This is a genomic window from Xanthomonas euvesicatoria pv. euvesicatoria, from assembly GCF_020880415.1.
GTDB classification, from domain to species: Bacteria; Pseudomonadota; Gammaproteobacteria; order Xanthomonadales; family Xanthomonadaceae; genus Xanthomonas; species Xanthomonas euvesicatoria.
Genome location: NZ_JAJIUJ010000037.1, coordinates 57,672 through 114,616, shown reverse-complemented (window position 1 = coordinate 114,616; position 56,945 = coordinate 57,672). Strand labels below are relative to the sequence as shown.

Genomic DNA, 56,945 nt, shown 5'->3' with positions numbered 1-56,945 from the left:
CGAACAGATCGCCGAATGGTTCGGCACCTCTGCCGACATCACCGACAAACGCGTGGCCGAAGAGCAGCTGCGGCAACTGACCGAGACGCTGGAAGAGCGCGTGCGCGAACGCAGCGCGGCGTTGTTGCTTGCCGAAGAGAAGCTGCGTCAGAGCCAGAAGATGGAAGCGGTGGGGCAGCTGACCGGCGGGCTGGCGCACGACTTCAACAATCTGCTCACTGCCATCAGTGTCGGCCTGGAGTTGCTGCAGACGCGCATCGAACAGGGCAAGTACGACCGGCTGGAGCGCTATGTGGAAATGGCGCAATCCAGCGCGGCGCGCGCCACTGCCTTGACCCAGCGGTTGCTGGCGTTTTCGCGCCGGCAGACGCTGGCGCCCACCGCGCTGGATGTGGAGGAGCTGGTGCGTGGCATGCACGACATCATTGCGCGCACGCTGGGGCCGTCGATCGCGCTGCAGCTGCGTCCGGCAGACCAAGCGTGGCAGGTGCTGGTGGACGCGCCGCAGCTGGAAAACGCGCTGCTCAATCTCTGCATCAACGCGCGCGATGCCATGCCCGATGGTGGGCAGCTCACCATCAGCCTGCACAACCGCGCGCTGGATGCCGCTGCCGCCCAGCAGCTGGAGCTGCCGCCTGGCGATTACGTGTGCCTGAGTGTGCAGGACACCGGTACCGGCATGACGGCCGAGGTCATGGCCAAGGTGTTCGAACCGTTTTTCACCACCAAGCCCATCGGCCAGGGCACCGGGTTGGGCCTGTCGATGATCTATGGGTTCACTCGACAGTCCGGCGGGCATGTGCGCATCGATTCGGAAGTGGGCGTGGGCACCACCATGGCCTTGTACCTGCCGCGCTTCACCGGCGTGCTGGCGCAAGACGACGTGGCACCTGCTGATGCGCCGCTGCAGCGCAATGCTGCGCACAGTCGCACCGTGTTGCTGGTGGAGGACGAAACCGCGATTCGTGTCTTGATCTCCGAAGTACTCACCGAAGCCGGCTACCGCGTGATCGAAACCGCCGAGGGCAGTGCGGCGGTGGAGCGCTTGCGCTCGCAAGAGCACATCGATGTGCTGGTGACCGACGTCGGCCTGACCGGCGGCCTCAATGGGCGACAGGTTGCCGACGCCGGGCGGCAATCGCGTCCTGCACTGCCGGTGCTGTTCGTCACCGGCTATGCGGCCAGCGCCGCGGTGGGCGCGGGCCAGCTCGACGATGGCATGGAAGTGTTGACCAAACCATTCCAGGCCATCGAGCTGGAGCGGCGGGTGGCGCAGTTGCTGGAGCGTCGCGCGCGCTAATCAGGTGCCGGTGCTGCTGCGAGCCGCTCGTTGCACCGGCATCGATCGCCTGAGACATGCGTATCGCAGCGAACGTGGCGCAAAGACGCAGCGGGCGCACGCGGTTGGGCCTGCCTAGAGCGCCGTCTGTACGATGCCCAGCAGATCGCGCAAGGAAAATGGCTTGGTCAAAAGACGCATGCCGGTATCCAGAAAGTCGGCACGTTTGGCGATTTCGCCTGCGTAGCCAGTCATGAAGACGATGGGCATTGCGGGGTAGAGCATGCGCGCCTGATCGGCAAGGTCGCGCCCGTTCATGCCGGGCAGGCAGATGTCCGACAGCAGCAGATCGAACGGGCATGCCCTGGTCAGTTGCGTCAGCGCGTGTTCGGCGTCTGCAGACGCCACCACGTGGTAGCCCTCGTCGCCAAGAATGTCTGCAGCCATCTCGCGGATTGCATCGTCGTCTTCGACCAACAGGATGCGTGCGTTGGGTAATGCGTGAGCCACTGCGGTCCTCGAGCGATCGCAATGCTGCGATGCTTCGAGATCCACGTTAGGCGCGCCTGCGTGACGGCGGCGTGCGATGCTGCAACACAATGCTTCACCGCTGTTGCCAACGCCATGCGCCACCAGTCGGATGATCGAAAAACAGCGCAATTCTGCTGATCTGCGATACCTGCAGCAGCGATGCCGTGAATCGCGTTAAGCAAAGCAAGCTGATCAGTTCAGTCGCGCCCACCGGCCAATAACGCGCACGTGTTAAATTCAGCTCTATGAAGAACGTGACGCCGATGATCGCAAACCGCATCACCACTGGCAGCACCGGGCTCGACACTATCTTACGAGGTGGGCTGCCCGCCAACCGTTTGTACCTGCTTGAAGGCCAGCCTGGTGCGGGCAAAACGACGCTTGCACTGCAGTTCCTGCTGGATGCTGCGGCCAAGGGCGAGAGTTGCCTGTATGTGACCTTGTCGGAAACCATCGACGAGCTCACTGAAGTGGCTGCTTCGCACCATTGGTCGTTGGAGTCCCTGCATATCTTTGAGCTGGCATCAGCAGAGGCCTTCCTGGGCGAAGGGCGGCAGCAATCCATCCTGCATCCGTGGGAGATGGAGCTCGATGGCACCATCAAGCTCATCCAGGCCGAAGTGGACCGGGTGAAGCCGACGCGGGTGGTGTTCGATTCGTTGTCCGAGTTGCGCCTGCTCGCGCAGGATTCGCTGCGTTATCGGCGCCAGGTGCTGGCGCTCAAGCAGTATTTCGCGCCGCGCAACATCACGGTGTTTCTGGTGGACGATCTCACCGGCGAAAACGGCGAGCGGGACGCGCATTTGCACAGCCTGTGCCACGGGGTGATTTCGCTCGAGCGCACGACGCTGGAGTTCGGTGCGGCGCGGCGCCGCATGCAGGTGCAGAAATTGCGTGGCGTGGATTTCATCGCCGGCTATCACGACCTGGCCATCGTCACCGGCGGCATGCGTATCTATCCACGTTTGATCGCCTCCGACCACCACCGGCCATTTATCGGCGAACCGGTACCAAGCGGCGTGGAGCGCATCGATGCATTGCTGCACGGCGGCCCGTTGCGCGGGACCAGCACGCTGCTGACCGGGCCAGCCGGCTCGGGCAAGACCAATCTGGCCCTGCAGTTCGTGGTTGCCGCGTGCGAGCGCGGCGAGCATTGCTGCGTGCTGGAGTTCGACGAGCGCACCGGCACCTTGTTGAAGCGTGCCGAAGGCCTGAGCATGGATCTGCGCAAATATATGGACGCGGGTCTGCTGGAGCTGCATCAGATGGATCCGGCCGAAGTCACGCCGGGCGAATTCGCCTGGACGGTGCGTGGCAGCGTGGAGGAGCGCGCGTGCCGCATTCTGGTGATCGACAGCCTCAACGGGTATCTGGCGTCGATGCCGCAGGAAAAGCAGCTGATGTTGCAGATGCACGAGCTGTTGTCGTATCTCAACCAGAGCGGGGTGACCACGTTCCTGATCAACCCGCAGCAGGGGCTGGTCGGCAGCATGGCGACCAGTAGCACCCTCAATGTCTCCTACATGGCCGACACCGTCGTCTTGCTGCGCTTTTTCGAGGCGAAAGGACGCATCCGCAAGGCGTTGTCGGTGATCAAGAATCGCAGTGGCGCGCACGAAGATGCGATTCGCGAATTGCGCATCGGCAGCAGCGGTCTTCAACTGAGCGAGCCGCTGGAGAAATTCCACGGCGTGCTGACCGGTACGCCGCAGTTTGTCGGAGACGACGGCCCGTTGCTGGATCGTCCCCTTGAATATCTGTGACGCGGACGGCTCCATCGTCCATATCATCGCGCCGTTCGGCCGCGACGCGCAGAGCATTGCCAGCATCGTTGGCGAACGCGGGCTGACATGCCGGGTCCATGCCACGCTGGACGCGCTGGCAGGCAACCTGCACGATGGCTCCGGCGTGGTGGTACTGACCGAAGAAGCCATCCGTGGCGACCTGCATGCGCTGTCGCACATCCTGCAAGGCCAGCAGGCCTGGTCGGACATTCCGTTCGTGTTGTTGCGTACGCCACGTGGCGCACACAACCGCCGGCAGGTGCGGCTGCCGGCCGACATGACCAACGTCATCGAGTTGGAGCGGCCGCTGAGCTCAGCTTCGTTGCTGAGCGCCATCTCCACCGCGTTGCGCGCACGGCAGAAGCAGTTCGTCATCCGCGACCAGCTGGCGCAGTTGGCCAAAAGCCGCGCTGCGCTGGCGCAGAGCGAGGCCGAACTGCGACGGGTCACCGATGCGCTGCCGGTGCTGATCGCCTTCATCGACAAGAACCTGATCTACCGCTTTGCCAATCGTTCGTACGAAGACTGGATTGGTGTGCCGCCTGCCGATGTGATCGGGAGGCCGCTGGTGGATGTGGTGGGGCCTGCGGTGGTCGAACAGCGCCGCGCCTGGATCGAGGCCGCATTGGCCGGGCAGACATTGACCATCGAGACCAGTTGGCCGCATGCCGATGGCCGGCGCCGCGATGCGGAAATCCGCTACATGCCGCGCTTTGATGCAGATGGCAAGGTGGATGGATTCCATGTGTTCGCCACCGATGTGACCACGCGTGCGCTGGCGCTGGAATCGATCCAGCAACAGGCCAACCTGCTGGAAGCCAAGGTGGCCGAACGGACCGCCGAGTTGCAGCAGCAGATGCTGGCGCGCGAATCCAGCGAAGCGGCACTGCGCCAGGCGCAGAAAATGGAAGCGGTGGGCCAGCTCACCGGCGGCATTGCACACGATTTCAACAACATGCTCACCGGCATCCTGTCTGCGCTGGATCTGGCGCGGCTGCGCATCGACCAGGGGCGCACCGAAGGGCTGGGTCGCTTTCTGGATGTGGCCTCTGCCTCGGCATTGCGCGCAGCTGCGCTCACCCAGCGCCTGCTGGCATTCTCGCGGCGTCAGTCGCTACAGGCGCGGGATCTGCAGTTGAACGATCTGGTGGTGTCGCTGCAGGAGTTGCTGGCGCGCACGTTGGGCGAATCGGTGCGCCTGGAGATCGATCTCTGTGCGGAACTGCCGCAGGCGTACGTTGACGAGAATCAGCTGGAAAGCGCACTGATCAACCTGGCCATCAACGCGCGCGATGCCATGCCCGACGGTGGGCAGCTGCGTATCGCAACCCGGCAGCTGCAGGTGGAAGATCAGCCGCTGGAACTCGGGCGTGGCATCGCCTTGGCGCCGGGGAATTACGTGGTGGTGTCGGTTGCAGACACCGGAACCGGCATGCCCGCCGACGTGCTTGAACGCGTGTTCGAGCCGTTCTACACCACCAAGCCGATCGGCCAGGGCACCGGCCTGGGCATGTCGATGATCTACGGCTTCATGCAGCAGTCCAATGGGCAGGTGTGGGTGGAGTCGCAGCCGGGCGCGGGCACCACCGTCAGCCTGTATCTGCCCGCCGGGGTTGCGGCGCAAACCGCGGTGCCGCAGACGCAGAGCGATGCGGTGCTGGCAGGGCAGGGCCAGCATGTGCTGGTGGTGGAAGATGACGAGCAGGTGCGGCTGCTGGTCACCGAACTGCTCAGCGAGCTGGGTTACCAGGCCGACGTGGTGGCCGACGCGGACGCGGCACTGCCGATTCTTGCCTCGCCACGGCGGATCGACCTGCTGGTCACCGATGTCGGCCTGCCGGGCCTCAACGGACGCCAGTTGGCCGAGATCGCAAGGCAATCGCGGCGCGATCTGCCGGTGATCTTCATGACCGGCTACGCAGAAACGGCACGCGACCGTGGCGAATTTCTCGGCGAAGGCATGAGCATGATCGCCAAGCCATTTACGCTGGGCGAGTTCAGTGGAAAGCTGCACGATGTGCTGGGGCCTTCGGCCTGAGTGCAGATAACGCGATGTAGCGAGCCGGTCGAACGTGGATGATGCAGGGGAGCGGCGTGTACGCGTGCTCGCTTTCGCTCTTGCGTGGCGATCTGTCTGCCTCGCGATTGCCCGGCCTTTTCGGCAGATGCGCTCCAGCTGGCACGCTGGCGCGAGAGGCTGCAATGCGATGACGTGCGTTCTGCCGCAACTGTGCGGCACGATGCGTCGCACTTGAGTGCACGATGCAATGACGCGGAGTGTTTGCGCCAGGTGCCGCGTCTCGCGCGTGAACCGGCTGCTTGGCATTGCGCACGCGCTGTGCAATTGCGCTGCAGTGCAGCCATCGCAATCAAGCCGCATCGCGCAGGATGCGTTGCTCAGCGCGTCCCACGCGCGGATTGCCGCGCGCTGGCCATCGATTCGGCCACCGCGATCTTGTCTGCCACCGCCTTCTGCATCGGCGATCCGGTTTCCAGCAAACCGTGCAGATGCCGCCAGTGCGCAGTGGCGGCGGCGAAGTCCTGCTGCTGAAAATCGCTGATGCCTAGCAACCAGAGTCCACGCTGGTTGTCCGGCTCGCGTGCGATCACTTGCTGCAGGCGTGTGCGCGATGCGGCGTCGATGGCGAAATCGGCGTGCGTGGCCATATCCGCCGCCACCCAGCCCACAATGGCGGCGCTGATGTCGGGAGCGATCTTGAGCACTTGTGCATACGCTTCGCGCGCCTCGGCGGGTCGGTCGTTCTGCTCGAATGTCTTGGCCTGCTGCATGAAGCGATCCAGCGCCTGCGCCTGCGCATTGGCAGGGGTGCTTGCCGCTTGCGCCTGCCCTGCATCCGCAGAGGGTGGTAGCGAGGCGACTTGCGCTGGCTGCGCTGCATACACATGCGTGACGATCGCCTCCGGCGCGCCCACCAGCCGGTACAACCCGGCCGTGGCCAGCGGCAGGCCCAGTCCCAGCAGAATTGCCAAGCGGTAACGCGCACGACCGCTGCCGGTGGGGCGGCGCAGCAGCGGTGCCAGCAACAGCAGCAAGGCCAGCGCCACCAGCACGGCGCTTGCGATATAAAAACCCGCCATCACCATTGGTCCTCCACTTGCGGCGCCACCGGCGTGCCGGCGCGCGCACGGGTGCGCACGGTGTGGATGACCACGCCGGCACCTGCAAGCAACATCAGCGCCGGCCCGAACCACAGCAGCCAGGTGCCGCGTGTGACCGGCGGGTCGTACAGCACGAAATCCGAATAGCGATCGACCATGTACTGCTTGATCTGCGCATCGCTCTTGCCGGCCTGCAGTTGCGCGAACACCTGATGCCGCAAATCGCGCGCCAGGCTCGCGTTGGAATCGGCCAGGTTTTCGTTCTGACATACCAGGCAGCGCAGTTGCGCGGTCAAGCGCTGGTAGCGCGCCTCCTCGCTGCGGTTCTTGAACGGCAGCGGATCCACGGCCTGCGCTGCCAACGAGGGCGCCAGCAGCATGCCAAGCAGCAACACTAGCAACAAACGCACACGGCGGCCTTGCGCGCGCCAATGCCAGCGCCAATGCCACAGTCGTGTGTGACGCGCCGCCATCACGGCGTACCCTTGGGCAGCGCGGCGATGGCCGGAAGCAACTCGTCGTTGATGGCATCCGGGGTCAGCACGCCGATGTGCTTGTAGCGGATCACGCCCTGCGCATCGATCAGGAACGTCTCCGGTGCGCCGTAGACACCGAAGTCGATGGCGGTCTGGCCGGCTTCATCGGCGATCACCACTGCATACGGGTTGCCGAGTCGCGCGAGCCAGGCGATGGCGTCGGCGGGCACGTCCTTGTAGTTGTAGCCGATCAGCGGCACGCCAAGCCGGCTGGCCTGGGCCATCAACACCGGGTGTTCGTGCACGCATTCGGCGCACCAGCTGCCGAACACATTCAACACGTAGGGTTTGCCCAGCAACTGGTCACGACCGACGCGTTGCGCCGGGTGGTCCAGCCGCGGCAACGAGAACGCCGGTGCCGGTTTGCCGATCAACGGCGACGGTACGTCGCGCGGATTGTGCTGCATGGTCCGCAGGATGCCGACGCCGAACAGCGCCGCCAGCAATACGAAGCCCAGCAAGGGCAGCAGACGATTCACGGGTGCGATTCCTGTGCGATGACGAGCGCTGGTTGCGCCGGAGAAGCGGCCAAGGGGTGTGCAGTCACCGGTGCACGAAAGCGGCGTGCGCAGGCGCTGACGAAGCCGCCGAGCATCATCAGCAGGCCACCGGCCCAGATCCAGCGAATGAAGGGCTTGTAGTACAGGCGCAGCGTCCAGTCGTTTTCGATGTGCTCATCGTCCAAGGGCTCGCCCAGCGCCACATACAGGTCGCGGGTGATGCCGGGATCGATGGCCGATTCGGTCTGGATCCGCTCGCTGCTGTACAGGCGTTTTTGCGGATGCAGTTGCGCGACCACCTGGCCGTTGCGGCTGACCTGCACGCTGCCTTGTTCGGCCTTCCAGTTCGGCCCATCCACCAACTGCACGCCATCGAAGCGGAAGCTGTAGCCGGCGACCTGCGCGCTCTGGCCGGGCGACAGCCGTACATCGCGTTCCACCGACAGGCTTTCGGAGACCAGCACGCCGGCAACGAACACCGCCACGCCCGCATGCGCGATCAGCATGCCGGCCATTTCCGCCGGGAAGCGCCGCCCGCGCGGCATGTCGCGCCAGCGTTTGACCACGTACAACGCGGTGCCCGCAGCCACCCATGCGGCCACACCCATGCCGGCGATCGCCTTGGCCTGGCCATCGGCAAACACACTGCCGACCAGGGCGCAGGCAATCGCGGCGATGCCTGCGCGTGTGCCGAGTGCTTTCAACGGTGCGGCTTCGGCCTTGCCCCAGCGCAGGTAGGGGCCGAACGGCAGCAACAGCACCACCGGCAACATCAACAACGGAAACAGCAGGCCGAAGTAGGGCGGCCCGACCGAGACCTTGCCCAGCGCAAACGCGTCGGCGATCAGCGGGAACAAGGTGCCCAGCAACACCATGGCCGCGGCCACGGTGAGCAGTAGGTTGCCGATGAGAATGCCGGTTTCGCGCGAGGCGGCGGCAAAGGGTTTGCCGCTGGCGATCTTGGGCGCGCGCAGTGCATACAACAGCAACGAGCCGCCGACGACGGCAACCAGAAAAATGAGGATGTACAGGCCACGGCGCGGATCGGCCGCAAACGCGTGCACCGAGGTCAGCACGCCCGAGCGCACCAGGAAGGTGCCCAGCAACGAGAGCGAAAACGCCAGGATCGACAGCAGGATGGTCCACGCGCGCAGGCTGCCGCGTTTTTCGGTGACCGCCTGGGAGTGGATCAACGCAGTGCCGACCAGCCAGGGCATGAAACTGGCGTTTTCCACCGGGTCCCAGAACCACCAGCCGCCCCAGCCCAGTTCCGCATAGGCCCACCAGCTGCCGGCGACGATGCCGGCGGTGAGGCAGGCCCAGGCCACATTGGTCCACGGCCGTGCCCAGCGCACCCAGGCCTGTTCCAGTTCGCCGCCGAGCAATGCCGCCACTGCGAATGCGAAGGCTACCGAAAACCCGACATAGCCGGTGTACAACACCGGCGGGTGGAAGGTCATGCCGGGGTCCTGCAACACCGGATTGAGTTCATTGCCATCCAGCGGAATCGGCGACAGCCGCCCGAACGGATTGGAGGTCAGCAGGATGAAGGCCAGAAAGCCCACCGAAATCAGCCCCAGGATCGCCAGCACGCGGGCGGCAAAATGTTGCGGCAGGTGCCGGCTGAAGGCGGCCAGCAGCACCGTCCAGGTGGCGAGGATGGCGATCCACAACAGCAACGAGCCTTCGTGCGCGCCCCACACCGCCGCAACGCGGTAGTACCAGGGCAGGGCAATGTTGGCGTTGGCGGCGACGTAGCCCACCGAAAAATCCAGCGACAACAACGACCAGGCGAGCAGGCCGAACGCCATCCACACGAACACCGCCTGGCCCACCGCCGCAGGCCGCGCGACACCCATCAACGCGGTGTTGCCGCGCCACGCACCGATCAAGGGCACTACACCCTGGGCGAGCGATAACAGCAGTGCCAGGATCAGCGCGATCTGGCCAAGTTCAGGCGTCATGGGCGGATCGCAAGGCGAAACGGAAGGGAAGTCATGAGGTGCGTGGCAGCGACCGGAAGCGCATCAACGCGGCGCGGTCAGCGGCGTGGCGGTGGCGGGGATTGGTTTTCCGGCATGGCCTTCGGCCATGGCGTCCTTCAGCTCTTTCGGCATGTAGGTCTCGTCGTGCTTGGCCAGCACTTCGTTGGCGACGAAGCGCCCGCCCTGCATGCGCCCGTTGGCGATGACCGACTGGTTGTCGCGAAACAGATCCGGAAGAATGCCGGTGTACTCCACCTGGGTGGCCGCGTTTTTATCGATGACGGTGAAGCTGACTTTCAGCGAATCACCTGCACGCTGGATCGAACCGGCCTTGACCATGCCACCGAGCCGGAATTGCTGGTAGCCGGCGGCTTCCCCCGCGCTGACCTGGCTTGGGGTGAACAGGTAGCTCATGTTCCGCTGCAAAGCGAACACGATGAGCGTGACGGCCAACGCGGCGGCGGTGAGTACACAGATCACCCACCACAGACGTTGTCTACGCGTGGCGTTCATGGCGCGTCGCGCTCCAGTGCCGGTGCCGGTTGATCGCGTGCACGACGCGGCACCTGCCGCTGCAACTGGCCGCGCAGTTCACGCGGCAAGCGGCGGCGACGCAGCCAGGGCGCTGCAAGATCGGCCAGCAGCACCAGCACGAATACTGCATAAGCGGTCCACACGTATTGGCCGTAGCCGCCCATCGCCAGGAAAGCGCTCATGCGCTGCGCTCCGTCAACACGATGCGGCGGACCCAGTCCTTGCCGCTTTCAAGCGCCAGCAAATCCACCCGCACGCGGCCGAACAGGCTCGCAACGTAATAGCACTTGGTTGCCAGCATCATGGTCAGCAGCGGCCACAGCATGTCTGCGCTCATCTTGGAGGGGCCGAGCAGGCGCACAGTGGAACCCTGGTGCAGCGTGTTCCACCACACCACCGAGTAATGCACGATGGGCAGATTCACCAGCCCCACCAGTGCGAGCAAGCCGGCGGCGCGCATTGCCTGGCGGCGGTCTTCCACGGCGTAATAGAGGCCCAGCACGCCCAGGTACAAAAACAGCAGCAGCAACTCGGAGGTGAGCCGCGCATCCCAGGTCCACCAGGTGCCCCACATCGGCTTGCCCCACAGCGCGCCGGTGCACAGGGTGATGAAGGTGAAGGCTGCGCCGATCGGTGCCGAGGCCATGGCGACCACTTCGGCCAGCTTGATGCGCCACACCAGCGCAATGAACGCCGAAACGCCCATTGCCGCGTAGATGAAAAGACTCATCCAGGCGCTGGGCACATGGATGAAGATGATGCGGTAGGCATCGTGTTGCTGGTAATCCGGCGGTGCCAGTACCAGGCCGCCGTAGACTGCGACCGCGCCGAGCAGCGCGGCCAGCCCCAGCGCCCACGGGCGCACGCTGCCGGCGACACGATAGAACGTCGGTGGCGAGCTGAGTTGATGCAGCCACAAGGGAATCCACTTGGCCATGCCGGTGCCGTCAGTTGGAGTGTTTGGCGTGAGGCGCCAGCGCCTGCACTGCGGCGCCGGCGTTGACCTGCAACTGCCCGTCGGAAACTTTGCTGGTGCGCTGCATGAGTTCGCGCAACGCCTTGGCATCCATCGACGGTTGCAGCGACAACAACAGCGCGGCCATGCCGCTGACATGTGCGGTGGCCATCGACGAGCCGGAGGTGAAGTCGTAGCGGCCGTTCGGTTGCGTGGTCAGGATGTCCTTGCCGGGCGCGCTGAGCACGCCGGGCATGGCCGGTGTTGCGCTGCTGCTGCGCACGACCAGCACGCCGGGTACGTCATTGGGAAAGCCATCCAGGCGCCCGTTCGGTGGCATTGCCGCCACCACGATGCGGCCCTGTTGCACCAGCTGCTGCAGCATCTTACTCAGCAGCGGATCGGCGGGGCCACCCAGGCTCAGGTTGATCACGCGCGCTGAGCTGTTGTCGATCGCCGCCAGCGCCTTGGCCAGGGTGAAGGTATTGCACCGTGCGGTGGCGCCGACCGTGGGCGCGTACCAGCACGCCTTGTAGATACTCAGCATGGCCTTGGGTGCCATGCCGACGATGCCCTGGTGATTGTTGCTGCCGGCGGCAATGATGCCGGCCACTTCGGTGCCGTGCGGATCGGTGCTGGTCTTCACCGGTGTGTCGTCGACCAGATCGTGCACGTCGCGGATGCGCGCTTTCAGATCGGGGTGGTTGGTGTCCACGCCGGTATCGACGACCGCGATCACCACGCCGCGGCCCTCGGTCACGGTCTGTGCGCTGGCGGCATCGGTGTCGATGAAGCCGCGTTGCATGTCCACGTACGGGTCGTTGTAGCTGGACAGCGCGGTCGTCTTTTCCGACGCATCGGCGGAGAACACCGAAAAATCCTGCACCGGCTGCACCAGCTCCACGCCTTCGTCGTCGGCCAGCGCACTGACCAGTTCATCGCGCGAGACGCCCGGAGGCGGTTGCAGCACAGCGCAATACAGGCCCAGCGAGGTGATCGGCCAGGCCGAGACTTCGCGCAATTTGTAGCGCTGCTTGATGCTGTCCATGCGCGCGGCAGCCTTCTGGCCGGCGCCGTAATAGCTGGATGCGTAGCCGATCAGGCTGGAGCCGGCGCGGGCCGGCGGTGCGGCGAGCGGGTTGGCTACCGCCAGCAGGATGTCGCGGCTGCTGTCGGGCATCTGCGCATCGGCCGGCGGCGGGGCGGTGCCGGCAACATCGGTCGCCGGCTCCTGGAGGGCTGCGGCCGCGTGCGCGTGGGAGGTCGCGCCCAGGCCGGTGAACGCGGCGATCAGGCCAATGGCGAGCAGGCGATTCATGGGGCCGAGACGATCTCCGCCAGCCGGATGCCCGGGGTGGCGCGTAGTTGCTGCACGGTCTGCTGCGGTTGGACCGGGGGCTGCGGTGCGGCAGGCACCACGGTGTAGGCGCCCATGTCGTTGGGGCCGCCGACCACCTGCAACTGCTGCGCATGCAGCAGCCGGTCCCAGTCGGCCACGGTCATCTTTGCGTCCGGCACCACGCGGATGGCGCCCTGCGGCACCGGCAGGGCCACCACGCTGCTGAGCGTGCGGTAGTCGTGCGATGGCGCGGGCGAGGCCAGCTTGACGCCCATCACGCCCAGCCCGATGGCCTGGACCAGCGCCGCGGCGGCCAGGGCGCGTACCGTCCAACTGCCGGAGCGGCGTGCGGCCGGCACGCGCGCAGGTGCGCTGTGCTGCTCCGGTGCATCCAGGCGGCCGAGCAGGCGTTGCAGACCGGCGTTCGGGTCCAGTTGCACTGTCGACGGCAGCGCCAGGGCCTGGCGCAGGCGGTTCTGCTGGGCGAATTCGGCGCTACATGAGGCGCACTTGGCCACGTGCGCGATCAGCCAGGTGTTTTCTTCCTCGGTGGCACTGTTCAGCAGCACCGCCGGCATCAATTCCCAGGCGTGCGAGCATTCCTTGCCAGGCGCGATGAAAAACGTCTTCATTGCATGGTCTCCGTGTAAGGGGCGCCGCCGGCCAGGCCGGGCAGCACATTGCGTAATTTGACCCGGGCGTGGAACAGCCGGGCTTTGATGGTGCCAACCGGGCACTGCATGATGTCGGCCACTTCCTCGAGCTTGTGGCCGACGCCGTAGACCAGTTCGACCACCAGGCGCTGGTCCGGCGACAACCGCTCCATGCCCTTGTCCAGCCAGTCGCGCAGTTCGCGGTCGTCGTTGTCGTCGGCGCTGGGGGCGTGGTCTTCCACCAGGGCGGTGTCGTCGATGGCTTCGCCGTCATGCTGGCGCAGGCATTTGAGTCCGCAGCGGTAGGCGATGCCCATGATCCAGGTGGAGACCTGCGAGTCGCCGCGGAAGTCGCCGGCCTTTTGCCAGGCGATCCAGAAGCAATCGTTGATGGCCTCTTCGATGATGTCCGGGCGGCGGGTCAGCCGCGACAGGAAGCGGCACAGCCGTCCGTGATAGCTGTGGTACATGCTGGCCAGCGCGTCGCGATCGCCCCCGGCCATGCGGCGCAACAGCATGCGGTCGGTGGCATCGCCCAGGGTGTCGGTGTCATTCATCGGTGCAGGCATGGCGGGTAACCCACGTTAGTGCGCGCAGGCAGGCAAAAGGTTGCGTGTGGATCAGAAGGTTCTGGCGACCGTGCCCAGCCACGGCATGTCGCCGGGGCCGCCCTGCATGCGCGGGGTATTGCCGCTGGTCAGGATGCGCTCGGCTTTCAGTGTCCATCCGGCGCGGTTCCACTTCAGGCCCACCTGGCCGTACTGATAGCGGCCCGAGCGCGCTGCACCGTAGGCCATGGCCGGAAAGCGCGACGAACCGGCACCGAGCGACAGGCTGACATCGTTGCGCAGCGGGACGTTGGCGGTGATGTCGAACGCCACGTTCCACGGCGACCGGTCGGCCCGCGGGAAATTGAAGGTGGACAGCGAAAACGTCAGCAGGTCGCGGTAGGACCAGGCCAGGCTGGCTTCCTGGCGGTCGAAGGTGCGCGTGGCGCGGTCGGTCGGGTAGCCGTAGTAGAGCAGGCTGGCCTGCATCTGCCAGCGGTCGTCCAGCATCCAGGCGCGCCCGACCTGGGCGGTGACCGCGACCGGATCACTCCAGGCGGGGGACTGCAGCGCCACCGAGGTGGAAACCGACCAGCCGGGGGCGGGCAGCCAGTAGCCGGCGGCCTGCACGGTGACCTTGTTGGGCGCGATCGAGATACCACGGTCGATCAGGCTGGAGGTCAGCGCCACTGCACCGCCGAAGTCCTTGGCCAGGGCGCTGCCGCAGGAGCCGGCTGCCAGCGCGAGCAGCAGCCACTGCACCAGCGTGCGGTGACTGTGTGGTGGGCGGCGCCCCCGCGGTTGGCCTGGTCGCTGGGCGGATAAGGCCGGTTGCGCTTCGCACCGTGGGTGGCGTGCGGCACTGTCCAACAGTGCGCCCACGCAGAAGATCGCGCGGGCGCAGTGGCGTCGCGGTCGGGAGGGGAGCGGCTTGGAAGCTGGAGCGGTCGGCAATGGCGTGGGCGGGTGTCAAACAGGGACGCGATGGTGCCCCAGGGCGGCGAACGAGACCACCGCGGCGGCGGCGATTGCGTCCGTATACGCGAAGGCACCGCGTCGGGCAACGCGAATCCATCCGGGCCGGCCGGTCGCGGCCGCCTGCAACGCCTGGCTGTGCAGGCGGCCGACGGACAGGCTGCCACGGCTGGCTGCGTTGGCAACCGACGCAGCCACCCTACCGGCCGAGCAAGCGATGCAGGTGGTACCCGCAGGGCAGGCGACCGGGGCCGCGGGCATGCGCGCGCGTTGCGATTGGCGCGCCATGCGTCCGCCCCCTCGGGCGACGACGCGCCATGCCGCAGTGGCCGCGCCTACTTCAAAGTGTTGAGGTAGGCGATCAGTGCGTCGAGCTCCTTCGGGTCGTCCAGGCCGTCGTACTTCATCTTGGTGCCCGGCAGCGCCTTGGACGAGGATTGCGACAGATAGGTCTTGAGCTGGGCCGGAGTCCAGGTCCACTTGCTGTTCTTGAGCGCATCGGAATAACCGCCGAAGTCTGCGACGGTACCGGCAGGGCGGCCTGCCACGCCGAACAGCGACGGACCTTTCTTGTTCTTGCCCGGTTTGACGCTGTGGCATTCACCGCATTCGGTGAGGAAGACGCCGGCGCCGTCGGCAGCGTAGGCCGAGGGCATGGTCAGTGCGCCCGCCAGCATCAGGCCGGCCAACGGGGCGCACAACACGGAGAGTTTGCGTGGTGGGTTCATGTGGATCCGTACAGGTGCGGGAGGGATCAGAAGGCCAGATTGACCGACAGGGTGAAGCTGTCGAGATCGCGCGGATTGGTGATCGGCGGGCCACGGAAGACGTTGGAGGTGCTGCCGTTGAACTTGTCGAAACGGAACCAGCCGGCGGACACGCGCAGGTTGGCCATCGAGGTGTAGGTGCCGTCCTTGCCGAACGGGGTCCAGTACAGCAGGATCAGATTGCTGGTGGTGTCCGGGATACCCACCGGCGAATAGCGCGCCGCATCGAACGAGCCGCTGTTGATCATGTGCGCGGCCAGCACGCCGTAGGTCTGCTTGAAGGCGTAGTTCATGCTGAGGGTCTGATCGCGCACGCTGCCCCGGTCCAGCGCCGGCATGGTGGGGTCGGTCGACATCAGCGGGCTGCCGTATTTGCGACGCTCGTAGATGTTGACGTAGGCCAGCGACAGCACGTGCTCGCGGGTGCCGAGGAACTGGTAGGTCAGGTCGTAGCCCAAATCGGTGAGGTCGTCGCTGGGCCCGGTGCGCAGCGGCTGGCGGCGGGTCGTGAGCGCAGTCAGGCCCACCGAGAAGAACTGGCGCTTCATGTCCTTCATGTAGGCAAGACGCGCATAGCTGGTGTCGCTGAGCTTGCCCGGGTCGCCGTTGACCGGCCAGCCGAGGCGGTCCTGCGCAGACGGCGACAGCGCGCTGTAGCTACCCACTTCGCCGTACCAATTGCGGTCGTACAGGCCGTAGACGCTGGCACCGATGACGCGGTTGGACAGCGCCGAGGAGCTGAGCATGGTGGAGGCGCCGCCATTGGAGGCAGGGGTAAGCGTGGAGGCGTTCGGCAACACGTGCACCGGGTCGGAAATGCCCGGGTTGTTGTTGATGCTGACACCGATCATGGTGTCCTTGCCCGCCATCTGGAACGGCTTGCTGACAAAGCGCAGATCGACATCGTCCAGGCGCGTATCGAAGGTCGCATTGCCGCTGTTGTTGGAGCGGATCTTCGAGTAACCACCGATGTTGTCGTTGAGGCGGCCGCCCAGATACAGATCGGCTTCGCGCAGGCGCGAGGTGCTGTCGCCGCGGCTGGGGTTGTTGCGCGACCAGGTGAGCTGGCCGGACACCGGGATCTTGGTGCCCTCGCCATCGGTATCGGTAAAACCGCCGAGCTTGAAGCGCATACCGTAGGGCGTGAGCGAGGGACCATAGGAACCGACATGGCAATCGGCGCAGGACGAGCCGGTCTGGCGCGCGAACGAGGGAATCGCCTGTGCCTGCGTACTGGCCAGTAGCAACAAGGGGCCGGACACGCACAACAAGGACGTCAGGGAGGCGGTACGCGCGGCAGTGCGACGCGGAGCGGGCTGGGGCATGGGCATGGAAAGTCCTTGTTCGACGGTGCGGGAGGCAGCGGTGCGGGAACGGGCGAGGAAACGAATGACAGACGGCGGGGTGCGGCGGCTCATGCGCGCTTGCCCGGCAACACGCGGCGCAACAGGCCGTCGCGCAATACCAGGTGATGCCAGAGCGCGGCGCCGATATGCAGCAGCACCAGCGCCAGCAGCGCCCAGGCTGCGTTCAAGTGCCAGGTGCCCAGGGTGTCGCCGAGGTCGCCGTCCGGCGCGACCAACGCGGGCAAGGGGATGCCGAAGAAATACACCTGCTTGCCGTAGGCGCTGCTCAGCGACCAGCCCAGCAATGGCAGCGCGAGCATCAGGCCGTACATCGCCACATGCGTGGCACCGGCGGCCAGGCGCATCGGCAGGGATGCGGGTGGACCGGGCGGCAATCTGCGCAACCGCAGGCGCAACCCGATGCGCAACGCAAACAGCACCAGGACCAGCAAGCCAAAGTGGCGGTGGCCTTCCAGCAGCCACTGACGCAGTGCGCGGCCATCCAGCTCGGCACGCAGCAGGATCAGCGTGGCCGCCATGGCCAGGCACAGCACGGTGAGCCAGTGCAGCACGCGCATCGCCTTGGGCAAGGGCAGCACGCGCGCAGCTGTGGGCGCCTGTTCTGGCAGGGGCGCGGTGTCTGTGCCGTTGACGGGAGCGCTGGCGGGCGCAGGGGGGGAGGAGCGCATCTGATCTGTCTTCCGGTGGTGGTCGTTGGTTCCGGCTGCGCGCTGCGCGGCCAGGCCTGGCTCCCCACGCCGGCCGAACGGCGGCCAGGTGAACGTGCACCGATGGGTGCGGCGATGTCGGAAAAAGGTTGCGTCGCCGTGGCACCTGGTTTGCACGTGCTGCACACCGAAGCGCTGCGACGCGGTCGGCTGCGCTTGCGCGTACAGCGCTTCGCATGGCCCCGAGCGCGCGCAACCTTTCGCGCAACCCGACGCACTCAGGCATGTCGCACTACGTGCAGTCAGCGGTTACGCCTCTCCGATCATGGCTATCGAACGCATCCAGTTGCATACCCACGGTGACGATCGCGGGCTGCTCATTTCATTGGAGCAGCAGCGCAATGTTCCGTTCGAGATCCGCCGTGTGTATTACCTGTTCGGCACGCGCCACGACGTGCACCGCGGCCAGCATGCGCACCGCCAGCTCAATCAATTCGCCGTGGCCTTGCACGGCTCGGTGACGATTCTGCTCGACGAAGGCAACGGCAGTGGTCCTAGCGAAGTGGTGCTGGACGATCCGTCGCAAGGCCTGCTGCTCGGCCGCATGGTGTGGCGCGACCTGTACCGCTTCAGTGCCGACTGCGTGCTGATGGTGCTGGCCGACCAGTTTTACGACCCTGGCGATTACATCCTGGATTACGACCAGTTCGTAAGCGAAGTGCGCACTGGCCAAGAACCAGGGCACTCAAGCACGAGCTTCATTCCCAGCATCAATGCTCTGCTCGAAGTGCAATCGTAAAATGGTGGAATTGAGAGATGTGCCTTTCCTGGATTTGCGTGCAGTCAATGCGCGCTATGCGGATGAACTCAAACTCGCAGCGGCACGCGTGATCGATGCCGGCTGGTATGTGCTCGGTCAAGAGCTGGCCGCGTTCGAAGCCGAATTCGCCAGTTATTGCGGCAGCACGCATGCAGTCGGCGTGGGCAATGGGCTGGATGCGTTGGCGTTGATCCTGCGCGGCTATCGTGAGCTGGGGGTCTTGCGCGAAGGTGACGAAATCATCGTGCCGGCCAACACCTTCATCGCGACATTCCTGGCGATCAGCCAGAACCATCTGGTGCTGGTGCCGGTCGAGCCGGACCCGGTCACTTTCAACATCGATCCGGCAAGGGTGGAGAAGGCGATCGGGCCACGCACGCGCGCCATCATGGCAGTGCACCTGTATGGCCAATTGGCCCAGATGCAGGCTCTGCAGACCCTGGCCCATCGCTACGGCCTGCTGCTGATCGAGGATGCCGCGCAAGCGCACGGGGCACGCGCACAGGGGCGGCGCGCCGGTGCCTTCGGCGATGCGGCGGCCTTCAGTTTCTTCCCGACCAAGAACCTGGGTGCACTGGGCGATGGCGGCGCAGTCACGACGTCGGATGTACGTCTGGCCGAGTGCATTCGCGCGCTGCGCAACTATGGCTCGGAAGTGAAGTATCACCATCTCTGCCAGGGGGTGAACTCGCGTCTGGATGAAATGCAGGCTGCTTTCCTGCGCGTCAAGCTGGGCTATCTGGAGGACGAAATCGCGCTGCGGCGTGCAGTGGCACAGCGGTATCTGCACGGCATCTGCAACCCGCTGATCGTGCTGCCCGCGCCGGTGGCAGAGCAGCAGCACGTCTGGCATCTGTTCGTGGTACGCAGCCCGCAGCGCGATGCCTTGCAGGCACATCTGTTGCGGCAGGGCATCCACACGCAGATTCATTATCCGGTGCCGCCGCATCGGCAGCCGGCATACGCCACCCTGGGCGAGGCGTGCCTGCCGCTGAGCGAACAGCTGCATCGGGAAGTACTGAGCCTGCCGATGGGGCCGGCGCTGGACGATGCAGCAGTTGCGCACGTGATCGCGGCCTGTCAATCGTTCGGCAGCAACACATGAATCTCGTGCGCAGCAGCGCCTACACCGGCGTTGCGACGCTGGCCAAGCTGCTGGCGGCATTGGTGGTGGTCAAGCTGGTCGCCGTCTACGCCGGGCCGCAGGGCGTGGGCCGGCTTGGCCAGTTCCTCAACCTGATGTCGGTGCTGGCGGTATTGGCCGGTGGCGGCATCAGTGCCGGCATCGTCAAGCATGTAGCGCAGTACCGCGACGATGCGCCCGAGTTGGCGCGCTTGCTGAGTGCGGCGCTCTTATACGCATTCTGCGCGGCCTGCGTGATCGCGCTGCTGGCCATAGCCTTCAGCGGAGCCATTGCCGAGCGCTTGCTGGGCGATGCGAGCTACCGTCCGCTGATCTGCGTGTTGGCAATCGCGCAGCTGGGAATCGCATTGCTCAACTACATACTGGCGCTGATCAACGGCTTCATGGACGTGCGGCGGCTCGCCTTCGTGCAAGTGACAGGCGCCGTGCTGAGCGTTGCCTTGGTGGCGTGGCTTTCCAGCCAAGTGCAACTATACGGGGCGCTGCTGGCGCTGGTCCTGGGTCAGGTACTGTGGCTGCTGGCTGCGGTTCCGGCACTGCGGCGTAGCCCCTATTTTCAGCCTGCCATGTGGCGGATGCGCTTCGATGCGGAGATGACCCGTCGGCTGGCGGCATTTTCGCTGATGACGCTCACCTCGACACTGGTGCCGCAGCTGGCGACCATCCTGGTGCGCGATCATCTGGCGCTGCAATTCGGCTGGGGGCAAGTGGGCTACTGGCAGGCGGTGAGCCGGGTCTCCGATGCCTATCTGCTGTTCTTCACCACCGCCATCAACGTGTACTACCTGCCCAAATTGGCGTCGCTGCAAGGCGCTGCGGGGCTGGGCAGCGAGCTGCGCAGTGCATATCGCTATGTCATGCCGGCGGTGATCGTGGCGGCGCTGGGCGTGTATGTATGCCGCGATTGGGCGACCCGGCTGCTGTTTGATCCCCAATTCGCCGCGGCGGCGCCCTTGTACGGCCCGCAGCTGCTGGGCGATGTGATCAAGATCGCGGCGTTCGTGCTGTCGTATGTGATGGTGGCCAAGGCGATGACGCGGCTGTTCGTGATTTCCGAATGCGTGTTTGCAGCGAGCTATCTGGCGCTGGTGTACGTGTTCACCGCGCAGTTCGGGCTGATCGGCGCGATGTACGCGTTTGCAGCAAACTACGTGCTGTATCTGTTGTTCAACATCGTGGTGGTGCGGCGCTACCTGGAGCGGGCGGCATGAACGATCAGGCACCTGTATCGGCACGTGCACGCTGGCCGTTGGTGTCGGTACTGATTCCGGCGTTCAACCATGAGCATTTCGTGCAGCGCTGCCTGGACAGCGTCCTGGAAGATCCGTATCCATGCAAGGAAATCGTGATCATCGACGATGGCTCCAGCGATGCCACCGGCGAAAAGATCAGTCAATGGATCAGCGATCATGGGCATCGGCTACCGGTGCACTTCGTGCAACGCGAGAATCGGGGAGTGTCCGCGACGCTGAACGAGGCGGCACGGACAGCACGAGGTGAATACATGCGTATCGTTGCAAGTGACGACTACATGATGCCTTGGGGGATTCAAGCACAGGTTGAGTTCCTGGAAAAAAATCCCGGGAAAGCCGCGGTCATAGGTGATGCTTGCGTTGTAGATAGAGTAGGTAGGTTGATTTGCGAGAGTGCAATGTGTGATCTTCATCGCGCCAACAAAGCTCGATACGGAACAGACGTTGGAATTCGCCGCGCCGTGATTAGTAAGTGGGCCGTCAGTGGTGCGGTTATGATGCTTAGGCACAATGCTTTTGATGAAGGTATGAGGTGGGATGAGTCACTCAGGGTCGAGGATTGGGATCTCTTTATCAGGCTGGTTTCTGGTAATTATCTAGCATTCATAGATGTAACTGTTTCTGCCTATCGCTTGCACGGTACCAATGTAAGCAAGACGCGGAATCTGGAAAAAAGAATTGATAACTTGAGTGAATTTGCATCTGTTGCGGAGCGCGGCGCTAAGTATTTTTTGGGCGCGGAATTTTGGTTGTTGCGTGCGCAGCACAGTCTTATAAGAGCGAAAGTTTCTTTCTTGAAATCAAACTGGTTAGGGGTTTTTTGGCATCTGGCGGTATACATAATGCGGCGCTTGATTGCGGTTTTAACGGACAAGTCATGGATTGCAAGGTGAGTCTGTCAATTGTTTTTTTTCTACGAAGACCGTCGACATACTTGATTCCAGCGATTTTTATTAGCTGTGGAGTCACATTTGTGACCTACGAGTTACCGAGTGGTTATCGCGCGGGACTCGTTTTGCTGATTGCGGCAGCTGGTGGGATAGTATGTTTGGATCTACTGGTTGGCCCAAAGCTTCCTTGGTCGGAACGCTTTCGCCACTACCGTTACGCCGGTACCCGCGATGCATTCCTGGCGATGGTACTGGCCGCGGCGGTGACGGTGTTCTGCATCGCCGACCTGGTGCTGTTTCCGATTCCGTTGTTCAGCGATCCAGCGTCGTACGCCACCTTGAGCCCGTTGCGTGCGCATGTGCGGCACATCTCCAATATGTGCTGGATCCTGCCGCCGATCGCCCTGTTGTGCGTACGCCATCGTGGGCTGCGTGCGGCGATGGTGACGTTGGGATTCGTGTTTCCGATCGTGGTGATCGATCGCAACCGCATCTTCGCTGGCCTGTTTTCGTTCGTGCTGGTGATGCTGCTGCGGCGCGATCCGGCGCGTCGGCTGCCGTGGAAGACCATTGGCCTGCTCGTGCTGGCCGGCGGTGGCGTGTTTTCGATCCTTGGCGCGTTGCGCTCCGGTTCCCTGGCCACCGTGGCGTTGCCGTTCAGCGCGTTCTACCGTGCCATGCCGCAGGGCGTGCAATGGTTGCTGCTCTACATCAGCGCAGGGCCGTATAACTTCGGTGCGATGCTGGCAAAGGGCTACCTCAACGCCAGCTTCCTGATCAATCAACTGGTGCCGTTCAGTGGTTCGATTTCCACCGCCGGGACCAGCATTCCGCTGGATGCGCCCAACATCAATGTAGGTACCGAGTTCTTTCCGTTCTTGATGGCGTGGGGCGCTGCCGGTGCCTTGCTTGCAATGTTGGCCCTGTACGCCGGGCTGGTCTGGAGCGTGCGCCGCCTCAATGGCTCGCTGTCGATCTTCCATGTGCTGATCTTCCTGCGTATGGCCTACGCCTGCCTGATGTCGCCCTTCGCGCCACAGGCGTTCACATGGACCAACTTCGGCTTTATCGCGCTGTGCCTGGTGCTGCATGCCTGCACGGTGCTGCTGCCCAACCGCCTGTCCGCACATCCGTCTGCCGCGTGAGCGGGCAGCACGTCATTATTCGCCCCGTTGCAGAGCCACGCCCATGAATCAACACGACGAAATCTATCTGATCGACCTGTGGCGCATCCTGCGCCGGGAATGGCGCTGGGCAGTGGTAGCGCTGGTGGTGGTGCTGGGCCTGACCTTCGCCTTCACCCGCCTGGCCAAACCGCAATGGGAGGCAACCGCGTGGATCCAGGTTGGCGAAATCGGCCCGACTCCTGCTGGCCGCGACCCCAAGGTCGAACCGTTTCAGCGCGTGATCGATCGCATGAAAACGCGGCTGTTTCAGGATGCGGTGTTGCGTCAGGCGCAGGTGCCGCTCGATAGCCGCGCCGCGCAGCTGTATCGCGGCAGCCTGAAGCCGGACCCCGACCCTTACGCCAATCTGATCGGTGTGACCATCCGGGCTGAATCGGCGCAGCAGGCGCGCACGCTGGCCACGGCCACCGTGACGCAACTGCAGATACTGAACGGTGACACCAATGCAGCTGCGCTCGATCTTGCGCGCGCCCGCCTGCAGGGCTTGAGCGAGGATCTGCGCGCGGCCACCAGCCATCGCGAGCAGCTGCAGCGGCAATTGCAGGCCGGGCAGGGAGGGGCTTCCGCCACGCCGACACAGGTGCTGGCGGGCGTGTTGCTCACCGACAGCAACACCACGATTCGCGCCTTGAAGACCGAGCGCGACGACCTCGTCGCCCGGCTCACCGCGCGCTACACCTACCAGACCTCGCTGGCGTGGCCGCTGTACGTGCCCGACCGCCAGGCGTATCCAAATGCGATCACCGTCTGGGCGGCCGGCCTGCTGGCCGGCGCAGGGCTGGGCGTGCTGGCCGCGGTGCTGCGCAATGCGGTGCGTCGTCGTGCGCGGACTCCTGCACACGCTGGTGTGTGACGCTGCAGTGGTGCCTCGGCGCAATCTGGGGAATGCGTTCTCGCATGCAGCAGGCGCCGGGTGATACGCGAGCGAAAGCGAGACCGTGCATCGCGTGCGGCGCGTTTGGCCAATGCATGCATCTTGGGTGTGATTGCCTGTGCCAGCTCGGCCACCATCCAGTGCGCTGCAACCAAACCGGCAACATCGCGCACTCACGGGTCTATCAAGCGATGCCGCATTGGTGGCGTTGCGACCGGAGAGTGTGTGGTGAAAACAATAGGACGGGTGTGGGAGGCTGCGCATGTCGTCACTCAGTGAGCATGCGGCGCGGGGCGGCACTGTCGCGCCGGAGCAACTGCTGGAAACGCAACGTGCTTTCGACAGCGTTGCTCCCGACTACGATGGTCCCCGCGGCAACAACGCGCTGATCCAGCGCATGCGCACCACGCTGTGGGACACCGTAGCGAGCGAGTTGCCGGTGGGGTCGCGGCTGGTCGATCTGGGCTGCGGTACCGGCCTGGATGCTGGCGAATTCGCGCGCCGCGGATATTCCGTGCTGGCCACCGACTGGTCGCCGGCCATGGTCGAGCGCACCCGCCATCGCGCTGCCACGCACGGCCTGCAAGAACGCCTCACCACCGCGCATGTCGGCATCCAGCAACTCGATCGGCTGGAAGGCAGCTTCGATGGCATGTACTCCAACTTCGGCCCGCTCAATTGCGCGCCCGATCTGCCGGCCGTTGCCGCACAGTGCGCGCGCCTGCTGCGCCCGGACGGCTGCTTGGTGTTTTCGGTGATCGGGCGGATCTGCCCGTGGGAAATTGGCCATTACGCCTTGCGTGGGCGCCTCAGGCGCGCGGCGGTGCGTGCCGCCAAAGGCGCAATTGCGGTGGGCATGAATGGGCACACCATCTGGACCTGGTACCACCTGCCGCGCGAGTTCTACCGTGCATTCGAAACGCACTTCGCCCTGGACAGCTACCGCGCCTTGAGCCTGTTCCTGCCGCCGCCGTATCTGGTGGAGTTTTGCGAACGCAATCCACGCCTGTCCGAGCGCCTGGGGCGCTGCGACGACCGGTGGGGCGGGCTGCCGCTGCTGCGCGACATGGGCGATCACTTTCTGATCGTGATGCGCAAGCGCTGAGTGGAGCAGTCGATGGCCATGGCCGATGTCTGCCTGCAAGGCGCACGTGCGATCACCCAGGCCGGTCCGTCGCGTGCCGCAGTGACGATCCGCGCGGGGCGCTTCGGCGGCACGCTGGGCACCGGCACCGTGCGCATGGATCTGCAAGGGCATGTGCTGGCGCCGGGCCTGATCAATGCGCACGAACATCTGCAGGTCAACTGCGTGCCGCCGCTGCCGCAGGCCGCGCCGTTTCGCAACAGCTACGCGTGGATCCAGGCATTTCAGGCGCATTTCCAGCATCCGGACGTGGCTGCCGCACTGCGTGTGCCCAAGGCAGTGCGGTTGCGCCATGGCGGTTTGAAGAACCTGTTGGCCGGCGTCACGTGCGTGGCCCAGCACGACCCATGGCACGCCACGCTGGACGAAGCGAATTTCCCGGTGAGCCTGCTGCGCGACTTCGGCTGGAGCTACGCATTGGGGTGGACAGGCTACGGCCCGCCCGTACAAAGCAGCTTTGCCGCGACCCTGCCAGCGCATCCCTGGATGATCCATCTGGCCGAAGGCACCGATGCGGTGGCGCGTGCCGAGCTCGACGAACTCGACCGGCTCGGCTGCCTGGCCGCCAACACGGTGTTGATCCACGGCGTGGGCATGGGTGAGCAGGATGTCGAGCGCGTGATCGCGCGTGGCGCAGCCGTGGTGTGGTGTCCGTCCAGCAATCAGGCGCTGCTCGGCCGCACGCTCGATCCGTGGCGCTTGTGCATGGCCGGCCGGCTGGCGCTGGGCAACGATTCGCGCATCAGCGGCGCGCGCGACCTGCTGGAAGAACTGCAGGTCGCCAGCCGGAGCGGACTGGCACCGGACCAACTGCTTGGCATGGTCACCAGTGACTGTGCGCGTATCCTGCGCATGGCAACGCGTGGGCGGATCGCGCCTGGAGCCGCTGCAGATGTGTTGATCGTGCGCGACCGCGGCGGCGAACCTGCCAGCAGCATCATCGGTTGCACGCGCAGCGACTTGCGTGCGGTGATTCGCGATGGCAAGCCGCGCATCGCCGATCCGGATTTTGCGCCGTGGTTCGGCGCGGCCGGCATCCGGAGCGTGCCGGTGTTGCTGGACGGACGGCCCAAATTGCTCGATGCCACGCTGGCCGACCCCGCGGTGCTGGCGCTCGAACCCGGTCTTCAGCGTTTAACGCAGGAGCAGCCGGCGCAGGCCGCCGCGCAGGTTACCCATGCGCCGGTTGCCAATGGAGCGCTTTCGTGAGCGCAGTGCCGGTGCTCGAGCCCGCTGCTGCCTACGCACTGTGGGCGCAGGCGTATCCACCGCACGCGCACAACCCGGTGATGCTGGCCGAAGAGCGCGCCATGCTCGCACTGATGCCATCCAGCCTGCAGGGCCAGCACGTGCTGGACGCCGGCTGCGGCAGCGGCCGCTACATGCTGCACGCACTGCACCGTGGGGCCCGGCAAGTGACCGGTGTCGACCTGTCGCCGCAGATGCTGCACCGTGCCGGTACCGAGCTCGCACAGGACTGGCCGGCCGCACGCATCGTTCTGCAACAAGGCAGCCTGGATCATCTGCCGTTGCCCGATACGGTGGCCGACCTGAGCGTGTGCGGTCTGGTGGTGGGGCACCTGCAACAGCTATGGCCGGCGCTGGAAGAACTGCATCGCGTCACCCGCGTCGGCGGCATCGTGCTGTGCAGCGACGTCCACCCGATCGGCCACGCGCTGGGCTGGCGGCGCGACTTCAAGGCCGATGGGCAGCACTACGCGGTCCGCCACACCCCGCATCTCTATAGCCACTGGCATTCGGCATGCACCGCACTCGGGTTCGCGATCGAAGCCGTGTCCGAGCCGATACTGGATCCCGCGGATATCCCGGCCGGGGCACGTTTCGACAAGATGGCGCTGCAGGTGCCGGTTGCGCTGGTGCTACGGCTGCGACGGGTCGCGTGAGCAAGATCTTGCACACCGCAGTGGCTGTCTGTGCGTGGGTTACTGCCCGTCAGCGGCACGCTGCGGTCGCAGCGGCAAGCAGCAGCGACGTTGCGTCGATCGCCATCCAGGCGCTGCCGGCCCTATGAGCCTGCACGTCGCACAGCTGAATCTGGTTCCCACGCCCGATGGCCTGAACGTGGAGCAGGTGTTCGCGCAATGGCCGACGTTGGCAGATATCGCCGAAGCTGTCGCCAGTGCTGGCGTGCAGGTGTCGGTGATCCAGGCCTCCGCCTTGAACACCAGGTTGCGCCACCAGGGCGTGGATTACCGCTTCGTCGATCTGCACCAGCGTGGCAGCGCAGTCCGCGCCGGTACGCTAGCCGCATTGCTGCACGAGATCGATGCCGATGTGCTGCATGTACATGGTCTGGAATTCGCCGGCGACGCGCGGCGTCTGGCGCGCCTGCTGCCGCAGCTGCCGATTCTGCTGCAGGATCATGCCAACCGGCCACCACGCTGGTGGGCCAGGCGCCTGTGGCGCGCACGCTACGCGGCCGCAGCCGGCATCGCGTTCACCTCGCTGGAGCTGGCGCGGCCGTTCGTGCGTGCGCGCCTGTTTCGCCGCAGCACGCAGCTGTATGCCATCCCCGAATCCAGCAGCCGCTTCACCCCGGGCGACCGATTGCAGGCACGCGAGCAGACGCGGGTGCACGGTGACCCTTGTGTGGTGTGGATCGGCCATTTCAGTCCAGCCAAGGACCCGCTCTGTGTGCTCGATGCAGTGGCCCTGGCTGCGCGTGCGTTGCCCGGTCTGCGGTTGTGGTGCGTGTTCGACCAGGCGCCACTGATGGCGCAGGTGCAGCAGCGCCTGCGCGCCGACCCACAGCTGGACAGATGCGTCCACTTGCTCGGCAAGGTCGAGCACGCACACGTGCAGGAGCTGCTGCGTGCGGCGGATTTGTTTGTTTCTGCCAGCCATGCAGAAAGTTGCGGTTATGCCGCACTGGAAGCCTATGCCTGCGGTTGCCTGCCGCTGCTGACGGCCATTGCGTCGTTTCGTGCGCTCAGCGATGACGGCGCAATGGGCGAGTTGTGGCCGGTCGGCGATGCATCGGCATTGTCGGAACTGTTGCTGCGCGTCAGTCGGCAACGCCCCTCGCGCGCACAGGTGCGTGCCCATTTCGACGCGCGCCTGTCGTTTGCCGCAGTGGGCCGGCGCTGGGCGCAGGCTTATACGCACTTGCGCGCGACCACGCCGGAGCGCACCGCATGAAGCTGGCCTTGGTGGTGCCAGGTGGTGTGGATCGGAGCGGGGAAGTCCGCGTGATCCCGGTGTTCCTGACCTTGATCGAGTGGCTGGCACGCAACCATGACGTGCACGTGTTCGTGCTGCATCAAGAGCCGCAGCCGGGCATCTGGCGCCTGCGCGGTGCCACGGTGCACAACATCGGCGCGCGTCGGACGCGGCTGCGCGCAATTGCCGCCATCTGCGACGAGCACCGGCGCGAACCGTTCGCTGTGATTCAGGCGATTTTTTCCGGCTATTGCAGCTTGATCGCGGTCACTGCCGCCAAGCTGCTACGCCGTCCCAGCATGGTGCATATCGCCGGCGGCGAGTTGGTGGCCTTGCATCGCATCGATTACGGCGGCCGCCGCAGATGGCGAGGGCGTCTGCGCGAGGCGATGATCCTGCGGCTTGCCGACCAGGTAACGGCTGCCAGCGCGCCCATCATCGCTTCGCTGCAGGCACTGGGCATTGCTGCGCAACGCGTACCGCTGGGCGTGGATCTGCGCGCCTGGCCGCCTGCAGCGCCGCGCGCCCGTACCGGGCCGACCCCGCGCCTGCTGCATGTGGCAAGCCTCAATCCGGTCAAGGATCAGGCCACCTTGTTGCAGGCAATGGCCGCACTCAAGCGCGCCGGCGTTGCCTTCACCCTGGACATGGTGGGCGTCGACACATTGGGCGGTGCCATGCAGCGCCTGGTGCAGCAGCTCGGCGTGCAGCAACAGGTGCGTTTTCTCGGTTTCAAGACCCAGCGCGAGTTGCGCCCGATCATGCTGTCGGCCGATCTGCTGGTGCTGTCCTCGCTGCACGAAGCCGGGCCGCTGGTGCTGCTGGAAGCTGCCGTTGCAGGGGTTCCTACGGTGGGAACTGCGGTGGGGCATCTGGTCGAGTGGGCCCCTGTGTGTGCATTGGCGGTGCCGCCGGGCGACTGGGCCGGAATGGCAGAGGCCATCCGCCAGGTGCTCGGCGACGACGAACTGCGCTTGCGCCTTGCCTGGGCGGCGCAATGCCGCGCCGTCCGCGAAGATGCGGCATTGACCACGCGCCTGTTCGAGCAGTTGTATCGCCGGCTGTGCGAGCAGCGGCCGCTGCCTGAAGTGCGTTGATGTGCGCGGCAAGGCAGGGCGCTATCGTCGGTGATCTCGTGCGCTCGTGCCTTGAGCGAGGAGCGTGCTGGATATAAAACTCCTTGGCAGCTGACAAAACCACTGTGCAGCCGCCAGCCGGGTGCCACCGGTGCTCGGAATCGGCATGTGCCACATGTACGCTGCGGTTCTGAGCGCGCCGTCCGCGCCCACCTGACGGCTGCTCGCTACGTTTTGTTAGCCGCGCTTAGCGCAGCCTCACGCCGGCTGCAGATAGCCATCCAGCGCCGCACGCACCACGTACAACATGTCCGTGCGCGGCACCGGTCTGGTCAGGCGCGTCACCAGGCGGCGGGCCTGGGTTTGGCGCACCCATGGCTGATCCTGCAGCCATAACTGGGTCTGCAGCATGTCCGCGCGCTCCTTGCGGCTTTCTGCCGAAGGCACCACACGGCTGTGCAGATACTGCCGCGCTTCGCCCAACGAGCGCGACCATTCGATGCCAGGCAGCGCCGATAACCACAGGTTCGAGCACGATGCGGCGGTGAGCGTTTGCCGGGCTGCTCGCATGCGCAGCAGCGCAGGACAGTCAGCATGCAGGCGCGCCATCACCGCGGCTGGCACCACAGCGCGGTAATAGCGCTGCAGCAACAGCAGTGGCGGCAACGCCCACCATGGCGGCATGGCGCTGTCTTCCCACAATTGCTCCCAATCGCGCGGGCCCATGCGCGTTGCCAGCAAGGCAAGATCATGCAGATGCATCAGGCGAATGGTGCGGTGGCAGATGCCGCCTGCCGCATGCAGCAGCAAGTGACACATCAATGCGCCGATCGATGGATAGGGATTCAAGCCCGGTTGCGGCCGCTCCGGCCGGATTCGGTCAGTAATCTCCACGCTGCTCACCGGCAAACGTTCCTGGATGCGCGTGTGCAGCTCGATATTGATCGGCGCATCGCGGTGTTCGCCTAGCCCGGCCACTGCCTCGCCGTGCTGCGGCTTGAATACCTGGTGCTTCCACTGCTCGAAAGAAGCGACGTAGCCCAGTTCGCACAACAACGCCGCCGCTGCAGGCGCGTCGTCGGGTTCCACCAGCAGATCGATATCGGCCATCGGGCGGTCGCCAGGCAGATACACACCCAGTCGATGCAAAGCGGTTCCTTTCAATCCCACCAGCGCGACGCCCACGCTGCGGGCAGCGGTATCGATACGAGTCAGCAGCAGCGCGATGCGCCGATGGCGGTCTTCGACATGGCTGCGCTGTTCGCTCAGGAAGGCATTCCATTCGGCGTTCTGCCACAACGAGCGGCGCTGCAACAGCGGCGAAACGCCGTGCGCGGCCGCTGCCGCTGCCGCCAGCTGCCACTGCAGCCGGTCCCATTGCGGCAGTGCATCGCCTGGCTGGGCCAGCTCCAGAGCCAGCCGTTCGGTCGCCGTGTGCAGGCGGTGCTTGATGGTGCGAAGGGAGGGCTGCATGCGCGTGGTCCGGTCAGGCAAGGTGTCGATAGAAAAGTGTGGAAACGATCGCGCGCTAGCCCACCAGGACGGTGCTCAGGTGGCGTGGCTGACGCGCAGCACTGGGGGTCATCGGCTCGCTGCGGTGCCGGGCCTCACTGGCGATCAAGGCAGACCAGTGTGCTTCCAGTTGCTCCGACGCCTGCGCGAACGCATCGGCCGTGATCGTGGCACGCGCCTTTTGCAGATCGACCTGCCTGTGCAGCAGATCGCGGACGCTGCGATAGAACTCGGAGTCGTACGCGCCACGGAACATCATCGCCAGGTCGTCGCTATCCTGCCAGTGCGTCTTGCTGCCCAGCTGATTCTTTACTTCTTCGTAGAACTTGGTGCCGGGCAGGGGATACGACACGCTGACTCCGATGATGTCCGGATTGGCCTGCGTCACCAATGCGCGCGTGGCCAGGATGTCGTCGAGTTCCTCGCCCAGATAGCCCAGCTGGATGAAGAAACCCACGCGGATGCCCTGCGTGCCCAGGCGCTCACGTGCGGCGATGACCTCGCCGACCTGGGTGCCCTTGGTCATCTTGTCGAGAATGCGCTGGCTGCCGCTTTCCGCACCGATCCAGGCCTCCACGCAGCCGGCGCGCGCCAGCGCTGCGGCCATGCGTTCGCTGGCAAGGTCGGCACGGGTCTGGATGGTGAAGGGAACCGCGCCGTCGGCATCGCTCAATTGCTGCGCAAAGGTCTCCACCCAATCGATATGGAAGCCGAAGATGTCGTCGGCCATCCAGATATGGTCCGGCCGAAAGGTGCGTTTGAGGTGGATCATCTCTGCGGCCACCTCTTCGGCGCCGCGCCGCTTGTAGTGATTGCCCCAGATCGGCTTGGCGCACCAGTTGCAACGGAACGGGCAACCGCGCGAGGCGGCCATGTTCAAGCTGAAATGGCCATGCCGTTGTTGCCAGAAGCGCCGGTAGCGCGGCATATCCACCAGGTCCCATGCCGGCAGGCCGCTCAGCCGTGCGTCCGGTGGTTGCGCGCCGGGATGCACGCGCACTGCCGCAGGCTGGCTGGTGGCGATCTGCGCAACTCCCTCCAGCCAGTGGTCGGTGGTGATATCCGGCTTCGCTTCGATGCGCTCCAGCAACGAGATCAACGGGGCGATGCCTTCGCCGATCAACACCGCATGCGCGCCTGCGGCCAGGAACGCATCCGGGTTGTCGGACGCATCCGAGCCGGCCACCAGCACGCGGCAGCCGGCGGCACGGGCCTGCGCGATCATGCGGCAGGCGGCCTCGCGCATCCGGCTCAGGCACATCTTGGTGAGGAAGTTGAAGTTGTCTTCGTAGAAAACAACCAGATCCGGCTGCGCAGCGCGCAGTGCGGCGGTGTAGTCCTCCACATCGTTGGCCAGCATTGCATCGAACAGGCTCACTGCATGCCCACGCTCGCGCAGCAGCGCTGCGATCTGCAACGTCGCCAATGGCGGATACGGCTTGCCGCGCTCCCATTGCTTGGGGTCGTAACGCAGGAAATACGAATGACTGACCTGGATCTTTACCATCGGCACAAGGCTCTCGTTCTCTCGCCAGGCGGGCGCAGCAGCGGCGTGCGCAGACACCGGCATTCGGCTCGGCAGTAGGTGCGGATGCAGGCCGCTTTGGTTGCGTCGCGTTGCATGCGGGCAAGGCTGCGGCGAGGCAACCTTTCTGTAGGAAAGCGGCACCCATCGGCTGATTCAGTGCATCGGATGAAGGCATGCCGCAGTCGGCTGCATGGGCGCAACACACGCCGCTGAACGATGGCTCAGCCGCCATCGCAGCAGGGGCCGCAGTAGCGGCAGATCCGTTCGGCGAGCATCGCCCGCGGCGCTTGGGCGTGCGCCGGCAGATTCTCGGCGCGCTGTTTCATTTCCACAGCGATAGCCAAGCACTGCTGGCGCTGGTCGATGCCGCCTACGCGGGTTTGCCCGCGCATCGGCTGCCGGGCGCTCCGGAATTTCATGTCACATTGGACCTGCTGCCGCGTGCGCCGGGCCGCACCGATGCCGAGCCGCCGCCTGTGCGCACGCACGCCAGCGGCGGCCTGCTGTGCGGCGTCGTGGATGCGTGCAATTACCTGATGCTCTCGGTGCCACAGCGCCGCGCGATGCTGGTGGTGTCCGAGGACATGCTTGCCCACGCGTATCACGTGCGTTACGAACTGATCGAATTCGCCGTATTCCTGCTGGCTGCGCGTGGCATTGGGCTGGTGCCGCTGCATGGCGCTTGTGTAGGTCGACGCGGACGCAGCGTGTTGCTGCTTGGCGCCAGCGGTGCGGGGAAATCGACCTTGGCCTTGCATAGCCTGTTGCATGGCCTGGACTTTGTCGCCGAAGACGGTGTCTTTGTGGCGCCCGATAGCCTGCTCACCACCGGTGTGGCCAATTTCCTGCATCTGCGTGCCGAAGCGCTGGGCCTGGTCGACGCGCCCACGCGCGCATGGATCAGCGCATCGCCGGTGATCCGGCGTCGCAGCGGCGTGGAAAAATTCGAGGTCGATCTTCGCCATCGCCACGCGCATCTCGCGCCCAAGCCGATGCGGTTGCATGCGGTCGTGATGGTGTCCAGGTCGCCGGCCATCGCATCGGCACAGCGCCTGGTCGCGGTGCCTGGGGAGCAAGTCGCCGCCTGCCTGGCCCACGATCAACCGTACGCCGCCGGTCAGCCCGGCTGGCAGCGCTTCGTCGAACAGGTGCGGCGCATCGGCATGTTCACCTTGCACCGTGGCACGCATCCGCAGGCATCGGTGGATGCGCTGCTGCAGCTGTTGCAATGAGTGGCCGTATGCAAGCCTCCTGGAACGCCACCGGTCCGCAGACCCGCATCGCGCACTGGCGCCTGCATGTTGCGCACGAATGAGCCGCTGGCGATGACCGCCATCCGGCGCATGCGCGTTGCATTGCACCAGTTCGCGAGCACGCTGGTGCCTGCAGACATGCCGATGATTGCGCTTTACGTCGCGTTGTCGCTGGCTGCCGCGTTGGCCGGCAGCGTGGTGGCGGTGTGCCTGCTGCCGCTGGTGCAGCCAGGCCACAGCGTGCAACTGGCGGGCTATCGCCTGGCCTTGCCGGGCGGGCTGGCGATGCAGGCGTGCCTGTTCATTGCGGTGAGCCTGCTGTTTGCCGTGTTGCGCTGGCAGAGCGCGCGACTGGCCGCGCAGTTGACCAGCCGCTATGCCATCGGTCTGCGCGCACGCGTGCATGCGGCATTGATCGATGCGCCGTTGCCGGCCCTGTCCGGGGCCAGCTCGGCAGAAATCGCCAACGTGCTCACGTACAACATCGAGATCGCCACGCAAGGCTTCAGCGCCGTGCTGCAGCTGCTGGTCGCGGCCATCACTGCGCTGGTGAGCGTGTGCATCGCGGTGCTGATTGCACCTGTGCTGTTGATCACCACCCCACTGCTGGCGGTGCTGGCAGGGTTGGGTCTGCGCTTCTCCAGCAGTCGGGCACAGGCACGCATCAGCCGCGCGTATGTGGCTGATATGACGCAACTGTTCTGGCTCAGCGAAGATTTTCCGCGTCGCTTGCGCCACGTACGCTCGTTTCAGCGCGAAGGCCTCGAAACCCGCCATTACGAGCGCATTTCGGCGCGACTGGGGCACGGGTATGCGCAACAGCAAGCACTGGTTGCCGGCAGCCGCCTGCTGCTGGAACTTGCCGCGGTAGTCGCCATCGCCGGCATCCTGGTGCTGGCCAATCGCTGGCAGGGGGGCGAGCGTGCTGCGCTGATCACCGTCAGTCTATTGCTCGGCCGTCTGCTGCCGTACCTGGTCACCACGCGGCAGAGCCTTCAGCAGTTGCGTTCGGCGTGGCCGGCGCTGCAGCTGTGGCGCCGCTATGTCGACCTGGACGCTGCGCGGGTACACGTTCCGGAGCAAATGGCCGAACCACTCACGGCTGCGCTGCATATCGAACACATCGGGCTGGCGCCGCCACTGCCCCAATGCGCGATCGAATCGATATTGCTGGTACCAGGCCAGATGACCCTGGTGGTCGGTGCCTCCGGCGTGGGCAAGAGCAGTCTGATGGATGTGCTCTCCGGGCAGACGCCGCCGGCGCAGTTCGTGGCGCACATGGGCGGACGACGGCTGACATTCTCGGCATATCGACATCTGGTGCGACACAGCGCCTACATCGGCCAGGGCGTGCGGCCGTGGCAGCGCACGGTGCGCGACTGCCTGCAGTGGGTGCTGCCCGCAGCGTCCGACGCATGCATGTGGGAGGTGCTGGCCGATGTGGGCCTATGTTCGCGGCTGCAGCGCGATGCGCAAGGCCTGGACACGCCGATCAACGCGCAGGACGGGCGCCTCTCGGGCGGCGAATCGCAACGCCTGTTGCTGGCGCAGGTGCTGCTGCGTCGGCCGACCCTGGCCGTGTTGGACGAAGCAACCAGCGCGCTGGACGCCGATGCCGAACATCAGGTGCTGAGCACCTTGCGCGCGCGTTTGCCGGATACCGTGCTGTTGGTGGTTTCGCATCGCACCAGCTTGGCCGCCGTGGCCGATCGCACGGTGAACTTGGATGGTGCGCCTGTTCGGCGGGTGCATATCAGTTCGTCGGAAATTGCCACGCCGTACGATGTGCGCTAGGCCGGTCACACGCTGGCGGGTCGGTGGCTTTGCAAGTCGCTGACAGTACATAGCGCGCAATCATCGGGCTCGCTCGAAGACACGCAGGCACCGGATGGGCCGGTCACGCGGCGCACCGGCTGCGCACGCCAGGCGTGCGTCTGGTCACTGGGCCAGCCGTTTTATCCCGCAATCTCTTCCAGCGCCCGATTGCGCGTGCGCGGCCCGAACGCGGCAATCACGCTCGCCACGATCGACATGCTGAGCGCGATGAAGGCCAGCACCCCGTGGCTGCCAACCTGCGTCAGCAACCAGCCGATCAGCACGCTGCTCACCGCCGTGGAGAGGCGACTGAAGGAATAACAGAAGCCCACTGCACGTGCACGCAAGCCGGTCGGGAACAGCTCCGCCTGATAGCCGTGATAGGCAAAGCTCATCCAGGCGTTGCAGAACGCGACCATCGCCCCGCACAGCACCATGCCGACGGCCTGATGCTGCAACTCGAACAGCCCACCGAACAGAACAGCGCCCAGCGCCGATGCGGTGATCTGCCATTTGTTTTCCCAGCGCTGTGCAAAACGCAGCAACAGCAATGGCGCCAGCGGGTAGGCCAACGAGATCGCAAACGAGTACGCCAGGCTTTTGGTCACCCCGGCCCCGGTGCCCTGCGCCGAGATCAGCGCAGGCAACCAGTTGCCGAAACCGAAGAAGCCGATCGCCTGAAACACATGGAAGACCACCAACATCCCGATGCGCCCGCGATACGGCGCACGCCACAGCAGCGCGCTTCCAGTTCGGTCACCACTGCATCGGCTTCTGCATGCCGGCCGTGTGCGGCCAGCCAGCGCGCCGATTCCGGCAAGCGGCTGCGCAGCCACCAGATCGCCAGCGCAAACGCACCGCTGAGCAACACCACCCAACGCCAGCCGCTCATGCCCAGCGGCGCAAACGGCACCAACATCCACGCGGTCAGCGCGACCGTCGGAACCGCCAGAAATTGCACGAAAAAGGCAAATGCGAACGCCGCGCTGCGCATGTGCCGCGGTACCAGTTCGGACAGATACGTATCGATGGTGACCAGTTCGATTCCCAACCCGATGCCGACCACACAGCGCAGCACAATCACACTGCTGGCAGTGCTTTGCAGACCCATCGCCACGGTCGCAGCGGTGTACCAGATCAAGGCGAAGGTAAACACCGGGCGGCGCCCGAACCCGTCGGCAAACGGGCTCAATAGCGCGGCACCGACAAACAACCCAAGGAAGGTGGCCGCCGCGAATGCGGCCTGGTCGGACATGCCGAACGCGCCATCGGCGCCGCTGGCAAAAATGCCGTCGCCAATCAGCCCGGGGCTGATGTAGGCGGTCTGGAACAGGTCATACAACTCGAAGAACCCGCCCAGCGCCAGCAACCCCACCAGCCGCCACAGCGTGGCGCTGGCGGGCAACCGGTCGATCCGGGCGGCGATCTGCGCGGAAGGCGAGGGCTGTTCGGGGGGCGCTAAAACACTCGGAGACATGGGCAGGCAGGCGCAGATAGGGCAGTCTCATCATAGCCAGCGTCCAGATGCCGCAGCGGGCACACTTCGTCGCGCGGTCAATGCGTTCGTCTGTGGCAAGAGGGCACTGGGCATCCAAGGTGCGCGCAGCCGACCAGGCAACAGCACTCTTCCTCACAATCGCGCCCGCACCGCCCTTGTCAGCAGCAAGCTCAACAACGCCGCTGTCGCGAGTGGAACCAAGCCCGTGCACCCCATGCGTTGTCCGACTGCTGGAATGCTGTAATCCCTCACGGCACCCAACAGGCCGCTGGCAATGCCGCCGGGCCAGCCCCATCTCTGGCATATCACTCTTTCCGGAGTCATTCGATGACCCCCATTTCCGTGCTCGATCTGGCGCCGGTCTGCGAAGGCAGCGACACCACCCACGCTTTCGCCAACATGCTCGATCTGGCCCAGCACGCCGAGCGTTGGGGCTATCAGCGCTACTGGCTGGCCGAACACCACAACATGCCAGGCATCGCCAGCGCCGCCACCGCCGTGCTGATCGGTCACGTCGCCGGCGGCACCAAGACCATCCGCGTGGGTGCCGGCGGCATCATGTTGCCCAACCACGCGCCGTTGCAGGTGGCCGAACAATTCGGCACGCTGGCCTCGTTGTATCCGCAGCGTATCGACCTGGGCCTGGGCCGTGCGCCGGGCACCGATCAGCCCACCGCACGCGCCTTGCGCCGCTATTTCGACAGCGCCGATCACTTTCCGCAGGACGTGGCCGAACTGATGCGCTATTTCGCGCCGGCGGTGCCGGGGCAACTGGTGCAGGCCGTGCCCGGCGCCGGGCTGGAGGTGCCGGTGTGGCTGCTGGGGTCGAGTCTGTTCAGCGCACGCCTTGCCGCCGCGATGGGGTTGTCGTTCGCGTTCGCCTCGCATTTCGCACCCGACGCGATGGACGACGCGGTGGCGATCTATCGCCGCGAATTCCGCCCGTCCGCACAGCTGGCCAAGCCGCACGTGATGCTGGCCCTGAATGTGGTGGCGGCCGAGACGCAGGCGCAGGCACGCCGTCTGTTCACCACCCAGCAGCAGAGCTTCGTCAATCTGCGCCGCGGCAAGCCGGGCAAGATTCCGCCGCCCATCGACGATATCGACAGCTTCTGGCAGCCGCATGAGCGTGCCGGGGTGGAGCGTGCACTGGCGTGCACGGTACTCGGCGATGCCGAGCAGATTGCGCGCGGCGTGGCAGAGTTCATCGAGCGTCACACGCCCGACGAGCTGTTGTTCACCGCCAACATCTACGACCACGCCGCGCGTCTGCGTTCCTTCGAAATTGCCGCCGCCGCCGCGTGCCGCGAGCTGGACGTGACCTTGGCGTGATTCACGTCGCTTTGCGCGGCGATCGGCTGTGATGCGTGCACATCCATTGGGAAGACCAGCATGCAATTTCAGCAACGCCGCGAGAGCGTCAAGCAGTTGGCCGAGTTGATCCGCGGGGTGGACATCGCGATGTTCACCACCGTCTCGGCCGACGGCAAACTGGTGAGCCGCCCGCTGGGCACGCAGGAAGTCGAGTTCGACGGCGACCTGTGGTTCGCCACCGCCGCCGACAGCCCGAAAGTGGCGGAAATCGCCGCTGATCCGCGCGTCAACGTGGCCTACGCGTCGGCCTCGAAGAACACGTATGTCTCGGTAGCCGGCACCGCACGCGTGGTCCACGACCGCGCCAAGATCGACGAACTGTGGTCGCCGGCAATGAAGGTGTTCTTCCCCGGCGGCAAGGACGACCCGGACCTGCGCTTGATCCATGTGCGCGCCGAATCGGCCGAATACTGGGACGGCCCCAGCGGGCTGCTCGGCAAGGCGCTGTATTTCGTGATGACGGCGGTCACCGACGATACCGGCAGCCTGTCGGACAACCGCGTGGTCGATCTGAAATAACTGCGTCGCAAGCGCCGCGCCGGACGCGCTGCGCTCAGCGCCAGGCGTCCGGCCACCAATCGCGAATCAGATCCACCAGCTGGTCGGAGGTGACCCCGAACACGGCCACCGAGATCAGCGCAGCTGCCCAGCCCACCAGCATCAGCGCACCGTCGCGCTCGAGCAGGGCCAGCGCGAACAGCAGCAGGATCAGGCCGAAGATGTAGTTGGTGAAGGGGATCGGCAGCGTCAGCAGGATGCCGACCAGCACCAGGAGCAAGCCGGTGAGGAGCTGCGCCGGCATCCGGTCCAGCATGCCATGCAACCGCGGTTTGAGCAGGCGATCCAGGCGTTGCAGCGTCGGTCCCAGTTTGGCCACGAAGCGCTGGCTGGTCCGACGGCGCGGCCCGCGTTCGCCGATGAAGCGCGGTACCCACGGCTTGCGCAGGCAGCACATCATCTGCAGCCCGATCAGGATGGTCAACGGTCCACTGATGCCACCGGCAACGCCGGGAATCGGAATGAACGAGGGCAGGATCGCAAGAAACAGGAACACGCCGAAGGCGCTTTGCTGCAGGTCGGCCAAGATCTCGCGAACGCGCAACACCTGGTCCGGATCACCTTCGCTGAAGGCTGCCAGCAGGCTGCGGATGCCTTCGTTGCGGTAGCGCATCTGCTCGCTGGCATCATCGTGCGGTGCACCGCCGTCAGCCGACGATGTCATCGCTGTCCTCGTCGCCCACCCGGCTCAGCAGCAACTTGTCCACGCGCGCACCGTCCAGGTCGACGATCTCGATGCGCCAGCCGGCCCAATCGAAGAACTCGCCGGCCTGCGGAATGCGCCCGAAATAGTAAATGCACAGGCCCGCAAGCGTGTGGTAATCGCCCTCGTCGGCGTCGGGCAGTTCGGCACCGAGGACTTCGCGCAATTCTTCCACCGGCAGCGACCCGTCGATCAACAGCGAGCCGTCCGCGCGCGTGACCACCAGCGCGTCCTCGTCGGTATTTTCCACCGCCTGCAGACGGCCGACCACTGCGCCCATCAGGTCGCTGATGGTCACCAATCCGCGGATTTCGCCGTATTCGTCCACCACCAGCGCCATCGACTGCTGTTCTTCGCGAAAGATTTCCAGCAGCTTCATCGCGTGCGTGGATTCGGACACGAACAAGGTGTCGCGCAGCGCCTGGAACAGGTGCGCGCCGTGGCCGTCCATGCGCGTGACCAGCGATTTGACTTCCAGCACCCCAGCAATGTCCTGGTCGCTGCCGCGGTACACTGGGTAGCGCGAAAATTCGTGCTCGCGCATGACCTGCAGATTGCGTTCCGGCTCGGCGTTGGCGTCCAGCCAGGCGATGCGGTTGCGCGGGGTCATCAGGCTGTCGGCGGTACGATCGCCCAGCCGCATCACGCGATTCATCATGTCGCGCTCGTGCGCGTCGATCACCCCGGCCTCGTGGCTTTCGGCCACCAGCATGCGGATCTCTTCCTCGGTGACCGAGGCCGACTCGTCCTTGCCCATGCCCAGCATGCGCAGGACCAGGCGGGTGGAGCGCGCCAGCACCCACACCCCGGGCGCGGCGATCTTGGCCAGCCAGGCCATCGGCACCGCGACAACGCCTGCGATGTCTTCGGAATTGCGCAGCGCCAGCCGCTTGGGCACCAGCTCGCCGAAGATCAGCGTCAGGAACGTGATCAGCGCCACCGCCAGGGTGCTGCCGATCACCACCGAATACGGGCGCGGCTTGCCGACCAGTTCGAACGTGCCCGCCAAGGCCGGGAACACACCCTGCAGCCAGCTGGCGATGGCTTCGCCGATCGCCTCGCCGCCGAACACGCCGGTCAGGATGCCGATCAGGGTGATGCCGATCTGAACCGTGGACAGGAAGTTTTCGGGGCTTTCGGCCAGGGCCAGGGCCCGCGCGGCGCGCTTGCTGGAGCCGGCCATCTGCTTCAGGCGGCTCTTGCGCGAGGTCATCAACGACATCTCCGACATGGCGAAGAAGCCATTCAGCACGATCAGGGCGATGACGATCAAAAACTCAACCACGGGCGTCTTCCCCGGTTAGTGAAGGGGAGGGCGGGGGAGCACTGGGGCTACCGGCGGGCGCACAGGCCGGGCGGCAACACGGGGGGATAGGGTCGTCTTCCATAGGGTGCGCCCGAAGGCGCGGGGGCATGGTAGCAAACCACAGGGTGGTTCGAGCCGGGAAATGTCGATGTGAAGGCCGCTCCCGGCGCGAGATACCCAGAGAGGTCATGGAACGGTCATAATTCGCGTCTGGCGCCGTCTCTCCCTCGACGGCAGGAAGTTGTCCACCCATGTTCTCGTTGCAGACCATCTTCGGTTCCGGCAAGCAGTTCTATGCGCTTCTGAACGAAGCGGCGCAGGCCGCCTACGACAGCACCAGGGCGTTGCACGCCATGATGCGCGAGTCCGACCGCCAACCGGCGCTGGACGCCTTCAAGCTGGCCCGCCTGCGCGAACGCGCCGCCTCCGACAAGATCGGCCAGGCGCTGGTGGATAGCTTCATGACCCCGATCGAACGCGAAGACATCGAGGCGTTGGGCTCGGCGTTGTACAAGATTCCCAAGCAGGTCGAGAAATTCGCCGACCGCTACTCGCTGGCGACCAAGCACCTGGAACACATCGACTTCGCTCCGCGCGCCGCGATGCTGGAGCAGGCCGCCGCGGTGGTGGTGGAGATGGTGGCCGACCTGCCGCACATGAACATCGACCGCATGACCGCGCTCAACGACAAGCTGCGCATGCTCGAAAACGAAGCCGACCGGCTGATGCTGGAGCTGTATCGCGACATCTATTCCGGCCGGCTGGACACGTTGCAGATGTTCCTGCTCAAGGAGTTCTTCGAGATTCTGGAAAAGGCCATCGACCGCTGCCGCGAGGCCGGTGTGGTGGTCTACCAGATCGTGCTGAAGAACAGCTGAGGTCGCCGCGTGCTTACCTTAGTTCTGGTGGTGATCCTGGCCGCGTTGGTGTTCGAGTTCATCAACGGCTTCCACGACACCGCCAACTCCATCGCCACCGTGGTCGCCACCAAGGTGCTCTCGCCCGGTTGGGCGGTGATGCTGGCCGCCGGCATGAACCTGATCGGCGCGCTGACCGGCACCGCCGTGGCGCTGACGATTGCTTCCGGCCTGCTCAACACCAACGTGGTCGACGTCACTCCGCAGGTGATCCTGTGCGCCCTGCTGGGCGGCATCATCTGGAACCTGATCACCTGGTGGAAGGGCCTGCCGTCGTCGTCCTCGCATGCCTTGATCGGTGGCTTGTGCGGCGCCGGCCTGGCCGCGGCGCACAACAACTGGGACGCGCTGATCTGGTCGGAAAACATCGGCAACTGGGCCAAGAACAAGGGCCTGTTGTGGAAGGTGTTCGTCCCGATGATCACCTCGCCGATCGCCGGTTTCGTGCTCGGCATCTTGGTGATGGTGCTGCTGTGGGCGATCATCGCCGGCATGTCCAAACTCGGCGGCCCGATCGGGCGGCTGGCGCGCCCGCGCTGGGTCAATGCGTTCTTCGGCAAGGCGCAGATCGCCTCGGCCGCGTACATGGGCTACGCGCACGGCCACAACGACGCGCAGAAGACCATGGGCATCATCGCCATGACCCTGATCGGCGCGCAGTCGGCCGGTGCGCTGGACGATTTGCCGAGCTGGTTGTCGTTCCTGCATCCGGGCACCGGCCTTGCCGCCGGCGCCGGTATCCCGATGTGGATCGTGCTGACCTGCGCGGTGGTGATGGCCGCAGGGACGGCGTCGGGCGGCTGGAAGATCATCAAGACGCTCGGCCACAAGATGGTCAAGCTGCATCCCATCCACGGCTTTGCCGCAGAAACCAGCTCGGCGACGGTGCTCACCGTGGCGGCGCATTTCGGCATGCCGGTATCCACCACGCACAGCATTTCCACCGCCATCATGGGGGTGGGTTTTGCCAAGAACCCGCGTTCGCTGCGGCTGGGGGTGATCGAGCGCATCGTCTGGGCCTGGATTCTCACCATCCCGGCCGCTGGCGGCGTGGCGTATCTGATCCTGACGCTGTTCGAGCTGTTCGGCTGGACCTGAGCGATGCCGCGGTGCGCTCACGCACCGTCGGCAGACTGCGCCGCCGTTGCCGTATCGACCTGTTTGCGGCAAGTTGCCCGCATGCCATGAGTGAGACCCTTTCCCGATGATGCTTGCCCTGGTGTGCGTGTTGTTCGGGTTTGCCTGGTTGATCGACCGCCGCGGATTGCGGCGGTTCTCCCGCGTGCTGGGCCTGGCCAGCTTGCTGCTGGTGTTCGCGGTGGGCTGCGGTCCGTTGCCCTCCTGGATGCTGCAACACCTGCAACGCACCGGGGTCAACGATTTCAACGCGTGGGGCGCGCGCAACGTCATCGTGCTGCTGGGTGCCGGCACCGTGCGCCCGGAAGGCCGCGATGCGGTGGCCGAAGCCAATCTGTTCGCCTACGGCCGCATCGTCGAATCGGCACGGCTGTACTGGCAATGCCGGCACAGCGGGGGCGATTGCAAGATCGAGATCAGCGGCGGCGATGCACGCGGCCTGGGCCTGTCCGAAGCGGTGGTCTACCAGCGTGTCTTGCTGGGCCTGGGCATTCCGCGGGCAGATCTGATCATGGAGCCGTCGAGCATGAACACCTGGCAGAACGCGCAGTTCAGCCAGCCTTTGCTGCGCGCCTACCGGCCCGATCGCATTGCGCTGGTGTCCTCGGCCACGCATCTGCGTCGCGCCGAATTGTATTTCCGCCATTTCGGCATCGATGCCACACCGGTGCGCGCCGATTGGCTGACCGCCACCTGGTCGATCCTGCCGCAGAGCTACAACTTCACGCTGGCCGATGTGGCCCTGCACGAATACCTGGGCATTGCGCGCTATCAGGTCTACCAGTGGTTGGGGTGGAACGTGAAGGCTAGCGAGCCTGGTGCGTTGTGATTGGGGAGCCGGGATTTGGGATTGGGGATTGGTAACAGCTGGTGCGCTGCTAGATCTGCTTGGCTGATGTCCTTGCGACGGTGCTTGCCAGTTCCAGATTGACGATGGCAACGCAGATGCGCGGCACTCGGAACTGATGGTGCTGCCCGACGGCTTGGTCGCCGGCCGCGTGTGCGGCCGGCTCTGCCTGCACTCAGCGCGTTTGGTACATCGCCTTGACGTCGTCACGGAACGCGGCCTGGCTGTCGGCGCGGTTGTAGAACATGTGGCCGCCGGGATATTCGCGTACCTGCACGCGTTTGCTGTCGCTGCCCATGGCCGGCATCTGGTCCACCGTCAGGACCGAACCCATGAACGGGCAGGAGAGGTCGTTCCAGCCGTGCGCGATCAACACGCGCAGCTTCGGATCGATCGCCACCGACTGACGCAGCTGGGTCACTGCGCCCTTGCGAAGCTCGTCGTTCCAGTCCCAGAGCTTGTTCACGTCGTAGTTGAGCGCGCGATATTGCGCATCGATCTTCCAGCCGACCACGCGGGTGACGAAGTCCACCATTGCGGTGGTGGTGGGCGCAATGATGCTGTCCAGCAGCGGGTCGTTGGCGCGTTGTTCGGCATCGTTGGGAAACGGGTCGAAGGCGGTCACGTTGGAATCGTAACGGCTGCCCAGTTCGCCCTTGTCACGAAACACTTCGCGCAGATAGGCCTGGGTTTCCAGGCGTCCGCCGGAGCGCCGCACATATGCCGGGTCCAGCCCGGTCATGCGGGTGACCTGCTGCAGCATCGCCTCATGCGCCTGCGGGTCGGTGCGTCCTTTCATCAGCGCCACCGCGTAATCGCCGCGGGTGTAGTCGATCACCTGGCGCATCGCGCTGTCGCTGAGCTGGCCCTGGCGCTCCAGGTGCGCAGCAGCGATCGAGGGAAGCGTCAGCATCCATGCCAGGGGCGACACATCGCCGTTGTCGTCCAGGGTCGGGTTGAGATACGGCGACACCAGCACCACGCCGTTCATCGCCACGCCCAGCTGCGTCTGCAGGTAATGGGTAATGCGCGGGCCGCGGAAGCCGCCATAGCTTTCGCCGACCAGATATTTGCGCGCCTGCAGGCGGCGGTTCTTGAGCAGCCAGTCGTAGATCACCCGCGAGAGATATTCCACATCCGCCTGCGGGTTGTAGAACTGCTTCTTGGCATCGTCGTCGCCGATCAGGGCGCGGCTGAAGCCGGTGCCCACCGGGTCGATGAAGACCAGGTCGGTGAAGTCCAGCCACGTGCCCGGGTTGTCGCGCAGTGTGGCAGGTGCCGACGCACTGTCGCCCTCGGCGCCGAAACCGACGATCTTCGGCCCGATCGCGCCCATGTTGAGATACACCGATGCGGCGCCCGGCCCACCGTTCAAGGCGAAGGTCACCGGGCGGTCCTTGCCATCGACGGTATAGGCGGTGAATACCACTTCCCCCGTGGTCTTGCCCTGCGCATCGCGCACCGGCAACGTGCCGACCGTGGCGGTATAGCTCAGGTTGCGGCCAGCCACGCGTGTGCTCTGGCGCACGCTGGCGTCGGCCGGCAATGGCGCCTGTTTGGCGGCAGCGGCATCGGGTTTGGCATCGCTTTTATCGGTTTTGTCTGGCGCTTCGGCCAGCGCTGTCCCGCTGAACAGCACGCAGACCAGCAGGCCGGCACGGAGAAAGAAGGGCATGGGCATCGACGTGATTGCAGGGAAGCGCCGATGCTAGGCCGCTGCAGAGCCCGGTGGATGTGCAGGAAGGCATGGATGTCGCGCGGACCGAGGTGGTACGCAAAGGCAGGTGTGTGCGGCCCGCCGAAATGAGCGCCCATGCAAGGCGCTTCCTTCTCCCGTCGAGACATTGTCCCGCCTGATGCGGACGGTGCTCCGAAGGGGAATGAGGGTGCGGGCGAAGCCTCGTGCTACTCACTTCGCAAGTGCATACGCCCGCACCCAAACGCCGCTCTGCGCCCCGCCCGCGCTTGCGGCGCGGGCGCTCGAAGGCGCGCGCAGGCCGTGCCTTCTCGCCTGGGTGGGAGAGGGGCTATCGGTTTCCAGCACTCAGACTTCAAGCGAGGCCAGATCGCCCTTGGTCTCCAGCCACTGCTTGCGGTCGCTTGCGCGTTTTTTGGCCAGCAGCATGTCCATCAACGAACGCGTCTGCTCGCCGTCGTCGATGGTCAGCTGCACCAGTCGACGCGTGTCCGGGTGGATGGTGGATTCGCGCAGCTGCTGCGGATTCATTTCGCCTAGGCCCTTGAAGCGGGTGACGCTGATCTGGCCCTTCATCTTTTCGCGCGCGATCTTGTCCAGCAGCGTGGTCTTTTCTTCTTCGTCCAGCGCATAGAACACCTGCTTGCCCACATCGACACGGAACAAGGGCGGCATCGCCACGAACACGTGGCCGGCGGCCACCAGCGCGGGGAAATGCTGCAGGAACAGCGCCGTCAGCAGCGTGGCGATATGCAGGCCATCGGAGTCGGCGTCGGCCAGGATCACCACCTTGCCGTAGCGCAGCCCGGTGATGTCGTCCTTGCCCGGGTCGCAACCGATCGCGATCGCCAGGTTATGCACTTCCTCGGAGGCCAATACGCTGCCGGAAGCCACTTCCCAGGTGTTGAGGATCTTGCCGCGCAACGGCAGGATGGCCTGGAAATCCTTGTCGCGCGCCTGCTTGGCCGAGCCGCCGGCCGAATCGCCTTCGACCAGGAACAGTTCGGTACGCGACAGATCCTGGCTGATGCAATCGGCCAGCTTGCCGGGCAGGGCAGGGCCCTGGGTGACCTTCTTGCGGACGATCTGCTTTTCGGTCTTCAACCGTGCGCTGGCGCGATCGATGGCGATCTGCGCGATCTTCTCGCCGATCTCCACGTTCTGGTTGAGATACAGGCTGAAGGCATCGTGCGCGGCACCTTCGATGAAGCCGGCAGCCTGGCGCGAGGACAGGCGTTCCTTGGTCTGACCGGAAAACTGTGGATCGGTCATCTTCAGGCTGAGCACGAAGGTCACCCGGTCCCAGACATCTTCCGGTGCCAGCTTGACGCCGCGCGGCAGCAGATTGCGGAAATCGCAGAACTCGCGCAGCGCATCGGTCAGGCCCGAACGCAGGCCATTGACGTGGGTGCCATGCTGCGCGGTGGGGATCAGGTTGACGTAGCTTTCCTGCACCAGCTCGCCTTCCGGCACCCAGGCCGCGGCCCAGTCGACGATTTCGGTGTCTTTTTTCAGGCTACCGACGAACAGGTCGGCCGGCAGCAGCTCGTGCTCGGCCATCTCACCCTTCAGGTAATCGCGCAGGCCGTTTTCGAAATACCAGCTGTCCTGCTCGCCGGTCGCCTCGTCGTGCAATTTGACGGTCAGGCCGGGGCACAGCACCGCCTTGGCGCGCAGCAGGTGCCGCAACGCACGCACATTGAATTTGGGCGTATCGAAATACTTGGGGTCGGCCCAGAAACGCAGCCGCGTGCCGGTATTTTTCTTGCCGACGGTACCCACCACTTCCAGCTTGGACGCGGCGTTGCCATCGCGAAACTCCATGCGGTGCTCGCTGCCTTCGCGCTTGATGAACAGTTCGACCTTGGTCGACAGCGCGTTGACCACGCTTACGCCTACACCGTGCAAGCCACCGGAGAAGGTGTAGTTGCGGTTGCTGAACTTGCCGCCGGCATGCAGCCGGGTCAGGATCAGCTCCACGCCCGGAATCTTCTCTTCCGGATGGATGTCCACCGGCATGCCGCGGCCGTCGTCGGACACTTCGCAGCTACCGTCCTTGTACAGCGTGACTTCGACCTGCTTGGCGTGGCCGGCCAGCGCCTCGTCGACAGAGTTGTCGATCACTTCCTGCGCCAGATGGTTCGGGCGCGCGGTGTCGGTATACATGCCGGGGCGGCGTTTGACCGGGTCCAGGCCCGACAGCACTTCAATATCGGCGGCGTTATAACGGGTGTTCATGCATCTCGTTGGCACGTGAAACGACGCGCAAGTGTGGGGGCTGAGCCGATTTTTTGCACGCGACCGGCGTTCAGTGGGGGGCCGGGCAGCATTGGCTACCCTGGCGTTGGTTTCGCAATCAAGCGTCCCCACCTGAGGATGTCACCGAAGCCAAAGAGGACGCCATGAAGTTCAAGCACATCCTGATGCTCACCCTCGGTGCGGCCGCAGTCGCAGCGCTTCCCGCCATGGCCCAGGCCGCTCCGCAGCAGACCGGACAGGGCGCCGCGGCTCAAAAGGCCGATGACGCGAAGGCCAAGACCGAAGCCGAACGCAAAGCCGAACGCCGCGCTGCCGCCGCTGCGCAGAAGCCCAAGGCCGACAGCGCCCCGCGCGAGGAAGAGGAAGAAGAAAAGCCTGCACGCTGATCGCGCGGCCTAGCGGCCAGGTGCTACCGACGCCCCGGCATTGCCGGGGCGTTCGCTTTTGGGGTAGCTGTGTAAGACCACGCAGCATTCGCCCTGTTGGCGTAGCCGGTGCATGGGGCTGGCATGTAACGCGCATGCATGCCGGCCCCCGCAGAAAGCCCGCAATCGCCTGGCAGTGCCCGTCATGTCTGCCAGCCGCTCAGGCCTGCGCGACATGCACTGTTTCAACGTGTGATGACCTCGTCGTCACGCAACCCTTGGGCATTCGCCCGTCACCCGCTAAACTATGGCTTTCCGGGAGGCTTCAAGCCCCATGACCCCCCTGATTTTCGTTACCGGCGGCGTAGTGTCCTCGCTAGGCAAGGGCATTGCCGCCGCTTCGCTTGCGTCCATTCTTGAAGCGCGTGGCCTGAAGGTCACGATGATGAAGCTGGACCCGTACATCAACGTGGACCCGGGCACGATGAGCCCGTTCCAGCATGGCGAGGTCTACGTCACCGACGACGGTGCCGAAACCGACCTGGATCTGGGTCACTACGAGCGTTATGTACGCACGCGCCTGTCGCGCAAGAATTCGGTGACCACCGGCCGCATCTACGAGAACGTGATCCGCAAGGAGCGTCGTGGCGATTATCTGGGCGCCACCGTGCAGGTGATTCCGCATATTACCGACGAGATCCGCCGCTGCATCGACGAGGCCACCGCCGGGTTCGATGTCGCGTTGATCGAAATCGGCGGCACCGTCGGCGACATCGAATCGCTGCCGTTCCTGGAAGCGATTCGCCAGGTGCGCACCGAGCGCGGCGCCGAAAAGGCCATGTTCATGCATCTCACGTTGGTGCCGTACATCGCGGCGGCCGGTGAGCTGAAGACCAAGCCGACCCAGCATTCGGTCAAGGAACTGCGCTCGATCGGCATCCAGCCGGACGTGCTGCTGTGCCGGTCCGAGCAGGCAGTGCCGGATTCGGAGCGCCGCAAGATCGCGCTGTTCACCAACGTCTCCGAGCGTGCGGTGATCAGCTGCCCGGATATCGACGTGCTGTACGGCATGCCGCTGGAATTGCTGCGCCAAGGCCTGGACGAACTGGTCATCGAGCAGTTCAAGCTGCGCGACAAGGTCGCCGCGGCCGACCTGTCCGAATGGGCGGCGGTGGTGGATGCGGTCAAGCATCCGCTGGACGAGGTCAACATCGCCGTGGTCGGCAAGTACGTCGATCACCAGGACGCCTACAAGTCGGTGGCAGAAGCGCTGCGTCACGGTGGCCTGCGTCAGCGCACCAAGGTCAACCTGAAGTGGCTGGAAGCGCAGGATCTGGAGGGCAGCGACATGTCTGCCTTGCAAGACATCGACGGCATCCTGGTGCCGGGCGGTTTCGGCGACCGCGGTTTCGAAGGCAAGGTGCAGACCTCCAAGTTCGCGCGTGAGCACAAGGTGCCGTATTTCGGTATCTGCTACGGCATGCAGGCGGCCGTGGTGGACTATGCCCGCCACGTCGCCGACCTGGATGCAGCCAACAGCACCGAGAACGATCGCCAGTCGCCGCACCCGGTGATCGGCCTGATCACCGAATGGCGCACCGCCACCGGTGAAGTCGAAAAGCGCGACGAAAAATCCGACCTGGGCGGCACCATGCGTCTGGGCCTGCAGGAGCAGCGCCTGAAGCCCGGTACGCTGGCGCGCGAGGTCTATGGCAAGGATGTGGTGGCCGAGCGGCACCGTCACCGTTACGAGTTCAACAACCGCTATCGCACGCAGTTGGAAGACGCCGGTCTGGTGATCTCCGGCAAGTCGATGGACGACACCCTGGTGGAAGTGGTGGAGCTGCCGCGCGACATGCACCCGTGGTTTTTGGCCTGCCAGGCGCATCCGGAATTCCTGTCCACCCCGCGCGACGGCCATCCGCTGTTCATCGGCTTCGTGCGTGCGGCGCGCGAGAAGAAGGCTGGCGGCAAGTTGCTCAAAGAAGCGCGTGCGTGAGTTCCTTCTCCCATCGGGACCTCGGTCCCCTTCATGGGAGAAGGTGCCCCGTAGGCGGATGAGAGGGGCACCGCAACGCACTGGAAGATGGCAGCTGTGATGAACGCGTCGCCACGCGCCAGCCAGGGCAAACCATCTGGCCTTACAAGCGCTTGCAACCCGTACCCTCACCCCAACCCCTCTCCCGACGGGAGAGGGGCTTAATTACTTAGGTGACCTGATGAAACTGTGTGACTTCGAAGTCGGCCTCGACCAGCCGCTGTTCCTGATTGCCGGCCCCTGCGTGATCGAATCGATGCAGCTGCAGCTCGACGTGGCCGGCAGGCTCAAGGAGATCACCGGCAAGCTCGGCGTCAACTTCATCTTCAAGTCGAGTTTCGACAAGGCCAATCGCACCTCCGGCACCAGCTTCCGTGGCCCGGGCCTGGAAGAAGGTTTGAAGGTGCTGGATGCGGTGAAGAAGCAGATCGGCGTGCCGGTGCTCACCGACGTGCATGAATACACCCCGATGAACGAGGTCGCGGCCGTCGTCGACGTGCTGCAGACTCCGGCATTTTTGGTGCGCCAGACCGACTTCATCAAGAACGTCTGCGCCGCCGGCAAGCCGGTCAACATCAAGAAGGGCCAGTTCCTCGCGCCATGGGACATGAAGCCGGTGGTGGACAAGGCCAAATCCACCGGCAACGAGCAGATCATGGTCTGCGAGCGTGGCGCCTCGTTCGGCTACAACAACCTGGTCAGTGACATGCGCTCGCTGAGCGTGATGCGCGACACCGGCTGCCCGGTGGTGTTCGACGCTACCCATTCGGTGCAGTTGCCGGGCGGGCAGGGCAGCAGCTCCGGTGGTCAGCGCGAGTTCGTGCCGGTGCTGGCGCGCGCGGCGGTGGCGGTCGGGATTTCCGGCCTGTTCGCCGAAACCCACCCGGATCCGTCCAAGGCGCTGTCCGATGGTCCCAATGCGTGGCCGCTGGATCGCATGGAAGAACTGCTCGAAACCCTGATGGAGCTGGACGCCGTCACCAAGAAGCACGGGTTTGCGCGCTTTGCGTGAGTTCTGATCAGCGCGCGGCCGCTGCAGCGCACCGCCGGGAGCGGCGGTGGCGCCACTGGCCCTGGGGCTGGTGGGCACTGGCCGCGTCGATCGCGGCGTGGGCGTGCATGGCGGTCATGGCCGTTCTGTTTACCGCCAGCATCGGCATGCCGGGCGATGGCGACCATGCCATGCAAGCCACGCGGCTGCCGATGCGCATCACGCTGATCATGGCCACCATGGCCGTTGTCAGTAGCCTGGCCACAGGCTCGGCTGCATTACGGCTGAGTCGCCAGCCTGGTGCGGCGATCGCCGCGCTGATCCTGCTGTTGCTCTTGCTGCTGCTGTCTGGTTTGTCGCTGTTGGGCTTGATGGCGTAGCGGTCCGCCCGCGACGTGCTGTGTGTAGCGGCGACATGCGATTTGGCAATGGACCGGTGTGCAGCGATAATCCGGCAGCTTGTTTCCGGTGTACTTCCCCCCTTACTGGTAACCGAACGGACCTATGACCACTATCGCCAAGATCCTCGCCCGCGAAATCCTCGACTCCCGCGGCAATCCCACGCTGGAGGCCGAAGTCACGCTGGACGACGGTTCGTTCGGCCGCGCGGCCGTGCCGTCGGGTGCCTCGACCGGTACCAAGGAAGCGGTGGAGCTGCGTGATGGCGACAAGACCCGCTACCTGGGCAAGGGCGTGCGCCACGCGGTGGATAACGTCAACGGGACCATCGCCGAGACGCTGAAGAACTTCGATGCGGCCGACCAGCAGGGCCTGGACCGTCGCCTGATCGATCTGGACGGAACCGAGAACAAGGGCCGCCTGGGCGCCAACGCGCTGCTGGGTGTTTCGCTGGCCGCCGCGCATGCCGTAGCCGCCTCGCGCAAGCAGCCGTTGTGGCAGTACCTGTCCACCATCACTGAATCCGACGTGGCGCTGCCGGTGCCGATGATGAACATCATCAACGGCGGCGCGCATGCCGACAATAACGTCGATTTCCAGGAGTTCATGGTGCTGCCGGTCGGTTGCAGCTCGTTCTCCGAAGCGCTGCGCGCCGGTACCGAAATCTTCCATTCGCTCAAGTCGGTGCTCAAGGGCCATGGCCTGAGCACGGCGGTGGGCGACGAAGGCGGCTTTGCGCCGGACTTCCGCAGCAACGTCGAAGCGCTGGACACCATCCTCGAAGCGATCGGCAAGGCCGGCTACACCGCGGGCGAAGACATCCTGCTGGGCCTGGACGTGGCCTCCAGCGAGTTCTACGACAACGGCAAGTACAACCTGGTCGGCGAGAACAAGCGCCTGACCAGCGAGCAGTTCGTCGACTTCCTGGCCGACTGGGTGGCGCAGTACCCGATCATCAGCATCGAAGATGGCCTGGCCGAGGACGACTGGGCCGGTTGGAAGCTGCTGACCGAGCGCGTCGGCAAGAAGGTCCAGTTGGTGGGCGACGATCTGTTCGTCACCAACCCGAAGATCTTCAAGCAGGGCATCGATTCGGGCACCGCCAACGCGATCCTGATCAAGGTCAACCAGATCGGCACGCTGACCGAAACGCTGGAAGCCATCGCGATGGCGCATGCGGCCCACTACGCCTCGATCGTGTCGCACCGTTCCGGCGAAACCGAAGACACCACCATCGCCGACATTGCCGTGGCCACCACCGCCACCCAGATCAAGACCGGCTCGCTGTGCCGCAGCGACCGCGTGGCCAAGTACAACCAGTTGCTGCGTATCGAGCAGGCGCTGGGCTCCGGCGCGCGTTACGCCGGCCGCGACGCGTTCGTGTCGCTCAAGCGCTAAGCCGTGCGCAACTGGCGCTGGCTACTGCTGGTGCTGGCGGTACTGCTGGCTTGGCTGCAGTACCGCTTCTGGTTCGGGCCTGGGAATTCCGGCGAGGTGATGATGCTGGAAGCCCAGGTCGCGCATCAGACACAGGACAACGAAGGTCTGCGCCAACGCAACCAGGCGTTGGCAGCAGAGGTGAAGGATTTGAAGGACGGCGAGGCGGCAATCGAGGAACGCGCGCGCAGCGAGCTGGGCATGATCAAGCCGGGCGAGACGTTCTATCGCGTGGTCGAGGATGCGCCGCTGCCGGCACCTGCATCGCCTGAGGCTCCGGCCCCCCCACAGCAAGCGCCTGAGCCGATCGATCCGGTGGATCACCCATGACCGGGTCCATCTGGGCAATCGTGCCGGCCGCCGGGCGCGGCACCCGTTTTGGCGGGCCGCTTCCCAAACAGTATTTGCCGGCCGGCGGTCAGCCACTGATGGCGTATACGTTAGCTGCGCTGGCGGCGCATCCGGCGCTGGCCGGCATCATGGTGGCAATCGCCCCCGGCGATGCCGATTGGCCCGGCTGGACCGCGGTGCAGTCCACGCCCGTGCTGACCTGCCTGGGGGGTGCGAGTCGCGCAGCCTCGGTGCTGGCTGGCTTGCTGGCCTTGCCAGAAAGCGTGCGTGCCGACGATTTCGTGCTGGTCCACGATGCCGCGCGGCCGAATCTGGCCCTGGCCGATCTGGACCGCCTGCTGGAAATCGGCCGTGGCGACCCGGTCGGCGCCATCCTGGCTGCACCGGTGCGCGATACGCTCAAGCGTGCCGGCGACGATGGCGGTATCGATGGCACCGAACCGCGCGAACGCCTGTGGCGCGCACTCACCCCGCAGCTGTTTCGTCGCCATCAACTGATCCGTGGACTCACCGAGGCCGCGGCGGCCGGTGTCGAGGTCACCGATGAAGCGATGGCGATGGAGCGGATGGGGCTGCGCCCCTTGCTGGTGGAAGGCGCCGAAGACAACTTTAAGGTGACGACCCCTGCGGATCTGGCGCGCTTCGAATTTGAACTGGTCAACCGGGGGCTCGGAGCCCGGGACCCGGAAAGCGCACATCCCCAGTCGTCCGTTCTGGCTTCTGCTTTCTCCGGCCCGGGGTCCCGGGTTTCCGGGCCCGAAGAGATCTAATCCATGTCCTTCAATTTCCGAATCGGCCAAGGCTACGACGTGCATGCGTTCGGCCCTGGCGACCACGTGATGCTTGGCGGTGTGCGCGTGGCGCACAGCCACGGCGTGCTCGCCCATAGCGATGGCGATGTGGTGTTGCACGCCCTGTGCGATGCGATGCTGGGCGCGCTGGCGCTGGGCGATATCGGCCAGCATTTCCCGCCTTCCGATGCGCGTTGGAAAGACGCCGACAGCGCACAGTTCCTGCAGCATTGCGATGGCTTGCTGCGCGAGCGCGGATGGCGCGTCGGCAATGCCGACATCACCGTGATCTGCGAGCGCCCCAAGGTCGGCCCGCATGCGGTGGCCATGCGCGAGCGCATTGCCGGCCTGCTGGCGATCGAACTCGATGCGGTCAGCGTCAAGGCCACCACCAGCGAACAGTTGGGTTTCACCGGCCGCGGCGAAGGGATCGCTGCACAGGCCGCGGTGTTGCTGGGCAGGACCGCTGTGCCTCATCAATAGCAACACAGGCAGCGCTTGGGGCCGGAGCCGGCGCCGATGCTGCCCGACGCAATCACCGCGCCGAATCATTCGGCGCACAGCGCGCCACGTCCGGCGCGAAGGCGAACCACACCATGAGCGAGACCTCTTTGCTGCCGCGTGCGCATGGCGCTGCCGTGCTCAGCGCGGCGATGCGCAGCACCCCGGACGATTTCCAGCTCGACGAGCTGCCGGCATTCGAGCCTTCCGGTGAAGGCGAGCATCTGCTGCTCACCGTGCGCAAGCGTGGCCAGAACACCGCCTATATCGCCAAACAGCTTGCGCATTGGGCCGGCATCGCCGAGATGGGCGTCAGCTATGCGGGTCTGAAAGATCGCCATGCAGTGACCACCCAGCGCTTCAGCGTGCATCTGCCCAAGCGCATCGCGCCGGATATCGCCGCGCTGGATGATGCGCAGATGCAGGTGGTCCAGAGCGCCTGGCACAACCGCAAGCTGCAACGCGGTGCGCTGCACGGGAACCGCTTCGTGCTGACGCTGCGCCAGGTGCAGGGCGAGCGCGAGGCGATCGAGCAACGGCTGCAGGCGATTGCTGCGCGTGGCATTCCCAATTGGTTCGGCGAACAACGCTTCGGTCGCGATGGCGCAAATGTGGCGGCTGCGCTGGCGATGTTCGGTCATGTGCAAGCTGAGGACGGAACGTTGCTGCCGGCGCCCACATCCAGGCGGCGGCTGCGCAACGATCAGCGCTCGATGTTGCTGTCGGCAGCGCGTTCGGTCCTGTTCAATCGCGTGCTTGGCGCACGCGTGGCGCAGGGCAGTTGGGATAGCGCACTGCAGGGCGAGGCGTGGATGCTGGACGGCTCGCGCAGCGTCTTCGGCCCGGAGCCGTGGAGCGAGGCCCTGGCAGAGCGATTGGCACGTTTCGATATCCATCCCAGCGGGCCGTTGTGGGGCGTTGGTGACCTGCGCTCGGCCGATCAAGCGGCAGCGCTGGAGCAGGGCGCGTTGTCCGATCCGCAATCCGAAGCATTGCGCCAAGGCCTGGAAGCAGCGGGGCTGAAGCAGGAGCGCCGCGCGCTGCGCTTGCGCCCGCAGGGTCTGGACTATCGATGGCTGGAGGCACAGACCCTGCAATTGGAGTTCGCGCTGCCGCCTGGCTGTTATGCCACCGCGGTGCTGTGGGAACTGGGAGATGTCACCGACGCCGGTCGCTTCAACGTCGGCATGCGCGCCGACGCATGATCGCGTACAAACGCCGGCCGATCGCGCGGGGCAGCATGGATGGTCCAATCATGCGGTGCGCGCAAAAGCGGCCTCGGCGGTCGCTGAGGCGATAGTGGCCGGTCGCGGCGCCACGAGCGATGGCCAGCTGCACAAGGCGCGCAACAGGAATCGGCTCGTGCCCGACGAGCATGCGCGACAGACCTTCCAGACAACACGTCGCCATGCGCAATGGCTGCCGTTTCGCATCACTCGCGCGTAATCATCGGCCTATCGCCGCCGCGCCAGCAACACCAGCAGCGCCCCGGTACCGCCCTGCGTCGGCGGCGCCGAATGAAACGCCAGCACATCGTTGCGTTGACGCAGCAGCCGGTCCATGAGGTTCTTCAGCACGGGCGCACCGGTGTCCGATTGCAGTCCCTTGCCGTGGATGATGCGCACGCAACCATGTTCGTGCGCGTGTGCGTCCAGCAGGAACTGGCGCAGCAACGATTCGGCCTGCGCTGCGGTGGCGCCGTGCAGATCCAGTTCGTCCTGCACCGAGAATTGCCCGCGCTTGAGCCGTTGAAACAAGCGGGTGGGAAGATTCTCGCGCCGATAGCTGGCGGTATCGCCCGCTTCCAGCGGCGCGCTGTCGCGCAGCAGGCGCGCAAATTCGGTATGCGCTTGGGCGTCGTCGCGCTCGGCCATGCGCGCGCGCGGCTTGGGGCGTGGCTTGGCGTTGGCCGGTGGGGCGACTTCACGAATCGGCTTGACCGCGCCGATCGCTGCGCGGAACAACGCGCCGTCGTCTTCGTCTTCAGGATGCGACATCTGCACAGCGTACCCGGTCCAAGCGCAGACGCACGCGAAGATCAAGCGCGAAGGCGCGGGACGCATCCGGTATCATGGCCCGGTTTTCCGAGGAGTCCCATGCGCGTACTGGTTAGCAACGACGACGGTGTCGACGCCCCCGGCATCCAGATTTTGGCCGAGGCGCTGCGCCATGCCGGTCACGAAGTGATGGTGGTCGCGCCCGACCGCGATCGCTCCGGCGCCAGCAATTCGCTGACGCTGGATGTGCCGATCCGCACCCGCCGCGTCGATGCGCAGACCTGCGCAGTGGCCGGCACGCCGACCGACTGCGTGCATCTGGCACTCACCGGTATGCTCGATTACGACCCGGACATCGTGGTCTCCGGGATCAATAATTCGGCCAATCTGGGCGACGACGTGATCTATTCGGGCACAGTGTCGGCCGCAATGGAAGGCCGCTTCCTCGGCTTGCCGGCGGTGGCGGTGTCGTTGGTCACGCACAATCACCAGGCGCATCACTACGACACCGCCGCGCGCGCTGCGGTGGAAATCGTGGCGCGGCTGAAGGCCGACCCGTTGCCCGCCGACACTATCCTCAACGT

General features: G+C 65.2%; 54 protein-coding genes, 1 other RNA gene and 1 pseudogene (2 of these 56 cut by a window edge). 32 read left to right on the top strand and 24 right to left on the bottom strand.

Annotated elements, in window-relative coordinates; all coding sequences use genetic code 11:
- A protein-coding gene (locus tag LN450_RS05895) for a hybrid sensor histidine kinase/response regulator (protein WP_008574937.1) crosses the window boundary here: on the top strand, positions 1–1,300 show its 3' end. It extends 1,556 nt beyond the left edge of the window; 1,300 of the gene's 2,856 nt are visible here — the last part of the coding sequence; the start codon falls outside the window, past its left edge; its stop codon occupies positions 1,298–1,300.
- A 114-nt stretch (positions 1,301–1,414) separates the two neighbouring features.
- On the opposite strand, the gene LN450_RS05890 is transcribed toward LN450_RS05895, so the two are convergent.
- Positions 1,415–1,759: a response regulator gene (locus LN450_RS05890; RefSeq protein WP_031422223.1), complete on the bottom strand. Its 345-nt coding sequence runs from the start codon at positions 1,757–1,759 to the stop codon at positions 1,415–1,417.
- 124 nt (positions 1,760–1,883) lie between these two features.
- Positions 1,884–2,090: a hypothetical protein gene (locus tag LN450_RS05885; RefSeq protein ID WP_033478913.1), complete on the bottom strand. Its 207-nt coding sequence runs from the start codon at positions 2,088–2,090 to the stop codon at positions 1,884–1,886.
- Here LN450_RS05885 and LN450_RS05880 point away from each other — a divergent pair.
- Together LN450_RS05880 and LN450_RS05875 are read left to right on the top strand one after the other, a co-directional pair.
- A complete protein-coding gene (locus LN450_RS05880; protein ID WP_039417102.1) occupies positions 2,056–3,573 on the top strand; it encodes an ATPase domain-containing protein in 1,518 nt (505 codons plus the stop codon). The genes LN450_RS05885 and LN450_RS05880 overlap by 35 nt on opposite strands.
- Complete coding sequence (locus LN450_RS05875) at positions 3,560–5,632, top strand: PAS domain-containing sensor histidine kinase (RefSeq protein WP_011347061.1); 2,073 nt, start codon at positions 3,560–3,562, stop codon at positions 5,630–5,632. Before LN450_RS05880 ends, LN450_RS05875 begins: the two co-directional genes overlap by 14 nt.
- A 359-nt stretch (positions 5,633–5,991) precedes the next feature.
- On the opposite strand, the gene LN450_RS05870 is transcribed toward LN450_RS05875, so the two are convergent.
- The 14 genes from LN450_RS05870 to LN450_RS05805 form a co-directional block, all read right to left on the bottom strand.
- Positions 5,992–6,699: a tetratricopeptide repeat protein gene (locus LN450_RS05870; RefSeq protein WP_011347062.1), complete on the bottom strand. Its 708-nt coding sequence runs from the start codon at positions 6,697–6,699 to the stop codon at positions 5,992–5,994.
- Positions 6,693–7,190 carry a cytochrome c-type biogenesis protein gene (locus LN450_RS05865; protein ID WP_033478914.1) on the bottom strand — a complete coding sequence of 166 codons (498 nt, stop codon included), beginning with the start codon at positions 7,188–7,190 and terminating at the stop codon, positions 6,693–6,695. Before LN450_RS05865 ends, LN450_RS05870 begins: the two co-directional genes overlap by 7 nt.
- Complete coding sequence (locus tag LN450_RS05860) at positions 7,187–7,729, bottom strand: DsbE family thiol:disulfide interchange protein (protein WP_008574944.1); 543 nt, start codon at positions 7,727–7,729, stop codon at positions 7,187–7,189. The genes LN450_RS05865 and LN450_RS05860 overlap by 4 nt, the downstream gene beginning before the upstream one ends.
- On the bottom strand, positions 7,726–9,714 hold the full coding sequence (locus tag LN450_RS05855; RefSeq protein WP_011347064.1) for a heme lyase CcmF/NrfE family subunit: 1,989 nt from the start codon (positions 9,712–9,714) through the stop codon (positions 7,726–7,728). Before LN450_RS05855 ends, LN450_RS05860 begins: the two co-directional genes overlap by 4 nt.
- A 63-nt stretch (positions 9,715–9,777) precedes the next feature.
- Positions 9,778–10,248, bottom strand: coding sequence for a cytochrome c maturation protein CcmE (gene ccmE / locus LN450_RS05850; protein ID WP_011347065.1), 471 nt, complete (start codon positions 10,246–10,248; stop codon positions 9,778–9,780).
- On the bottom strand, positions 10,245–10,451 hold the full coding sequence (ccmD, locus tag LN450_RS05845) for a heme exporter protein CcmD (RefSeq protein ID WP_008574947.1): 207 nt from the start codon (positions 10,449–10,451) through the stop codon (positions 10,245–10,247). Before ccmD ends, ccmE begins: the two co-directional genes overlap by 4 nt.
- Positions 10,448–11,206: a heme ABC transporter permease CcmC gene (ccmC, locus tag LN450_RS05840; protein WP_011347066.1), complete on the bottom strand. Its 759-nt coding sequence runs from the start codon at positions 11,204–11,206 to the stop codon at positions 10,448–10,450. The genes ccmD and ccmC overlap by 4 nt, the downstream gene beginning before the upstream one ends.
- A gap of 10 nt (positions 11,207–11,216) precedes the next feature.
- Positions 11,217–12,542 carry a S8 family peptidase gene (locus tag LN450_RS05835; protein WP_039417105.1) on the bottom strand — a complete coding sequence of 442 codons (1,326 nt, stop codon included), beginning with the start codon at positions 12,540–12,542 and terminating at the stop codon, positions 11,217–11,219.
- Entirely contained in the window at positions 12,539–13,195 is a 657-nt protein-coding gene (locus LN450_RS05830; protein ID WP_011347068.1) for a zf-HC2 domain-containing protein, read from the bottom strand. The genes LN450_RS05835 and LN450_RS05830 overlap by 4 nt, the downstream gene beginning before the upstream one ends.
- The gene (locus LN450_RS05825) at positions 13,192–13,785 is read right to left on the bottom strand and encodes a sigma-70 family RNA polymerase sigma factor (RefSeq protein ID WP_007964109.1); all 594 of its coding nucleotides are present in this window, start codon (positions 13,783–13,785) and stop codon (positions 13,192–13,194) included. Before LN450_RS05825 ends, LN450_RS05830 begins: the two co-directional genes overlap by 4 nt.
- A 51-nt stretch (positions 13,786–13,836) precedes the next feature.
- The gene (locus tag LN450_RS05820) at positions 13,837–14,646 is read right to left on the bottom strand and encodes a TorF family putative porin (protein ID WP_011347069.1); all 810 of its coding nucleotides are present in this window, start codon (positions 14,644–14,646) and stop codon (positions 13,837–13,839) included.
- A 428-nt stretch (positions 14,647–15,074) separates the two neighbouring features.
- Positions 15,075–15,467 carry a c-type cytochrome gene (locus LN450_RS05815; protein ID WP_011347070.1) on the bottom strand — a complete coding sequence of 131 codons (393 nt, stop codon included), beginning with the start codon at positions 15,465–15,467 and terminating at the stop codon, positions 15,075–15,077.
- 26 nt (positions 15,468–15,493) lie between these two features.
- Positions 15,494–16,837 carry a hypothetical protein gene (locus LN450_RS05810; RefSeq protein ID WP_011347071.1) on the bottom strand — a complete coding sequence of 448 codons (1,344 nt, stop codon included), beginning with the start codon at positions 16,835–16,837 and terminating at the stop codon, positions 15,494–15,496.
- A gap of 83 nt (positions 16,838–16,920) precedes the next feature.
- Complete coding sequence (locus LN450_RS05805) at positions 16,921–17,541, bottom strand: cytochrome b (RefSeq protein WP_011347072.1); 621 nt, start codon at positions 17,539–17,541, stop codon at positions 16,921–16,923.
- A 304-nt stretch (positions 17,542–17,845) separates the two neighbouring features.
- Between LN450_RS05805 and LN450_RS05800 the strand changes: the two genes are divergently transcribed.
- The 12 genes from LN450_RS05800 to LN450_RS05745 all read left to right on the top strand — a co-directional run bounded on the left by LN450_RS05800 (position 17,846) and on the right by LN450_RS05745 (position 29,331).
- On the top strand, positions 17,846–18,319 hold the full coding sequence (locus tag LN450_RS05800; protein ID WP_011347073.1) for a sugar 3,4-ketoisomerase: 474 nt from the start codon (positions 17,846–17,848) through the stop codon (positions 18,317–18,319).
- 1 nt (position 18,320) lies between these two features.
- On the top strand, positions 18,321–19,445 hold the full coding sequence (locus LN450_RS05795) for a DegT/DnrJ/EryC1/StrS family aminotransferase (protein WP_039417108.1): 1,125 nt from the start codon (positions 18,321–18,323) through the stop codon (positions 19,443–19,445).
- On the top strand, positions 19,442–20,695 hold the full coding sequence (locus LN450_RS05790) for an O-antigen translocase (protein ID WP_011347075.1): 1,254 nt from the start codon (positions 19,442–19,444) through the stop codon (positions 20,693–20,695). The genes LN450_RS05795 and LN450_RS05790 overlap by 4 nt, the downstream gene beginning before the upstream one ends.
- Positions 20,692–21,630: a glycosyltransferase family 2 protein gene (locus LN450_RS05785; RefSeq protein ID WP_011347076.1), complete on the top strand. Its 939-nt coding sequence runs from the start codon at positions 20,692–20,694 to the stop codon at positions 21,628–21,630. The genes LN450_RS05790 and LN450_RS05785 overlap by 4 nt, the downstream gene beginning before the upstream one ends.
- Positions 21,631–21,638: 8 nt before the next feature.
- Complete coding sequence (locus LN450_RS05780; protein WP_162013003.1) at positions 21,639–22,772, top strand: hypothetical protein; 1,134 nt, start codon at positions 21,639–21,641, stop codon at positions 22,770–22,772.
- 43 nt (positions 22,773–22,815) lie between these two features.
- Positions 22,816–23,667, top strand: a complete 852-nt coding sequence (locus LN450_RS05775; protein WP_011347078.1) for a Wzz/FepE/Etk N-terminal domain-containing protein — start codon at positions 22,816–22,818, stop codon at positions 23,665–23,667.
- 283 nt (positions 23,668–23,950) lie between these two features.
- The gene (locus LN450_RS05770) at positions 23,951–24,793 is read left to right on the top strand and encodes a class I SAM-dependent methyltransferase (protein ID WP_011347079.1); all 843 of its coding nucleotides are present in this window, start codon (positions 23,951–23,953) and stop codon (positions 24,791–24,793) included.
- 12 nt (positions 24,794–24,805) lie between these two features.
- Positions 24,806–26,041, top strand: a complete 1,236-nt coding sequence (locus LN450_RS05765; RefSeq protein ID WP_011347080.1) for an amidohydrolase family protein — start codon at positions 24,806–24,808, stop codon at positions 26,039–26,041.
- Positions 26,038–26,736: a class I SAM-dependent methyltransferase gene (locus tag LN450_RS05760; protein WP_011347081.1), complete on the top strand. Its 699-nt coding sequence runs from the start codon at positions 26,038–26,040 to the stop codon at positions 26,734–26,736. Before LN450_RS05765 ends, LN450_RS05760 begins: the two co-directional genes overlap by 4 nt.
- A 124-nt stretch (positions 26,737–26,860) precedes the next feature.
- On the top strand, positions 26,861–27,991 hold the full coding sequence (locus tag LN450_RS05755; RefSeq protein ID WP_011347082.1) for a glycosyltransferase family 4 protein: 1,131 nt from the start codon (positions 26,861–26,863) through the stop codon (positions 27,989–27,991).
- On the top strand, positions 27,988–29,109 hold the full coding sequence (locus tag LN450_RS05750) for a glycosyltransferase family 4 protein (RefSeq protein WP_011347083.1): 1,122 nt from the start codon (positions 27,988–27,990) through the stop codon (positions 29,107–29,109). Before LN450_RS05755 ends, LN450_RS05750 begins: the two co-directional genes overlap by 4 nt.
- A 145-nt stretch (positions 29,110–29,254) precedes the next feature.
- Positions 29,255–29,331, top strand: a non-coding RNA gene (locus tag LN450_RS05745) — sX9 sRNA.
- A gap of 15 nt (positions 29,332–29,346) precedes the next feature.
- Here the strand turns inward: LN450_RS05745 and LN450_RS05740 are convergent.
- A complete protein-coding gene (locus LN450_RS05740) occupies positions 29,347–30,561 on the bottom strand; it encodes a nucleotidyltransferase family protein (RefSeq protein WP_011347084.1) in 1,215 nt (404 codons plus the stop codon).
- A 55-nt stretch (positions 30,562–30,616) separates the two neighbouring features.
- On the bottom strand, positions 30,617–32,170 hold the full coding sequence (locus LN450_RS05735; RefSeq protein WP_011347085.1) for a B12-binding domain-containing radical SAM protein: 1,554 nt from the start codon (positions 32,168–32,170) through the stop codon (positions 30,617–30,619).
- Between the two features lie 131 nt (positions 32,171–32,301).
- On the opposite strand from LN450_RS05735, the gene LN450_RS05730 reads away from it, so the two are divergent.
- Positions 32,302–33,360, top strand: coding sequence for a phosphoenolpyruvate carboxykinase (ATP) (locus tag LN450_RS05730; protein ID WP_011347086.1), 1,059 nt, complete (start codon positions 32,302–32,304; stop codon positions 33,358–33,360).
- A gap of 93 nt (positions 33,361–33,453) precedes the next feature.
- Entirely contained in the window at positions 33,454–35,175 is a 1,722-nt protein-coding gene (locus LN450_RS05725; protein ID WP_039417841.1) for an ATP-binding cassette domain-containing protein, read from the top strand.
- A 161-nt stretch (positions 35,176–35,336) separates the two neighbouring features.
- On the opposite strand, the pseudogene LN450_RS05720 reads toward LN450_RS05725, so the two are convergent.
- Positions 35,337–36,673, bottom strand: a pseudogene (locus tag LN450_RS05720) (MFS transporter).
- 348 nt (positions 36,674–37,021) lie between these two features.
- Here LN450_RS05720 and LN450_RS05715 point away from each other — a divergent pair.
- Positions 37,022–38,026 carry an LLM class flavin-dependent oxidoreductase gene (locus LN450_RS05715; RefSeq protein WP_011347090.1) on the top strand — a complete coding sequence of 335 codons (1,005 nt, stop codon included), beginning with the start codon at positions 37,022–37,024 and terminating at the stop codon, positions 38,024–38,026.
- 60 nt (positions 38,027–38,086) lie between these two features.
- On the top strand, positions 38,087–38,587 hold the full coding sequence (locus tag LN450_RS05710) for a pyridoxamine 5'-phosphate oxidase family protein (RefSeq protein WP_011347091.1): 501 nt from the start codon (positions 38,087–38,089) through the stop codon (positions 38,585–38,587).
- A 34-nt stretch (positions 38,588–38,621) separates the two neighbouring features.
- Here LN450_RS05710 and LN450_RS05705 read toward each other — a convergent pair whose 3' ends face one another.
- Positions 38,622–39,290 carry an exopolysaccharide biosynthesis protein gene (locus LN450_RS05705; RefSeq protein WP_039417843.1) on the bottom strand — a complete coding sequence of 223 codons (669 nt, stop codon included), beginning with the start codon at positions 39,288–39,290 and terminating at the stop codon, positions 38,622–38,624.
- Positions 39,274–40,614: a hemolysin family protein gene (locus tag LN450_RS05700; RefSeq protein ID WP_008571220.1), complete on the bottom strand. Its 1,341-nt coding sequence runs from the start codon at positions 40,612–40,614 to the stop codon at positions 39,274–39,276. Before LN450_RS05700 ends, LN450_RS05705 begins: the two co-directional genes overlap by 17 nt.
- 272 nt (positions 40,615–40,886) lie before the next feature.
- Here LN450_RS05700 and LN450_RS05695 point away from each other — a divergent pair, with 272 nt between their 5' ends.
- From LN450_RS05695 to LN450_RS05685, 3 genes are all read left to right on the top strand, one after another.
- Positions 40,887–41,513 (top strand): DUF47 domain-containing protein, encoded by a 627-nt coding sequence (locus LN450_RS05695; protein WP_008571222.1) that lies wholly within the window; start codon positions 40,887–40,889, stop codon positions 41,511–41,513.
- Between the two features lie 9 nt (positions 41,514–41,522).
- Positions 41,523–42,650, top strand: coding sequence for an inorganic phosphate transporter (locus LN450_RS05690; RefSeq protein WP_011347093.1), 1,128 nt, complete (start codon positions 41,523–41,525; stop codon positions 42,648–42,650).
- A 106-nt stretch (positions 42,651–42,756) separates the two neighbouring features.
- Positions 42,757–43,518: a YdcF family protein gene (locus tag LN450_RS05685; protein ID WP_008571224.1), complete on the top strand. Its 762-nt coding sequence runs from the start codon at positions 42,757–42,759 to the stop codon at positions 43,516–43,518.
- A gap of 193 nt (positions 43,519–43,711) precedes the next feature.
- On the opposite strand, the gene LN450_RS05680 is transcribed toward LN450_RS05685, so the two are convergent.
- Positions 43,712–45,211: a S10 family peptidase gene (locus LN450_RS05680; RefSeq protein WP_039418836.1), complete on the bottom strand. Its 1,500-nt coding sequence runs from the start codon at positions 45,209–45,211 to the stop codon at positions 43,712–43,714.
- A gap of 369 nt (positions 45,212–45,580) precedes the next feature.
- On the bottom strand, positions 45,581–47,470 hold the full coding sequence (parE, locus tag LN450_RS05675) for a DNA topoisomerase IV subunit B (RefSeq protein ID WP_003481816.1): 1,890 nt from the start codon (positions 47,468–47,470) through the stop codon (positions 45,581–45,583).
- A 164-nt stretch (positions 47,471–47,634) separates the two neighbouring features.
- Here parE and LN450_RS05670 point away from each other — a divergent pair, with 164 nt between their 5' ends.
- From LN450_RS05670 to truD, 9 genes are all read left to right on the top strand, one after another.
- Complete coding sequence (locus LN450_RS05670; protein WP_008571226.1) at positions 47,635–47,877, top strand: hypothetical protein; 243 nt, start codon at positions 47,635–47,637, stop codon at positions 47,875–47,877.
- 313 nt (positions 47,878–48,190) lie between these two features.
- Positions 48,191–49,855: a CTP synthase gene (gene pyrG / locus LN450_RS05665; RefSeq protein ID WP_011347097.1), complete on the top strand. Its 1,665-nt coding sequence runs from the start codon at positions 48,191–48,193 to the stop codon at positions 49,853–49,855.
- 220 nt (positions 49,856–50,075) lie between these two features.
- A complete protein-coding gene (gene kdsA, locus LN450_RS05660; protein ID WP_011347098.1) occupies positions 50,076–50,906 on the top strand; it encodes a 3-deoxy-8-phosphooctulonate synthase in 831 nt (276 codons plus the stop codon).
- Positions 50,907–51,022: 116 nt separating this feature from the next.
- Positions 51,023–51,265, top strand: a complete 243-nt coding sequence (locus tag LN450_RS05655) for a hypothetical protein (protein WP_029819207.1) — start codon at positions 51,023–51,025, stop codon at positions 51,263–51,265.
- A 124-nt stretch (positions 51,266–51,389) separates the two neighbouring features.
- Complete coding sequence (gene eno, locus LN450_RS05650) at positions 51,390–52,682, top strand: phosphopyruvate hydratase (protein ID WP_011347100.1); 1,293 nt, start codon at positions 51,390–51,392, stop codon at positions 52,680–52,682.
- Positions 52,683–52,685: 3 nt separating this feature from the next.
- Positions 52,686–53,051, top strand: coding sequence for a cell division protein FtsB (ftsB, locus tag LN450_RS05645; protein WP_008577317.1), 366 nt, complete (start codon positions 52,686–52,688; stop codon positions 53,049–53,051).
- A complete protein-coding gene (gene ispD, locus LN450_RS05640; protein WP_011347101.1) occupies positions 53,048–53,842 on the top strand; it encodes a 2-C-methyl-D-erythritol 4-phosphate cytidylyltransferase in 795 nt (264 codons plus the stop codon). The genes ftsB and ispD overlap by 4 nt, the downstream gene beginning before the upstream one ends.
- A 3-nt stretch (positions 53,843–53,845) precedes the next feature.
- Positions 53,846–54,346, top strand: coding sequence for a 2-C-methyl-D-erythritol 2,4-cyclodiphosphate synthase (gene ispF / locus LN450_RS05635; protein ID WP_008577320.1), 501 nt, complete (start codon positions 53,846–53,848; stop codon positions 54,344–54,346).
- A gap of 113 nt (positions 54,347–54,459) precedes the next feature.
- Entirely contained in the window at positions 54,460–55,569 is a 1,110-nt protein-coding gene (truD, locus tag LN450_RS05630) for a tRNA pseudouridine(13) synthase TruD (RefSeq protein WP_011347102.1), read from the top strand.
- Between the two features lie 249 nt (positions 55,570–55,818).
- On the opposite strand, the gene LN450_RS05625 is transcribed toward truD, so the two are convergent.
- Positions 55,819–56,361 carry a Smr/MutS family protein gene (locus LN450_RS05625; protein WP_011347103.1) on the bottom strand — a complete coding sequence of 181 codons (543 nt, stop codon included), beginning with the start codon at positions 56,359–56,361 and terminating at the stop codon, positions 55,819–55,821.
- Positions 56,362–56,460: 99 nt separating this feature from the next.
- Here LN450_RS05625 and surE point away from each other — a divergent pair, with 99 nt between their 5' ends.
- Positions 56,461–56,945 carry the 5' portion of a 5'/3'-nucleotidase SurE gene (gene surE, locus LN450_RS05620; protein WP_011347104.1) on the top strand. It continues 295 nt past the right edge of the window, so the window shows 485 of its 780 coding nt (coding positions 1–485); the start codon lies at positions 56,461–56,463; the stop codon falls past the right edge of the window.

Bases quoted from the DNA above. Each gene is read 5' to 3' on its own strand.
- LN450_RS05880 (WP_039417102.1), top strand. From the start codon at position 2,056: ATGAAGAACGTGACGCCGATGATCGCAAACCGCATCACCACTGGCAGC.
- LN450_RS05885 (WP_033478913.1), bottom strand. From the start codon at position 2,090: ATGCGGTTTGCGATCATCGGCGTCACGTTCTTCATAGAGCTGAATTTA.
- LN450_RS05870 (WP_011347062.1), bottom strand. From the start codon at position 6,699: ATGGTGATGGCGGGTTTTTATATCGCAAGCGCCGTGCTGGTGGCGCTG.
- LN450_RS05855 (WP_011347064.1), bottom strand. From the start codon at position 9,714: ATGACGCCTGAACTTGGCCAGATCGCGCTGATCCTGGCACTGCTGTTA.
- ccmE (WP_011347065.1), bottom strand. From the start codon at position 10,248: ATGAACGCCACGCGTAGACAACGTCTGTGGTGGGTGATCTGTGTACTC.
- ccmD (WP_008574947.1), bottom strand. From the start codon at position 10,451: ATGAGCGCTTTCCTGGCGATGGGCGGCTACGGCCAATACGTGTGGACC.
- ccmC (WP_011347066.1), bottom strand. From the start codon at position 11,206: ATGGCCAAGTGGATTCCCTTGTGGCTGCATCAACTCAGCTCGCCACCG.
- LN450_RS05835 (WP_039417105.1), bottom strand. From the start codon at position 12,542: ATGAATCGCCTGCTCGCCATTGGCCTGATCGCCGCGTTCACCGGCCTG.
- LN450_RS05830 (WP_011347068.1), bottom strand. From the start codon at position 13,195: ATGAAGACGTTTTTCATCGCGCCTGGCAAGGAATGCTCGCACGCCTGG.
- LN450_RS05825 (WP_007964109.1), bottom strand. From the start codon at position 13,785: ATGCCTGCACCGATGAATGACACCGACACCCTGGGCGATGCCACCGAC.
- LN450_RS05815 (WP_011347070.1), bottom strand. From the start codon at position 15,467: ATGAACCCACCACGCAAACTCTCCGTGTTGTGCGCCCCGTTGGCCGGC.
- LN450_RS05810 (WP_011347071.1), bottom strand. From the start codon at position 16,837: ATGCCCATGCCCCAGCCCGCTCCGCGTCGCACTGCCGCGCGTACCGCC.
- LN450_RS05805 (WP_011347072.1), bottom strand. From the start codon at position 17,541: ATGCGCTCCTCCCCCCCTGCGCCCGCCAGCGCTCCCGTCAACGGCACA.
- LN450_RS05800 (WP_011347073.1), top strand. From the start codon at position 17,846: ATGGCTATCGAACGCATCCAGTTGCATACCCACGGTGACGATCGCGGG.
- LN450_RS05795 (WP_039417108.1), top strand. From the start codon at position 18,321: ATGGTGGAATTGAGAGATGTGCCTTTCCTGGATTTGCGTGCAGTCAAT.
- LN450_RS05790 (WP_011347075.1), top strand. From the start codon at position 19,442: ATGAATCTCGTGCGCAGCAGCGCCTACACCGGCGTTGCGACGCTGGCC.
- LN450_RS05785 (WP_011347076.1), top strand. From the start codon at position 20,692: ATGAACGATCAGGCACCTGTATCGGCACGTGCACGCTGGCCGTTGGTG.
- LN450_RS05775 (WP_011347078.1), top strand. From the start codon at position 22,816: ATGAATCAACACGACGAAATCTATCTGATCGACCTGTGGCGCATCCTG.
- LN450_RS05770 (WP_011347079.1), top strand. From the start codon at position 23,951: ATGTCGTCACTCAGTGAGCATGCGGCGCGGGGCGGCACTGTCGCGCCG.
- LN450_RS05765 (WP_011347080.1), top strand. From the start codon at position 24,806: ATGGCCATGGCCGATGTCTGCCTGCAAGGCGCACGTGCGATCACCCAG.
- LN450_RS05755 (WP_011347082.1), top strand. From the start codon at position 26,861: ATGAGCCTGCACGTCGCACAGCTGAATCTGGTTCCCACGCCCGATGGC.
- LN450_RS05750 (WP_011347083.1), top strand. From the start codon at position 27,988: ATGAAGCTGGCCTTGGTGGTGCCAGGTGGTGTGGATCGGAGCGGGGAA.
- LN450_RS05740 (WP_011347084.1), bottom strand. From the start codon at position 30,561: ATGCAGCCCTCCCTTCGCACCATCAAGCACCGCCTGCACACGGCGACC.
- LN450_RS05735 (WP_011347085.1), bottom strand. From the start codon at position 32,170: ATGCCGGTGTCTGCGCACGCCGCTGCTGCGCCCGCCTGGCGAGAGAAC.
- LN450_RS05730 (WP_011347086.1), top strand. From the start codon at position 32,302: ATGCCGCAGTCGGCTGCATGGGCGCAACACACGCCGCTGAACGATGGC.
- LN450_RS05725 (WP_039417841.1), top strand. From the start codon at position 33,454: ATGACCGCCATCCGGCGCATGCGCGTTGCATTGCACCAGTTCGCGAGC.
- LN450_RS05715 (WP_011347090.1), top strand. From the start codon at position 37,022: ATGACCCCCATTTCCGTGCTCGATCTGGCGCCGGTCTGCGAAGGCAGC.
- LN450_RS05710 (WP_011347091.1), top strand. From the start codon at position 38,087: ATGCAATTTCAGCAACGCCGCGAGAGCGTCAAGCAGTTGGCCGAGTTG.
- LN450_RS05705 (WP_039417843.1), bottom strand. From the start codon at position 39,290: ATGACATCGTCGGCTGACGGCGGTGCACCGCACGATGATGCCAGCGAG.
- LN450_RS05695 (WP_008571222.1), top strand. From the start codon at position 40,887: ATGTTCTCGTTGCAGACCATCTTCGGTTCCGGCAAGCAGTTCTATGCG.
- LN450_RS05685 (WP_008571224.1), top strand. From the start codon at position 42,757: ATGATGCTTGCCCTGGTGTGCGTGTTGTTCGGGTTTGCCTGGTTGATC.
- LN450_RS05680 (WP_039418836.1), bottom strand. From the start codon at position 45,211: ATGCCCTTCTTTCTCCGTGCCGGCCTGCTGGTCTGCGTGCTGTTCAGC.
- parE (WP_003481816.1), bottom strand. From the start codon at position 47,470: ATGAACACCCGTTATAACGCCGCCGATATTGAAGTGCTGTCGGGCCTG.
- LN450_RS05670 (WP_008571226.1), top strand. From the start codon at position 47,635: ATGAAGTTCAAGCACATCCTGATGCTCACCCTCGGTGCGGCCGCAGTC.
- pyrG (WP_011347097.1), top strand. From the start codon at position 48,191: ATGACCCCCCTGATTTTCGTTACCGGCGGCGTAGTGTCCTCGCTAGGC.
- kdsA (WP_011347098.1), top strand. From the start codon at position 50,076: ATGAAACTGTGTGACTTCGAAGTCGGCCTCGACCAGCCGCTGTTCCTG.
- LN450_RS05655 (WP_029819207.1), top strand. From the start codon at position 51,023: ATGGCCGTTCTGTTTACCGCCAGCATCGGCATGCCGGGCGATGGCGAC.
- eno (WP_011347100.1), top strand. From the start codon at position 51,390: ATGACCACTATCGCCAAGATCCTCGCCCGCGAAATCCTCGACTCCCGC.
- ispD (WP_011347101.1), top strand. From the start codon at position 53,048: ATGACCGGGTCCATCTGGGCAATCGTGCCGGCCGCCGGGCGCGGCACC.
- ispF (WP_008577320.1), top strand. From the start codon at position 53,846: ATGTCCTTCAATTTCCGAATCGGCCAAGGCTACGACGTGCATGCGTTC.
- truD (WP_011347102.1), top strand. From the start codon at position 54,460: ATGAGCGAGACCTCTTTGCTGCCGCGTGCGCATGGCGCTGCCGTGCTC.
- LN450_RS05625 (WP_011347103.1), bottom strand. From the start codon at position 56,361: ATGTCGCATCCTGAAGACGAAGACGACGGCGCGTTGTTCCGCGCAGCG.